We start from the raw sequence: 57,671 nt of genomic DNA on the forward strand, positions 1-57,671 counted from the left end.
CCCATTTCCCATTCCCCATTCCCCATTCCCCATTCCCCATTCCCCATTCCCCATTCCCCATTAGACAGGTTGCAGACGACGTAAAACTTGAGTAATTAGGGTTTCTGGGGCTGTGGTTTTGCTGAGGTAATCGGAAGCACCCACGGCAAAAGCCTGCATAATAGAGCTTTCCTCCGTATGCACAGAAAGAAAGATGATCGGCAGATGACGCCACCGTTGATCAGTTCGCACCGCTTGACAGAGATCTAAACCATTGAAGCCCGACATTTCCCAATCCAAAATTAGGAGATCGGGACGACAATCGAGTAACACCTCCCAAAATTGTTCCGAGTTTTGTAGAGTGGTTACACTTAACCCCTTGGTTTCTAACAGGTTAGAAACCGAGGTCAAGAGATTGGGATCATCATCGACCACTAAGACTCGATTTCCTTGGACTGACCTAGACTGGGATAAAACCTCCGTAATTGCTTTCAGAATTTCGTAGGCGGGTAAGGGCTTTTGTAAAAATGCTTTCACTCCCAAACGGGCAACGGTGACCCGATCCGTTAAACTTTGCCTTCCGGTTAAGGTAATCACGGGAATTTGAGGAATCCTATGGCTGAGTTCTTTTAATAGGGTGAGACCATCTTCGGTGGGGACACTGGGAAAGGTTAAATCCAGTAGAATCACGTTGGGAGGATTCTGGGCGATCATTTTGCGGGCAACGGGGAGATCGGTAGCCATTTCAATTCGTAATCCCCAGGCGATCGCTTCGACCCGAATGCGTTCTGCCAGCATCAGGTCGTCATCTACGATTAAAATTAAGGGAGAATAGGCCACGGGTTGGGAAGAAAGGGGCGTTAATAGGGTTTCTCGACTAGCTTCAAGACTTAGACTAACGACTAAATCTGAGATTAACTGGGCTTGGCCAATCTCGAGTTTGGGCTGTTCGAGGAGATATTCCAGTTCTCTGGCCACTTGTGAACCTTCCCGCAGACCAAAAATCCCTAGAGATCCCGCTAATTTATGGGCTTCGTTTCTGGCTTGTTGCTGGAGTTGGGGAGTCAGTTTTCTTTGGATTAAGGCTGGGGCGACCTGTTCTAAAGTCTCAATTTGGACTTTCACCTTATCTTTGAAGTTCTCCCAAATCCTAGAGGTAATTTGGGCAATTTCTTGTCGAGAGTTGCTGGGGTTGGTTATGGCCTGGGACTCGGTAGAATCAGAGGCAGATGGGCTAACTGGCGATCGCAAACGATAGCCCAAACCATGAACGGTTTCAACCGGGTCTGCACTACCAGCGGCTTTGAGTTTTTGTCGTAAACATTTAATATGGGTACTAACGGTTTCTTCCCCTGGAGATTCGGCAAAATCCCATAGGCGATCTAAAATCGCCCTCCGGCTAAAAATTCGCTTAGGATTGAGCAAAAATAATTCCAGTAAACAGTATTCTTTTGAAGTAAGATGTATCAGCCTCTCCCCTGATTTTACCTCGTTATTAATCGGATCAAAACTCAGATTTTCCCAGGTCATGACCGCGGTTGAAACGGATTTTCCCCGGCGTAATAGAGCCCGGACTCTTGCCATTAATTCGTTAATATCAAAGGGTTTAACGACGTAATCATCGGCTCCGGCATCCAATCCCATCACCCGATCGGTACTGCTATCCCTAGCTGTTAAGAGTAGAATCGGATTTTGATATCCTTTGCTGCGTAACTGTTTACAAACACTGATTCCGTCTAGTTTAGGAATACCAATATCTAATAGAATTAAGTCATAGAGAAAGGTTTCGGCCATTTCTAAAGTTGTCAGTCCATCAGTTACGGTATTTACGGTGTATTGATGGGCGAGTAAAATTTCCGATAAGGTGGTGCTGGTGAGTGGGTCATCTTCTACTAATAAAATTTTCATAACAATTCCCCCTATAGGTTTTTTTCACGACTACGGTTGGGGGCAGAACTTCTCCCTCCAAGAGCCAATTATTGATGTGGTCTGAACTTTATTAGGCGGAAGATGTGGGAGGTTCAGAGGAGTTGAGATTGAGGCAGATCAACTCTACTTTCATTCTAAACTCAAGTGGCGCGCTATTCAATCTGATAAAATTATCCAAAATTAGTAAATGTCAGTTACAACGCAACAATTAAGTCAATGGAAACAACAGGGCCGACGGATTACGGTGTTAACAGCCTATGAATATGCGATCGCTCAATTGCTCGATCAAGCTGGAATTGATATTGTTTTAGTCGGCGATTCTCTGGCGATGGTCGGGTTAGGCTACGATACCACTTTACCCTTAACCTTAGATGAAATAATTCATCATGCTAAGGCTGTACGACGGGGGGTAAAACAGGCGTTATTGGTGGTCGATTTACCTTTTTTAACTTATCAAGAAAGTCCCCAACAGGCGATTCATTCCGCCGGACGAATTCTCAAAGAAACGGGTGCTCAAGGGGTGAAACTTGAGGGCGGATATCCGGCGATGGCAGATACCGTGGGTCAGTTAGTCCAAGTGGGAATTCCGGTGATGGGTCATGTGGGACTAACCCCGCAATCGGTGCATCAATTTGGCGGTTATCGCAAACAGGGAAAAACATCGGATCAGGCTGAACGAATTATTGCAGAAGCGATCGCCCTAGAGCAAGCTGGAGCCTTCAGTGTGGTCTTAGAACATATTCCCTCGGATTTAGCTGAAGATATCACCCAAAAATTAGGGATTCCGACCATTGGTATCGGGGCGGGGGGAGGCTGCGACGGCCAGGTCTTAGTAACTTCTGATATTTTGGGGTTATCCGCGTGGCAACCCCCCTTTGCCAAAACCTACACTAATTTACAACAAACTATTACCCAGGCTGTGCAGGAGTTTTGTACCGAAGTTCGGGAGGGAAAATTTCCCCCTGGGAATTAATCTGAAAGGGAGAGATAGTCTCTAAAATATCTCTACCCTATCTTTAATTAACCCTCTCCGCCTTCTCCGCCTTCGTCATCTTTCTTATTATCATCTTTGTCTTTATCATCTTCGTCACTGCTTGAAGATGGGGATGACACAGGAGTTGCCGGGGCTTGAGGTGCTATTGCTGGAGCGGAATTAGCTGGAGCCTGGGGTGCAGGTGCAGTCGCTGGGGTTTCCACTGGTTTGGCACCTTCTTCTTGATTGGCTGCACCACAGGCCCCTAAAGTCGTGGCTAAACCAACGGCGAGAAATAACTGAATGGTTTTGGATTGCATTGGAACACTCGTGAAATCACAGTAACAAAGTTTTAATATACCGTTAAGTGGACTGCTTTTTACCTCGGGACTCAGTTTTGAATCAGATTTTTTAATAGCTTATCCTATGTTATTTTCATATAAAAATTAAGAAATTGGATAGGCTATGGTGTTGAATTTCCCCATTCCTACAAACTCCGAATAAATTCTAAGGGTAAACCATCTGAATCGGCAATAAACATCACTTCATAAACCCGATCTCCGATCATTTGTTGCATCGGTTCTAATAAAATATTGAGGGGTTGAAATAAATTAGGCTGTTCTATAATAGCTTGATGAAACTGATCTTTGAGATAATTTAACCAACTTACTAGATCAGAAACCTGATGGGTTAGATCAAAAGAAATATGATAATAACCGACATAATGTTCATCGCCAAAAGCATCGGGGGCGGGCTGGGGTTGGGGAATTTCAATTAATTCGATCCTGCCATTTAAACCTTCGAGCCAACAGGCTAAAGTATATCCGGTGGTGAAGCGTTCACAAACCGTAAATCCTAGAATTTCATAAAAGGCGATCGCTCGATGAATATTCGCGGTGCGAATTGAGACATGGTGCATGAAAATTCCCCCTACTCAAATAATCGAAAATAGGGATAACGCACAGGAGCACCCTGTTCTTTTTCCAAATCAAAATTAATCACATCCCAACGGGGTTCATCCCCAACATCGGGACTAAATTCCACTGGTAAACCATACAATTTTGGTTCGGTTCCCTCTGTAGCATTGCGCCAGGGAGTGCTCCGTTCTAAATAGCTACTAATTAAATCCTGATAACGTTTAGCAATAATCACACGGGTAGCCCGATAGCCTTGGGTATAGAGTCGGTCTAGGGCTTCATGGATTTCAAACCGAATCCCATCAGGATGGGTATGTTGTCGATACCACTCTCCCTGCCATAGTCGCCAATGACGGCCCGATTGCAGGTGAACCAACTCCCCTGTATTCGGGTCAGACTCAAAAGCCCCATGACGGGAACACAAGTAGGTATCCGTCAGCGTGAGGGCAGGAATAGGCTGACGGCAATGGGGACAATTAATCTCAGGGCCGAAAATTGGGTACTGCAAGGCAGAATTCATCATTCAAATGGTGTTAGACCAAGGCTTATATTATAGCTATAGGAATTTTAACCCTTCCTTTGAATTCTAGTTTGTTTGTTTTTGAGGGAATCTAACACCCATGTCTGATCAATTTCTACAGAATTATCAATCCTACTGGCCCGATGTTGATGTCTCCCAGGCTGCTTTTGTTGCCCCCAATGCAGTTGTTATGGGGTTTGTGGAAATTGGGGCGGGGGCGAGTATTTGGTATGGGGCGGTGGTTCGGGGGGATGTGGAACGAATTATCATTGGCGCCAAAACTAATATACAGGATGGTGCAATTCTGCATGGTGATCCGGGGAGAGTTACCATTTTAGAAGATTATGTTACGGTGGGTCATCGGGCGGTGATTCATTCGGCCCATATCGAACGGGGCAGTTTAATCGGTATTGGAGCCGTTGTATTAGACGGGGTAAGGGTGGGAACCGGAAGTATCATTGGGGCGGGTTCGGTTGTCACCAAAGATGTGCCGCCGTTTTCCCTGGTTGTGGGGGTTCCCGCCAAACGTCTGCGAGATGTGTCCCCAGAAGCTGCGGCGGATTTAATTGAACACGCCAAATGCTATGAAAAATTAGCCCTGGTTCACGCCGGAAAGGGGACAGAAATCGGATTCAGTTCAACTTAAAATCACTTCGTGTATTTTTGGTTATACCTCCCTATTTTGAAACAGAAATGGCAAAAAAAAATCGGATTTTGCGGAGTTTTTTAATTGGCTTACTTTGTGTGATTTTGTTAAGTGTTCCCGCCTTGGGAGCTACCTACAGAACCGCCAGTATCAGAATCCCCATTTTTGGATTACATGATATTATTGACGAATCCAATATTGATCAAAGCCCTGAAAAAAGAGCCCAATTTGAGAATGATTATTTTAAAAAAGATTTCTATACTTTTATTAATTATTTAGCTAAAAATAACTATTGGTTTTTAACAACTCAAGATTTATTTATCTATTTTATTGAAAAATCTAAGCCGATTCCTTCAGAAAAAATCGGACATAAACCTGTAATGATTACCTTTGACGATGGTTATTATGGTGTTCACGAGAATGTTTTACCTATTTTAAAAGATTTAGAAAAACAATACAACAAAAAAATCAAAATTGTCTGGTTTTTGAATCCGGGCTTAATGGGAGTGAGGTTAAAGGATTTTTTACCCCATGTAAGTTGTGCAGAAATACGGGATGGTTATAAACGCGGATATTATGATATTCAGTCCCATGGTCAAACCCATAAACAATTAACCCTAATCAAAGGGAAAGATTTAAAATTTGAACTCGAACAAGCTAAACTTGATCTAAGAACCTGTATGGAAGATTTAGATAAGAATAAATGGGTGGCTGCTCATTTTGCTTATCCCTTTGGACAGGTTAACCGGAGAGTGGAAAAATCTTTATCTCCCTATTATTTAACGGGATATATCTATGATGGGAATATGACGCGGATTAATCGCTATACGAATAAATATCGGATTTCTCGAATAACAGTTAATCGGGATAATTCCCCTAGGAATTTGATCAGAATTGCCAAAAGAGCGACAACCTTAAAAAAGTCATAGGTTTTAGCATTTAATTCAAGGTAAAATATTTTATGGAAGAATTAAGTTAAGTTGACTAGTGTGAAATAGGAACCAGAACCAATGCACGTTTTACTCGTAGAAGATGAACCGGGAATTGCACAGTTTATCAGTCAAGGGTTACGCGAGGCTGGATATGTGGTCAATGTGGCTTCCGATGGCAAAAAAGGCTGGGACTACGCCTCAACAATTGAGTATGATTTAATGATTTTAGATCTATTACTTCCAGGAATGGATGGATTTCAACTTTTGGGAAAAATTCGTAATCATAAAATTATCACTCCCGTATTACTTTTAACCGCCAGAGATAATGTAGAAGATCGTGTTCAAGGTTTAGATCGAGGTGCGGATGATTATTTAGTAAAACCCTTTGCTTTTTCTGAACTTTTAGCCCGTTTAAGAGCATTACAACGCCGTCCTCCCTTACAATTAAATACGGTATTACAAGTTGCTGATTTAACGATGGATACGGTTAAACGAGAAGTGCGACGGGGTATACGATTAATAGAATTAAGTCCTTTAGAATTTAAACTTTTAGAATATTTAATGCGTCATCAAGAACGGGTATTAAGTCGGACTCAAATTTTACAGCACGTTTGGGATTTAGATTTTTATAGCGACTCTAATATTGTGGATGTTTATGTCGGTTATTTACGACGAAAAATTGATCGGGGATTTGAACAACAAATTTTACAAACAGTTCGTGGTGTTGGGTATTGTTTAGGCATTGATGAGATAAATGATTAAACGATGGCATTGGGGAAAACGCACAATTCGGGTGCAACTTACTGCTTGGTATATCTTGCTTTTGGCTTTTACTTTAATTCTGTTTAGTAGTTATTTGTATGTGGTATTAAAACATAGTTTATTAAGGCAAATCGATACAAGTTTACAAGTAACTGCTACACAAACTTTAACGAATTTAGTTGATAAAAATGGTCATCCTGCTTTTAGAACTACTCCAGAATCTCAAGAGATGACAGAACAATTTATCCAGGCAGGAATTGCGGTGAGATTAATCGATCAACAGGGTCATATTTGGGATGGTTTTGGCAGCTATTCTGCAATTCCTGTATTTATTCCTAGTAAAATTGGATATTTAGATTTAAGGGTTAATCACAGGAACTGGCGGGTTTATAGTCAGCCCATTCCCACCTCGGAAGGGTATAAGGGATGGCTACAAGTCGCAGAATCCTTAGCGCCAGTTTATCAATCTTCTAAACATCTATTTAGTTTGATGGTATTAGGATTTCCATTAATTTTATTAATTGCCGGATTAGGCGGTTGGTTTTTAGCAAATCACGCTTTAAATCCTATTAATGAAATTATTAGTAAAACCCATGGAATTAGTGCCAATAATTTCACTCAACGAATTGATTATCAAGGCCCGCCCGATGAAGTAGGTCGGTTAGCCAAAACCATTGATAAAATGTTAGATCGTTTAGAATTTGCCTTTGAATATCAACGACGATTTACCGCCGATGCCGCCCATGAATTACGCACTCCCTTAACGGTGATTAAAGGTAGAATTGGTGTAACTTTAAGCCGCATTCGTACCCCAGAAGAATATGAAAATACCTTACAAGATTTAGAAAAAGAAGCTGATCGATTAATTCGACTCACTAATGGTTTATTATTTTTAGCTCGGTTAGAATTAAGACAAATTCATGCTTCCTTTTTACAACCCGTTGATTTAAGCAATTTGTTGGGAGCTTTAGTCGAACAAATGCAACCCTTAGCTGCCTCTAAAACTATTGATTTAAAAGATAAAATTGCCACGGATTTATGGGTTTTCGGTAATCCTGATTATTTAACCAGTTTGTTTTTAAATTTATTAGATAATGCGCTTAAATATACCCAAAAAGACGGAAAAGTGTTCTTAGAAGCGCAACGGGATGAGCAACAGATAAAAGTGATAATCAAAGATACGGGTTTAGGAATTGAAGCTAAACATTTACCCTATTTATTTGATCGGTTTTATCGGGTTGAAGAAGCCAGATCCCATCAAACTGGAGGTGCAGGTTTAGGGTTAGCCATTGCTCAAGAAATCTGTCGCTTACACGGGGGGAAATTAACCGTTAATAGTCAAATCAATCAAGGAACCACATTTAGCTTATTTTTACCGCGCCCTTAGAACAGGGAACACCGCAACAGATGGGAAAACCCGCGGTGAATATCCCGATATTTTGAATATAAAATATTGCTCAAACTATTCTAAAACTAAATTTTAGTGCCAAGACTTTAATTAAGAAGATTCTTAGAATTTTATTACCCTTCTCTTAGTATATTTTCTTTAATCTTGATTAAGATTTTTTGCATCACCTATACCCAAACTCTAACCTATGGATGGAAGTCTGATTTTATTTAATATCCTCAATCCTCCGGTACTATTTTTCTTTCTGGGGATGTTAGCCGTTTTTTGTAAATCGGATTTAGAAATTCCTCAACCCCTACCCAAACTGTTTTCGTTGTATTTGTTATTGGCAATTGGATTTAAAGGCGGTTACGAGTTATCAGAAAGTGGAATTAATACCCAAATTGCCTTAACTCTGATTGCCTCAATTCTTATGGCCCTTGTGGTTCCTGCCTATAGCTTTTTTATTTTGCGCCTGAAACTGGATGCGTATAATGCGGCGGCGATTGCAGCCACCTATGGTTCCATTAGTGCCGTAACATTTATTACCGCCAGTTCCTTCCTAGAAAAATTACACATTGCCTACGGCGGACACATGGTGGCAGCCTTAGCTTTAATGGAATCTCCGGCAATTATTATTGGGATTGTGTTAGTCCGGGTTTTTGCTCCGGTCAAAGAGGGTGAAAATGAAGCCTTTTCTTGGGGAAAAGTTCTACATGAATCCTTTTTAAATGGTTCTGTTTTTCTATTAGTTGGTAGTCTAATTGTCGGACTGTTAACCGGAGAAAAGGGCTGGGAAAAATTACAACCCTTTACTCAAGGTATTTTCTATGGTGCTTTAACCTTTTTCCTTTTAGATATGGGATTGGTAGCCGCCAAGCGAATTCGAGAATTGAGAAAAACCGGATCATTTTTGATTGCTTTTTCCGTCTTTATTCCCGTTGCTAATGCAATTTTGGGAATTATTATCGGCAAAGTTTTAGGATTTGGTGAAGGAAACACATTACTGTTTGCGGTTCTCTGTGCCAGTGCTTCCTATATTGCTGTTCCCGCCGCCATGCGCATGACCGTTCCTGAAGCCAATCCTAGTATTTACGTTTCCATGGCGCTGGCTCTAACATTTCCCTTTAATATTATTGTGGGAATTCCCCTGTATTTAGAAATTATCAAACACATTGGAGCCTAGAGAATGCAAGCGGTAAAAAAAGTCGAAATTATCATTAGTAGTTTGGAAATTAATGAAGTTTTGGAACTCTTAGACCAAGCCAAAGTTACAGGATACACCGTGATCAAAAATACATCTGGAAAAGGCGATCGCGGTTTTTCTAATGATGATTTAGGAGAAGTATTTAGCAACACTTATATTATGACGGTTTGCACCAACGAAAAACAACTTGAGCAAATTATTTCCAGCGTCACTCCTCTGCTGAAGCGAGTGGGAGGGGTGTGTTTAGTTAACGATGCCACTTGGATTCATCACTAAAATTTTGAATGTACTATGCAGGATATCAAAAAAGTAGAAATCATCATTGATACGTTTCACATTCAGGATGCACTGGATATTTTGGATCGGATTAAAGTATCTGGCTATACCTTAATTAAAGATACTTCGGGAAAAGGGGATAGAGGCGTTTCCTGTTCCGATTTAGAGTGCGATTTCTCTAGCAGCTATATCATGACCATTTGCACCAGTGAACAACAACTCAATACCCTGATTGAGTTGATTAAACCTTTACTCAAAAAAGTAGGGGGTGTTTGTTTGTTCAGTGATGCGAAATGGGTGATACACTAAAGGAATTTTGAAACAGGACACATTCAGATCAGTTATCATTTAGCAGTCTACCGGATCTTGATCAGTTAGTGATTGGGGAGATATTTATGCCCATTAAACGCATTATTAGTGGTTTGAATGATTTTCAACAGAATTATTTCAAAGCCAACCAAGACCTATTTGAACGCCTCTCTCACGGTCAAACCCCGGAGATTTTATTTATCACCTGTTGTGACTCTAGGATTGCTCCCAACTTGCTAACTCAGACTGAACCTGGAGAAATCTTTATTATTCGCAACTTAGGTAATATTATTCCTCCTTATGGAACTCTAAATAGTAGTGAAGGAGCCGGAATTGAATATGCAGTTCAAGCCTTGAATATTAAAGAAATTATCATCTGTGGACATTCCCTTTGTGGTAGTATCAAAGGATTGCTTAAACTCCAAAGTTTATCTGATGAAATGCCATTAGTCTATGATTGGTTAAAAGTTTATGGAGAATCGATTCGCCGGATCATTCAAGAGAATTATTCAGAATATTCGGGAGAAGAATTGTTAAGTATTGCCACCCAAACTAATGTTTTAAATCAGATTGCTAACCTAGAAACCTATCCAGTTGTTCGGTCGCGGTTACACGCTGGAAAACTCCACCTTCACGCCTGGGTTTATGAAATTGAAACGGGACGAATTTTAGCGTATGATGTTAACCAAAATCAGTTTGTTCCTCTTGAACAAGAACCCTTTCCCGTTCCAGATCTCTTGGCAATAATAAACCCGAGTTAAAGTCCTATTATTATTCTGTTCTAGCCAACACATCCAGATGAGTAATTCTATTGTCAAAGTTCAAAAAGGTAGTTTAGGGGTTAGATTTTTGAATGTGTTTAAATCCAGTAATCAATGGTTTCATAAAACCCCGGAACGAGCATTACAACAAGCCTATCAAGCTGCTTTAGCAATAAAAACCATAGAAGATCAGCATTTTGGGGGACAAAAAGTTTCCGAAGATGCACCCCAATATAGTCCCAGTGTTTTAGAGTGCTTTATTAAGGACGTTAATCAGCATTTAAACACAATTAAATTTAAACTGAGTGAATTTAAACTGACCCGGAGTTTAGACAACTCGGGAAACATAGAATTTATTGAAAAATTAAAATTCATTGATGAAGTTGTTGATAAATATCAATATGATTCTTCCGCTTCCCCTTTGTCTTCTGATTCATCTCGGTTTACATCTGTCAACAGAATGAACAACGGAAAATCTGGTGACAAATCGGATTTATCCCCCCTTGATTTTGTAGAAGTTGAAGCTTCTGGAGAAATGTTTAAAGGAAAAAAAACTGGGGCTTTACCCCGTTCGATTGGACGCACGTTTCAAAAGATCCAAACGGAATTAGATGATAGCTCTGAAGAACGGTTAATGAATAGCTATCGAGCATCGCGGAAAAAAACAAGATCAGCGATTAATTTCCTCCTGCTACTTATTTTAATTCCCCTTTTATCACAACAACTCTCTAAAAATTTTGTCTTTATTCCCCTAGTAGAACATTATCGACAAACCCATGAAGTTACTTTATTTCTTAACTCAGAAATGAAAGAAGAAGCCCTTCATGAGTTAAAATCCTACGAAGAAGAACTACAAATGAGTAGCTTACTCTACAAAACTCCCGCTATTGAAGCCGAAGAAGTTGAAAAGAAAATGGCGGAAAAAGCCGAAGAAATTGCTAGAGAATTTAATCACAGAAGCAGTGAAGCGATTAGTAATATTTTTGCGGATTTCGTGGGATTAATTGGCTTTGCTTTAGTGATTATTTTCAATCGCCAAGGGTTAGCAGCCTTAAAATCCTTGCTCGATACGGTCATGTACGATTTGAGCGATAGTGCTAAGGCATTTATTATTATTTTACTCACGGATATCTTTGTCGGTTTTCACTCTCCCCATGGTTGGGAAGTTCTATTAGAAGGATTTTCCAGTCACTTAGGGATTGCACCTAATCGTAGCTTTATCTTTTTGTTTATCGCCACTTTTCCTGTGATTTTGGATACAATTATGAAATATTGGATTTTCCGTTACCTCAGTCGTATTTCCCCTTCTGCGGTGGCAACATTAAGAAATATGAATGAGTAAATTAGGGAGTTGATTGTTAATTAAATTCATACCAAGGATTTCCCTGTCTTTTGAGCAACTCTCCTATAATGGGATCAGCATCAAGTCGTGATGGATAGTATTTCTTGATCTTTTAATCGAACTCAAGATTTAAAAGAGGGAGAAAACTAAAAGCGAACTGCTCAAATTCTAGATCGTCAAAACCATTCTGTCATGGCGAATCTTAACCTGGATGGAGGATACAATGAATCCACAGAATGCCACATTTTTCCCGATTATAGAAGCGACTGCATCTGGAGATGACGCAATCGCCGCACTGTTTAAACGGATGGCGCGTTATCCTTTACTCAAACCGAATGAAGAAATCGAACTCGCTCGTCATATTCAAAGTTTAGTTAAAATCGAAGCCCAACAAACTCAACTTACCCTGGAGTTAGGACGTTTACCCACCCCCGCAGAACTCGCAACTTTAGTGGGAGTAACCGAGACAGAACTAAAACATCGTTTACAATCGGGAAATGCTGCAAAAAACCGGATGATTAGTTCTAATTTACGATTGGTGGTATCCATTGCTAAACGTTATATTAATCGAGGAGTTCCATTATTAGATTTAATTCAAGAAGGAGCCCTGGGACTCAACCGCGCCACCGAAAAATTTGATCCCGATAAAGGTTATAAATTCTCGACCTACGCCTATTGGTGGATTCGTCAAGGAATTACCCGCACAATTGCAAATCAAGGGAGGACAATTCGCCTACCTGTTCATATTGTTGAACAGTTGAATAAGATGAAGTTAACCTATCGAGATTTAAAGCAATCGCTCCGTCGAAAACCCACCCAAGAAGAACTCGCAGAGGCGATGGGAATTACCCCAGGTCAAGTGATTTTACTCGAACAAGTTCATCGCAAATCCCTATCTTTAAATCATCGAATTGGTTCTGAAGAAACCTCGGAATTAATGGATATTTTAGAAGATCAGGAAACCCAAACCCCTGAAGCTCAAATGAATGAAATGATGATGCGCCAGGATTTATTGGAGGTTTTAGGAACGGTTTTAACTGAACGAGAAAAAGACGTTTTAGCCCTGCGGTTTGGACTAGTTACAGGCGTTCCCTACACCTTAGAAGAAGTCAGTGGAGTCTATAATTTATCACGGGAACGAGTTCGACAAATTCAAGCCAGAGCTATGCGAAAATTACGCCGTCCTAATGTGGCTGAACGCTTAAAAGGTTGGATCAGATAATCAATTAATCATTGATTAAAGTTGTTGTATAATAATGAGCAAGAGAATCTTTCTCTTGTCATTGTCAAACCTTCAATATTTATATGTCTAAATCGGCAATTTTAAGACCCGCAACCATTGAGGATGTTTCTGTTTTATTTCAGTTAATTCAAGCCTTAGCCGAATATGAAAAGTTATCCCATGAAGTAACAGGAGATGCCGAAACCTTAAAACAACATTTATTTGGTTCTCCTGGTTATGCGGAAGCCATTTTAGCAGAAATTGAAGGAAAAGTCGTGGGTTTTGCACTATTTTTTCATAACTATTCTACCTTTTTAACCCAACCAGGAATTTATTTAGAAGATTTATTCGTACTCCCTAAATATCGTCGTCAAGGTATTGGGAGAGCGTTAATTACTTATCTAGCAGAATTAGCGGTATCCAGAGGATGTGGACGTTTAGAATGGTCGGTTTTAGACTGGAATCAACCCGCTATTAATTTTTATCAAAAAATCGGAGCTAAAATTTTACCCGACTGGCGAATTTGTCGTCTAACGGGAGAATCCCTAACACAATATGGAAAAAATAAATAGGCAAATTCTTCCCAATTTAATATAAAATGAAAGCAATTTACTGATATTAGGTGAGGAGAAGATTTACAATGATAATTTGGGTAAATGAACAACTTGACCCGATGGGAATTGTCTACTCTTGTATTGCTTGTTCAGATGAAAAGCAAGCTCAAGACTGTCATGAATCCTTCCAAAAGAACTTAACCGAAACCCAAAAACAAGAAGGTTGGGTTGCTGTGCTAAGAAGCGTTGAATCCTGGGATGATGTTCCCGTAAGTGCTTTAAAATTAAACTAAGTTTAAGTAAGACAAATCACCGAGCGTGATTTAGATCACAGAGTTATCTCCAAAGAATCACCACTCCTCCTAAAGTTTAATCACGCCCATACATCCAAAACTCTGAAATAATCAGAATAAAGTTCAACGCCACCAGCCTCCTAATTCAACAGTTTTCCTGGGACTTGCAGCTAAAATTCTACTGAATTTGTGCTGAAACTGTGGACTTTGAAAGATGCTCGATTCTCCATCATCACATCAATTCCGCTACCCCAACTCACCAGATCATGGAAGCACCCATTTGTTTAATTGAGTCCGCACTTGGTGAATTATTTGCCAAAATTCACGAAACAGGTCGCGTTACCCTAGCCGACCGTTATGGACTGTTAGCCGCAGTTTTTGATGATAATTTAACCGAAGAAGAATTGCGATCGCTATCTCGAATTTATCGGGCTATTGCTCGTAAACAGATCGAAATTGTAGACGAAATTTCTACAATTGAAAAATAAACTTATCCCAAGAAATTCTAAGGATTAGAAAATAAAAATTCTACATCCCGTCTGATTTTAAATTGGCGTTAACAGCTTGGAAGTTGACGCTCAGATTTTCTACTATATTTTTAACTAATACAGTCGATGGAATTTGACTTACGGGTGCGGGTAACATTTCACCTCGGAAATCTAAGATAGAAACCATTAATAAATAAGCCAACGCCAAAATAATTGAAATCCCACCCGTAATATACGCAATAATTTTTGAACGTTCCATAAATCCGATTCTCCCTAATCAAAATATAATTTTATATTAATTTTAACATAAATAAAGCACCCCACCCTAGCCCTCCCCTTGTTAATGGGAGGGAAATTCAGAGGATTTTTTTCTATTAATATTAATCTCAATTATCCTCCAAAAGCCCCCCATTAGCAAGGGGGGGTTGGGGGGGTTAGGGTTTATAAAGTTCGCATGGTCGGGAACATAATCACATCTCGAATACTGGCGGTATCCGTAAATAACATTACTAACCGATCAATTCCAATCCCCATTCCGCCACAATTTGGCATCCCTAAAGATAGCGCTTGAATGAAGTCTTCATCCATCGGATGCGCTTCTTCATCCCCGGCATTTTTCTGGGTTAATTGTGCTTCAAATCGTTGGCGTTGGTCTTCGGGATCATTCAATTCAGAAAAGCCATTAGAATATTCTGTCCCGTGAATAAATAACTCAAAACGTTCTACAAATCCCGATTTAGAACGATGACGTTTAGCTAATGGACTGACTTCCACCGGAAATTCCGTAATAAAAGTGGGTTGCATTAATTGATGCGAAACTAACTTATCAAACACCGTATAAAGGACATATCCTAAACTTTGGGTTTCTAATTTTGATAAATTAAACCCTAAATTTTCTACGGCTTTCAAGGCTTCATCTAACTCTAAAGTATCAAAATCTAACCCCGTTGTTTCTCGCACCGCTTCCACCATTGTTTGTACTTTCCAATGGCTTCCGGTAAAAGTCGGATATTGTTCAGAATAGTCATATTTCCGTTCTAAACTAATCGTATCTCCCTGATATTCTAGTGCGGTTTGTTCTCCTAAAATATCCGTAGCGATCGCACAAATTAGATCTTCAACTAAAGTAATCAGATCAAAATAATCAGCGTAGGCTTGATACAATTCAATCGAGGTAAATTCTGGGTTATGGGTACTATCAATACCTTCATTTCTAAACACCCGCCCAATTTCAAATACCCGTTCAAAACCGCCACAAATTGCCCGTTTTAAATGCAATTCCGTAGCAATTCGCAGATACAAATTAATATCCAAACTGTTATGATGGGTAACAAAAGGACGAGCCGCTGCCCCGCCATAAATTGCTTGTAATACAGGAGTTTCTAATTCCTCAAAACAATTATCCCATAAATAAGTCCGCATCCTTTTCAGAATTCGATTTCTAGCTTTAAAAGTTTCTAAGGATTTAGAGTTACTAACTAAATCAATTTCTCGATGGCGGCGACACAGTTCCGGGTCATTAACTCCATAATAAGAATCAGGAAAAGGCATCGTTGCTTTAGAAACAATAAAAATCCGTTCCACCTGTACGGATAATTCCCCTCGGTTAGTGCGACAACCAATCCCTTCGGCGGCAATAAAATCTCCCAAATCAAGATATTTTTTAACCTGATTAAAGGATAATCCCGTTTCACCCGTGACTAATTTTTTCTCTAATTTGAGTTGAATTGTTCCCGCAATATCGGTTAAACCAATAAACCCAATACTACCACTATCGCGTTTAAAGGTAATTCGTCCACAAACCTTTAATGGAATAGCATCGGGGTCGCTTTCTCCATCATTTAACTCTTTCCCAGGTTGGGCGAATAAATCTTTAATCTCCTGGGTTGTATGTGACCTTTGAACCGAATGACTGGGATAGGGTTCTATTCCCAATGCTCTTAACTCATCGACTTTTTGAGAACGAACTTCTACCTCATTGCGGGTTTCATTTGTAGCCATGTTGATGATTTCCTATATCAATTTATGCTCAATCTTTTATAATAACAGTGATTTGCTATTATTTATAATTCTTCCTAACTCTCGTTTCTAGGTTCTACCTAGAAATGCAATTAAGGTGGCTCTGTCACCAGAATACTATCATAAAATAGATTATTATTTATATCCCACTTGAAATTGATTTCATCGTAGGGGCGAGGCGCGCCTCGCCCCTACAAAGAACTCGTTTCTAGGTTCTACCTATAAATGCAATTAAGGTGGCTCTGCCACCAGAATACTATCATAATATTATAATAGAGGCAGAGCCTCTATTTGGCATTCCAAGGCAGAGCCTTGGAACGAGAATATTTAGGAGTTGATATTAATGATAAACTAATACAAGGATAATTAAGAGGTGAATTATGGATGCTAAAGAATTGTTAGAGAAACGTTCTAAAGGTGAATCTAACTTTCAGAACGTACAATTAGTTAATGTTAACCTTGAAGGAACAGATTTAGCAGGTATTCAATTGTCTGGTGCTAATTTAGCAGGTATAAAATTAAGCCGTACTAGATTATATCGTGCCGATCTCCGTTATACCAACTTAACATCAGTTTACCTTGAGCAAGCCTATATATCTCAAGCAGATTTGACAGCAGCTAATTTAACTGGTTCTATTCTGAATAGAGCAGATTTTACAAGTGCAAATTTGACGGGAGCTAATTTAACAAATTGTAGTCTGAATAGAGCAGATTTTAAAAATGCAAATTTAAGTCGAGCTAATTTAAGAGGAGGAAAATTTGAAGGATGTAATTTTATATCATCTAACTTAAATTTTGCTGACTTAAATGATGTAAATTTATCATCAGTAAACTTTATAAATGCCAATTTGGAATGTGCCAATCTTGAGAATGCTAATTTAAACAAAGCTATACTTAAAAATGCTAATTTAAAAAAAGCTGATTTGCGAGGAGCTAATCTAATCAATGCAAATTTAGAAGGTGCAAACTTAACGCAAGCTGACTTAACAAATGCTAATATTTATGGAGTCAATCTTCAAAATGTTAACTTAACAGATACAATTATGCCTAATGGAGAATGCTATAAACCTGAAGATAGCACTCCTGATTTATCTGACCCAATAGACGCATTATCAGACACAGAAAAAACCATGACTCGAAAAATCATTAAAACCGAAAACGCTCCTAAACCCGTTGGCCCTTATAATCAAGCGGTAATGGTCAATAATATGATCTTTTTATCAGGACAAATTGCCCTTGAGCCGCACCTTAACGAAATTCTTTATCCCGATAACGTCGCCAAACAAACTGAAAGAGTCATGTCAAATTTAGAAGCAGTATTAACCGAAGCGGGCGCCACCTGGGAAAACGTAGTTAAAACCACAATATTCTTAAAAGATATGAACGATTTTACCCAAGTTAATGAAGTCTATGCCAAATATTTTAAACCCGAAACAGCCCCCGCTAGGGCGACCGTTGAAGTGTCCCGTCTTCCCAAGGATGTATTAGTAGAAATTGAGTGTATCGCCGTCCTCTAAACAATTTCGTTGTTGGGCTTTAGCCCTCAATATTTGGAGATAAAGCCCAACAACGGTTTTTCATTTGGTGTTTTATTCGATATCTTCATCATCAAGTCCAGGTCTGGGAACATAAGTAATATGATTTTGATCTTTAATGGGAATAAAGAAAATAGTTAATAACCCTGGAATTACCGCCATTGCACTCAATAAAAAGTAGTTTTGATAGCCTACATTCGCTTGAATATACCCACTAAATACCCCAGGAATTAATACCCCCGCCGCCATAAATGCCGTTGTAATTGCATAATGGGAGGCTTTATATTCAGGACGGACAGTTTGCATTAAAAATACAGTATAGGCGGCTACTCCTAAACCATAGGTAAATTGTTCAAGGGAATTAACCACATAAGCCCAAATAATTTCTGGTTGAGTTTTAGCTAATAACCAATAAAATAGATTAGTAAAATTCTGTAAAATTGCCATCGGCCATATCCAAGTTCTTAACCCTTGTTTGGCGATTAAAAACCCGCCCAATAACCCACCAAATAATAGAAAAATTACCCCGACCGTCCCCGATAAAATCCCGATTTCCGCCGTCGTAATTCCTAACCCGCCTTTTGCAGCCGTATCCATTAAAAACGGAGTAGCCATTTTGAAGGTTAGGGCATCTCCTAAACGGAATAATAAAATAAAAGCCAGAGTCCAACCAATTTTATATTGAGTAAAATAGGTTTTAAATGAGTTTAAAAAATTCGCGGAATTTGAGAGATTTTCCGTTTCTGAAAAAGTTACTTTTTGAGGCTTGGGTAAATATATTTTCTGAAATCCATAGATGAATAAAAAGATTAAACTAGCGACAGAAAAAGCAATTGACCATCCCCATTGTAACGGATGAATGGAAAAATTAGACCCGAATAAATTAAGCTGAACTGGGTTATATAAAATTTCCCCCGTCGGACTTTTCCCATTACTATATTTTTCAGCAATATCTCCTGCTAAAAATACTAACCCGCCGCCTCCAGCTAAAACTGCCATCCGATAAGCGGTATTTCTAACCCCGACATAAAACGCCTGTTGGTCTAAATTTAACACTGTTAAATAAAAGCCATCAATAGCTATATCATGGGTGGCACTAATAAAAGCAATCAGGGCAAAAATTGCAATAGAAATCGAAATTGCTTGCGGAAATAGTGCGCCGAATGCTAGAATTAAAAATAGGATTATACATAAAATTTCCATTCTTAGAATCCATCGCCGTTTGGTTGAATAAATATCAACAATCGGCCCCCATAATCCTTTCATTACCCAAGGCAAGGATAAAAAACTGGTTAATCCAATTAATTCGTTACTTGCCCCTAACCCTTTAAAAAAAACGATTGACATTGTATTAACAACGGTATAGGGAAATCCTTGGGCAAAATATAAAATTGAAATCCACCAGCCCGGATGCAGTTTTTGATCTTTATTTTTCATGCTGAATGCTTAATTTCAAGTTAAGATAATCAATGATCGTCAGAATTGTTTTATCCTACAACAATACTGAATCTCTGCCAAGGGTTCAAATTCTCCTGAATCTCAAAATTTTAGTCAACAAAAGAAAATAATAATTAAAACGGAGTCAAACCCCCATGACAAATCAATCCAAAATTTCCCCTGCTTTTGAACCTTTCTTAGCCCATAGTCTACCGAATAGCAGAAAAGATGCTATCGTTATTTATAGAGGTTTAGTTGCTCCTGAATCAATGCCTCAAGCCGGAACAGCAGCCTATTTTGATACGCTAAAAAAACAAGAACAAAGTAATCAAGCCATTTCCAATAAAATTATTAATGATTATCAAAATACAACGCGCCAATCCTTTTATGCACAACCCGTTGGTCAGGGAGTGTTACCCGTTACCAAAATGGAAGTTACCCGTCAAAGTTTACCAATTTTAGCCGAACATCCCGATGTTGTGGCGATTCTTCCTAATCAAAAAATTCATTTAATTGAACCCAAAGAAATTGATTATTCCGGCTTGCAAAAACAAGAAGAACAGGATAAAACAACTTGGGGATTAAAACGCTTAGAAATTCCTAAAGTTTGGGAAACAACCCAAGGACAAAATGTTACGGTTGCGGTATTAGACTCTGGTGTTTATGGAGACCATCCCGCATTACAAGGACGGGTAAAAGATTTTATTGTCATTGACCCGTTAGGACGTCGAATTACCGCCTCTCCTAGCTTTGATAGTGGACAACATGGAACTCATGTTTGTGGGACAATTGCCGGGGGAAAAACCGAGGAGGGTTTATCTATTGGTGTCGCCCCGCAAGCAAATTTAATTGTTGCCGGGGTATTAGTAGGAGAAGCAACTTTATTAACTTTAATTGAAGGGATATCTTGGGCGGTGGAAAAAGGGGCAAAAATTATTAATATGTCCTTGGGTTTGAGTTACTATGAATCCCTATTTCCCCAAGTATTTGATATTTTAGTCAATCAATATGGGATTTTACCCGTTGTTGCTATTGGCAACGAAAATCACGGGAATACCAGTTCTCCGGGTAATGCTTATAATGCCTTCTCTGTGGGCGCTGTGGAACAAATTGAGACGGATAATCTGGGAATTACTTTTTTTAGCAGTGGCGCCAGTTTGGTCTTCCCTGCGGACTCTCCTAACGCCTGGGTGACAAAACCCGATGTTTCCGCCCCCGGTGTTCAGGTCTATTCCTGTATTCCTCCGGTGAAAATGGATAACGGCGTTTTTCAATATACCTACATGGATGGGACGTCAATGGCCACACCCCACATCGCCGGAATTGTGGCGTTATTGATGTCAGCTTATCCCCAGGCGCCTCTGAGTAAAATTATTGATGTTTTGAAGAAAACCGCCTATCATCCAGGGGGTGAGGAGCAACGTCCCGATAACCGTTGGGGTTGGGGGATGGTGCGACCGTTGGAAGCGTTGAATGCTTTGAAATAGATGGGGAGTTAAGGTTGGTTTTGCCTTTGGGTTTGTGTAGATGCTTCCCCGACTGCAAGATTAAATGATACAATCAAATCGCGGTTTGGTAATCAAATATTAAAGAACCATGCTACTAGAAGATTACTTTAATTTTTTGGCGGCGGATGACATTCGACTCAAAGGTACACGCATCGGCATTGAAACCATTTTATTTGACCACCTTTTTCGTGCCAAAACTCCAGAAGAAATTGCCCACACCTATCCTTCACTCACTTTAGAACAGGTGTATGCCACAATTTTATATTACTTGCATAACAAACCAGCAGTGGAGGCTTACATGACTGATTGGTTAGAATGGGGCGACAGAATGCGAGCAGAACAACAACGTCATCCTCGCCCAATTGTAGAGAAACTGCGACAATTGAAGGCACAAAAATTGGCAAATTCAAAGGATCATGCTCAAGTATCTTATTGATGAAAATATCGATCCAATTTATACTCATCAACTCCGCCGTTTTCAGCCAGATTTATTCGTGATAGCCGTTGGGGAGGTGACTGCTCCACCCAAAGGAACTTTAGATCCTGAAATTTTATGTTGGTGTGAAGAACATCAATGTATTTTAGTAACGAATAACCGCAAGTCGATGCCAATTCATTTAGCAGATCATATTGCTTTAAGTCGTCATATCCCTGGAATTTTTATCCTGAGTCCCAAGTTAAGTATTGGTGAAAATATTGATCAGTTAATTTTAATCGCCGAAGGGTCATTTGAGGATGAGTATCAAGATAGAATAGAATTTCTGCCTCTTTTTTAATTTTAAGACCGTGAATCTTGCTATCTTATCTTAGTTTATGTTTAACTTCTTCTATTATATATTAAAATAGAAATATCCACGGGGAATACATTCCCCGGCTTTGATCGCGTTTTCGGTAATAATGTGTGTGAGGTTTCTAAAATTTATTTATGAGTTCAACTATTTTTCCCTTTGATTCTGCTCTTAATGGTTTTCCCGTGTTGGGTTTACCTGTGCATTTAACTAATAATTATACTAATTGGTTATTACAACGTTGGCAACAGGGGTTAGGAACTCATGTTATTACTTTGAATGCAGAAATGGCAATTCAAGGAGAAAAAGATCCTAAATTAGCAGAAATTATTCATTCAGCAGAGTTAGTAATTCCCGATGGTGCAGGGGTGGTGCTTTATTTACAATATAAGGGTAAAAAAATTCAAAGATGTCCGGGTATTGAATTAGCAGAAACCTTGATAGAAAATATTGGTAAATTAGACAATTCTGAATTAGTCTTTTTCTATGGAGGAAAACCGGGAATTGCTGAACAGGCGGCTGATAATATTCAACAAAAACTGCCAGGTTTGGGAATTTCTAGTTATCATGGTTATCTGTCTGCTTCAGAAGAAGAAGATTTAAAAATTACCCTAAAAGACCTACAACCGAAATTAATATTAGTGGGTTTGGGTGTTCCCCGTCAAGAATTTTGGATTAGTCAAAATCGTCATCTTTGCCCGAATTCGATTTGGATAGGTGTGGGAGGAAGTTTTGATATTTGGTCAGGAATTAAACAACGAGCACCGGAATTTTTCTGTAAATATCATTTAGAATGGTTATATCGATTGTATCAAGAACCTTGGCGTTGGCGGCGGATGTTGGCGTTACCGGAGTTTGCGATTAAAGTGTTAATTCACCAATAGGATGTTATTGTGGCTATGTTAACAAAGGTTAAGCCTAATTTAACCACAAAGACACAAAGAAGTTGTCAACAATTGCTATATTTAGGAAAAAATAGCCCCGTTTAAGTTAGCAAATTTTAGGTGAACTCCGGTTAGATTTGCTCCTCGTAAATCTGCTTTAGTTAGGTTTGTCCCTCTCAAGTTGGCGTGGGATAAATTAGCATTTTGTAGATTAGCTTGAATTAAGGTTGTCCCTCTTAAATTGGCTCCGGTTAAATTCGCTTGATAAAGATTAGCTTTGTTTAAATTAGCAAATCTCAAATCCGCTTCACTCAAATCCGCTTCACTCAAATTAGCCTGATATAAATAGGCTCCATTCAGATGAGCTTTAATTAATTTAGCATGATTAAATTCCGTGCGATAAAGATAAGTTTCAATCAATTCTGCTCTATTTAACGTGGCTGTGCTAAGATTAGCTTGACTTAAATTAGCTTGAAATAATACAGCTTCGCTGAGGTTTGCCCTGTGCAACTGAGCTAAAGTTAAATCCGCTTTTGTTAGATTTGCCGAGCTTAAATCCGTGGCAATTAAATTAGCTTTACTTAAATCAGTATTCTGTAAATTAATTCCGTTTAAATCCGCCCCCATTAAGTTGGCTTCGCCCAAGTCTGGCTGAATATTCGGATTATTTGAACGCCAAATTTGCCAACGTTGAAATCCCCATTGTAATAATGCTAAATGTTCTAAATTTGCCATATTTTTTATCGTATTTATTCGGGATTAAAACTACCTATTAATTATCTCATTACGAGGGTAGCAAAGCAATATCAAAGCCTTGTTAAATCGTTACTATCCGTAAATCCCGTCAATCTCTGCCACAAATATTCAAAAAATTAGTTCAAACTCAACTGCAACAGTTATAATTTATCAATGCCCTCGCGTCTATCTCATTTAAGCCCATGAGTAACCTTACAAACCCTCCAGGCGGCGGCGATCCCCCTGATCGCTTTAGAAATATAGGAGAACAAATTCAGTCATTCTTCGATTTTGCTGAAAACAACCCTGATCGCGCTGTTCCTTTTTTCGTCAATATCTGGGAAACTCAAGCATCCCTAACCACGCGGGCTCTAGCGCTGCAAGGCTTAGGCGTGGCTGCACAACACTATCACGTTAAGGAGGCTCTAGCAGACTGGGATGTGCTCAGAGATATCGCCAAGGAAGTCAAGGGGAAGGGGGAAGTTAGCAACGATTTGACTCGGTGGGCTGCGGCTTCGGCGTTGGAGGCGATCGGATATTCTCAGCAGAGTTTAGAACATTTAGAAGGAGGGGGTTTTACTGAACCCCTTGATCGCATTCGCCGGGAAATACGCGATCGCAAGCTGGCAGAAATTAACAGAATTCCACGCCTAAACACCAGAGGGGAAACAACCGCAGAATATGAAAGGCATCTTGAATTTTGGCTGTACGGGCCGGCTGATGAGTTATTAAATGATAATGATAGCTCTCTGAATTATCAGGATTTAATCGGGGATGTCATTTCTAAGTTACATGGGCGTGGGGTGTTTTTGGGATTAATTTCACCTAATCGTATTGTACAAGGGGCCGCACTGCGACAAGCTAGGTTAATTTTTAAAGAATCTGCTGAGATAGAAGACTATCTTTATGGGCTTTTGGAAGAGTTTTTGCTTGATTCCAAGCATGAAATATCATTGAGAATTCATGCTGCTAAGATTATTAATACAGCCACAGATATAAACAGAAGGCTGAAAACATTGAGTCAATTATTATTGGAAGAGAATAATCCACAATTGCATGAAGTGGTGTTGCATCAAGCTCAGTCAATATTTCAACAATCTGCTGAAACTGAAGAATCTCTCTATCAGCCTCTGGAAGAGTTTTTGCTTAATTCCAACCATGAAATATCATTGAGAATTCATGCGGCTGAGATTATTAATACAGCCACAGATATAAACAGAAAGCTGAAAACATTAAGTCAATTATTATTGGAAGAGAACAATCCAAAATTGCATGAAGTGGCGTTGCGTCAAGCTCAGTCAATATTTCAACAATCTGCTNCCAAAAAGGTAATGATGTTGTTAACAGAACAAGGTTGATTAAATGATGGGTTTTCCAGTTCTGTTTTATTGCCTCAACCTGGCTATTAGGATTGATTACTGAGTAACCCATTGGATTAATCCCCCTAGTAGTAAAGCGGTAGCTAAACCAATAACGAAAAGCAAGCCTAACACCCATTCCTTGTCATCGGTTTTGCGGTAATAGATGACGGTTGCTGTGACACCTAAGCCGACTGAAATGATAAGGGAAAGGATAAAAAAAGGTTCTTTCAATTGGTTAACTAATATTGCTAATAGACTGACTAAACTTGCACCACTAGCTACCAACAGAAAGAACCCTATAACGCGATAAAGTTGAATCATCCTAGGGTTCCAATAGCCACATATCTTCAGGGTTGACCCATTCAATACCTTGACCGCTACAGTTTAGAAATTGAACTTGATAACTCCACTTGCTGTGGCTGTGTTCCATACCAGTTACCCGCGCTGGGAACCAGTATTTTTCATCGGGTTTCTGCCAGTTTTTTTCGGCTAAGACTTCTACCAGTTGACCAATACAAAACTCAGGGGCGGGAACTTCTACTGGTAATAAAAACTCAACCTTGCGTCTTTCAATTTGTACTGTTGTCATGTTACGATCCTTGTAGTTGTTGGTACATTGAATGCCTAGTTTTACCCGTCCTGAACCAAAAGGACGGGTTTATGTTTTTGAGTTTTACTCTGTAAAATCTACTCAGTAGAGTAGTTACAATTGAGCCATCAAATTGTTAATAGCTTGGTCTGCTAATTGTTCAGACTTTTCTAAACCTTTACCCATGGCTNTCTCTGGTTGTTGATACATTGATTGACCTGTGGGTCTTACCCGTCCTTTTGGTTCAGGACGGGTTTATGTTTTTGAGTTTTACTCTGTAAAATCTACTCAGTAGAGTAGTTACAATTGAGCCATCAAATTGTTAATAGCTTGGTCTGCTAATTGTTCAGACTTTTCTAAACCTTTACCCATGGCTGCATAACGGGGACGCATCCCATGTAATGATTTGGCGGTTGTTCCCTTGTAGCCTTGAGTTTTAACCTCAAATTCGGCCTCGTTACGGATCATCCGTTGGCCATGTCGGTTAATTTTGGCTTCACTGTTAAGGATTGACTCATGCTGATCAGCCGCTTTTTTAGTGGCCTTAGCATTCTGTTTTTTAACCCGTGCTAACTCGCTTAATCCGTCCGCCTCCTCTGGCGTAAATTCTCGCACCCGGTCACAAACTGGCATTGTCCGATAGGTGTCAAAAATCGTTTCTGGTGGGTTGTCAGGGGTGATGGCGTTATCAGCACTGCGTTTGAAAACGTTATCCTTGCTAATCCCTTTATGGGAACCGTCAACGGGCGCAATTGTTGATAACTTAAAATCATCACCGCGTAAGAATCCAAGCATTATTAATCTCCTTGCGAATCAGTGTTACAGCGATATAGTCAAGATGTGGAATAGCGGGTTAACGATGAAATCAACTAAAAATCATCGTTGGATTCTTTAAACATTTTTTTGACTTGTTCAATGAATTCATCCCAGTTATCCCAACCCTCTACAAATGAGCTATAAATTTCTATGGGATAGGATTGGGTGTAAAGGATTAAAGTTTCACCTAAGGAGTCAATGCAATATCCAACTATAACCCGCGTCGTTATTGAGAACTCTTTCTTCTTGACACTAGAAACCAATCGCAAATAAGCCATTTTTGACCCCCTTAATTTAAACGTTGAATACTTGTTACAGGTTTAACTTTGACCTCAATAACTGTGTTTAGGTAATAACCCGCAAGAAAACAGAATAGAGGGATAAACCAAGGCGCTATATAATCCGTAATTCCGATGGGCTTCATACTGCCAAAGCCCCGGCTAAAATTTCTTGTCCAGCCTCCAACCAACCGAGATAAACGGCGGCGGTATCTTCATCCAAGGGCTCGTTTTGAAGCTGTTCTAAATCTGGTAGGGATAACCCTTTGTCCATCATCTTTAAGAGCAGTTGATCACGGATGGGTGTGGGGGATTCAAGACAATCTGATAACTGACTAGCTTCACCCGCAGGGGTTATTGGTGGGATGGGTTGGGACTTCTGGACAAAATCATCCGTTGCGGTGTTAACGATGGTTTCAATTCGGAATGAATGCCAACGGGTATCTATTCCCTTGGCCATACAGTTCCCCCAAACATCAAAGTAGAGGATTTCGTATGTCTGGCGACCCGAGGTAAAAGTTGCGCCTGGCATCATCCAAGGTTGCCATGCTTCAAACCGTGGGTCGGTTTCTTTAAGGGTTGGCAGTCGGGACGGATCAACAATTTCAGAACACAACACCCACTCCCCATCAATCAGGGTATGGGTAGGGTTGTCAAAGGGTAAATCTTCAACGGTAGGGGGAATGGGTGTTACAGTGATATCTTCACTGGGTTCAAACCCCTCTGTTTCATCCTCTGGGTATGACCATTGAGTTATCCCCATCGCTTCACAATGAGCGTCTACCGCTACCTTCATCTCCTCAAATTCGGCGATCGCAATCTCCCACGTTGCCTTTCTGGACAAGCTACCGTGTTGACGCACTTCATCAGGGGTTAACCCTAATTCAGTCGCTTTTGCTTTGAGTTCTGTCAGTGTCATAATTAAAATGCTCCTAGTTATTAGGGGTGAGTACCCACTGGTGTTGGTCGCCAAACTTTTCGCCAGTGGGTTATTTATTTACATATTACTACTATTTGAATATTAATGCTACCTTTATTAATACAATATACTTATCATGTACTACTATCCAATAAGTAATGCTAATTGGATATAACTACTATATATATAGTAATAACTGCTAGGATACTGTTAATGGTAAAGTTGAGGTATGGCAGTGATAAATAAAATCAAACATTTTTGCGATAACAGGGAGATTACACCCTACCGACTATGGAAGGACGTAGGGCTTGCTCCCAAGACAGCCTATGATCTGTACAACAACCCAGAACAACTACCCTCGTCATCCGTGTTAAGTAGAATCTGTGATAGATACAGAGTCCAGCCTAGCGAGTTATTAGAATGGGTAGAACAAATAGACTAACTAACCCACCATCACCCCAAACATTAAAACCCCTGACTAACTATCAAGGGGTTCTTTTTTGATTATTTTCACTGTGTAGGCTGTGTAAATGCTGTAATGCTTACGGGATAATGGTTACAAGCTATTTAGGATAAAACTGGTTAGGGGGATTGTGTTGGGTTGTGTAAGGGGGTTGTGTAAGGTTATAACCCTTATATATCAATACTTTCAATTTTCTTACACGGCCTACACAGCTATTTTAGTTAAATTTATTTTTTTTACCAGCTTTACCCAGGTTAGTTACCAGCTTGTTAGGGGGTAGTGTACCAGCTTGAACCCTTACATAGAGGGAGTCTTTACCAGCTATACCAGCTTTTATTTATTTATCGCATGAAAAATTTATAGACTATTGAGTTCTACCAGTTTATCCAGAGCTTTTCTGATTTCCTTTTTGATAGCACCCCCTGTGTTAGCAGGTAGGGTTAGGGCTTGGGTTAGGGTGTCAATGGCGGTATCCAATTCAGCTTGACGGTCATAACTCCCATTGTCCAATTTGTGGGCATATTCTAAAACTTTAGGTGCAATCGCTTCTGGTAGTCGGTAGACTTTCACTGGTTTATTAACCCAGGGGGACTTATCTAGTCCAGAGGTGTTAGGAATACGGTTAGGCATAATGATTACGTCCTCTGTTACGGTACTACTAACAGTGTAACACTGATTCATTTAGCCTACAATGTCTTAAAGGATTAAATATACTCGATACATTAATTATGCGCCTTGACTAAAGCATATCACTGTAACACCCTTTATATATAGGTTTTAAAACTTGTACTAAAAAGTCAACACTAAGTAGGGTATAAGGGGAAAATATAGTTAATTTCACCAAAACTACTTAGGGGTATAGATTTGGGGGTCTGATAGATGATTTCTATTTATAGCCGCTATCCATTGCGGCTATAGAAAATAATCACCTATGCCCTATTCCCTTGAAGTCAATAATACCAACTATTGCAGAGTTAATCGAAGTATTTAGTCAATTATCTATCACCCTGCCCTATTACTCGCCCAATTACCTTGATAATGTGATCGCCACAAATTTTAGTTTTCACCGTGTAGGCTGTGTGAAAATTTGTACGGTTCCTAAAACTTTCTGGTTATCTTCCCAAGCTGCATACAATGGGAAGTTTGTAAATCTTCCCTCGGATTGCGGGTAAATTTTTAACTTAGCTGAGGATTGCGATCACCTAAATAGTTGCCTTGGTTGTATCCATCTTGTATCCTTGAGGGGTAACAGTCAGATACAAGTCGGACGCATAGCTCAGAGGGTTGGCGCGCCACGTTGATATAAGTGGGTTGTAGGACTATGGACGCAAGTGGACTCGAACCACCGACCCCCACGATGTCAACGTGGTGCTCTAACCAACTGAGCTATGCGTCCGACAATTTATAAATCTAGCACAATCGCCTAGATCATGCAAGCTTTTTTCAGATATTTTTTTCCTTGTGAGTAATCACAAGGGAAAATTACCCGATTGTATGGGATTGAGTTTGTTTGATCACAATAATATGGAGCTAAGCGGGCTCGAACCGCTGACCCCCGCAATGCCATTGCGGTGCTCTACCAACTGAGCTATAACCCCTTGCAATGTTCTAATATAGTTGTTTAACGGGTGCTTTGTCAAGTAGTATGGAAAACTTTTTTTAGGAGTGTCGGAGGGAAGGTATCCGTCACCCCCAATGACCACTAAAAGTAAGAATAAGCGTGTTGAGACATTTGGGCGATGTGATCAATACAAGATCCCATCAGGAAGTAAACTAACCCCATAGCTGCTGCTGAAAGGGCCACCAATATCCCAGCCAGCATGAAGGAGAATTCTTTGTACTCGACGGCTTGCTTCATCAGATGTAATGACCAAGCAACCAGAGCCACATCAATTATTAGAATAGGAATCAACATAAGTTACGTTTCGTAACATTTCCCCTATTCTAACAGGTGTTCCGATCAGAATGCCAGTTTCGGCAATTTCATAACTCCGTAGCAGATCAGCAGAAAGGATTCATCCCATTCCCCATTCGTAATTAATTACAGCGATCGCAACAGCCCTTAACCGTGATTTCATAGGCATTCACCCGAAACCCCGGGGGTAAAGGGTGAATCGGCAAATCACCCAGGACATCCCACTCTAAATCCTGAATTTGACCACAACACTCACAAACAAAATGGTGATGGGGTTCCACCTTGGCATCATAGCGAGTTACCCCTTCATCCAGTAGCACCTCTCGGACTAATCCCACCGATCGCAGAACCGTCAAAGCACTATAAACACTAGCTTTGGAAGCGATAGGCAGTTCCCGGTTAATCTCGGTGAGAATATCATCCACCGTCGGATGATCATAACGGGACAAGAGGTTCGCATAAACTGCAAACCTTTGGGGGGTAATGCGTAACCCCTTCTGTTTCATCTGTTGGCTGATCTCTGTGGTTCTGTTCTGACCTTCCATAGCTTGCTGTATTGAATCTTCCTTTACAGATCATAACATTTATTTTAAGTTACTGAACTTTACATCAATTTTATTCTTACCCTTGACAAAATTAAAACTAAGAATTATTCTTAGATATGACGAGATCAACAAGAGGAGACACCATGGACTTATCCAACGCAAAAACCGCCCAAAATATAGAAGCCGCCTTCGGTGGGGAATCGATGGCCAACCGTAAATATCTATTTTTCGCAGAAGTCACTAAAAAACTGGGCATGGGGGATTTGTCCAAACTGTTTCGGGAAACCGCCAATCAAGAAACAGAACACGCCTTCGCCCATTTCCGCCTCCTGCATCCTGAATTAGTGGTTACTGACCCCGATGCCCTATCCGACGAAGAAAAGAAAAAAATTGCTGCCCGCTGTTTGGAATTGGCTATTGAAGGGGAAACCTACGAATACACCACCATGTACCCCGAATTTGCAGCCCAAGCCCGAGTAGATCGGGATGAGCAGGCAGTGAGTGAATTTGAAGAACAAGAGGCTGAGTCCAGGGAACACGCCGGAATCTTCCGCAAAGCCGCCTCGAACTTTGGCCTGTTGGTTCCGATTGAACATCATCACGCCAACCAATATACAGAAGCCCTGAACACACTACACGGTGAGGATGCGACCCCCAAAGCTGCCAGTTCCGATCCTCAAACCCAAAAATGGATTTGTCGCCAATGTTCCATGATTTACGATCCCGTGGTCGGTGATCCTGATTCTGGTATTGCCCCGGGAACCCCCTTTGAAGCCATTCCTGAAGATTGGTGTTGTCCGATTTGTGGCGTAAGCAAAAAGAGCTTTATGGTTTACGAAGAAGCGATCGCAGCCTAACCCGTTTTCCCCAGATCACCAGAAAAAACCCGCCCATCCGATCACTGTTTTCGGGGGCGGGTTTTTTATTCTTTATTCTTACTTAAGCTTGCGTCACCCGTTGAGTCGGGGGCATCACCACTTTCTGGGCCAGACCCAAGGTTTTTAAAACCCAAATTGACCACCAAGTCATATCAAGTTCCCACCATTTCAGTCCGGCTTTCGCAACATTCGGATAGGCGTGATGGTTATTATGCCAGCCTTCCCCGTAGGTGAAAATCGCCGCCCACCAAAGATTCCGAGAATTGTCATCGGTGTCAAAGGTGCGGTATCCCCACATATGGGTGACCGAATTAATCAACCAGGTACTGTGCCACAAGACCACAGCCCGGACAAATACCCCATAAATCACCCATGACCAACCGCCGATCACATAAAGCAGTAAAGCCACGGGAATTTGCATTAACAAATGATAGCGATCTAACCAACAATAAAAGGGATCTCGCGCTAAATCCGGGGCAAATCGTTTGTAATGTTCAGCATCAAAAAAGGATGGACGAGGATAGAAAATCCACATCATGTGACTCCACCAAAATCCCCGTTTTGCAGAGTAGGGATCTTTATCTTCATGTTCGGTATGGGCATGGTGCAAACGATGTCCGGCGATCCAAAAAATCGGCCCTCCTTGTAAGGCACAGACACCAATTAAGGTAATCACATATTCCAACCATTGGGGAACCTTCAGGCTGCGATGACTTAATAAACGATGGTAGCCTAAACAAATTCCGATACTGCCAAAAAACCAGTGTAGAAATATAGTAATTCCTAACGCTGACCAAGAAAAAAACCAAGGTGCTAATAAAGCCAACAAATGGATAATACTGAAAAACGCAACTGTTAAACCGCTTAATTTTGGTTCATTTTCCGGCGAAGTTGCGACTTGAGATGTCATGAAAATATCCTCAATCTAATAATGTTTGATAAATCGATGCGGGGGAATCTCGGTTGATTGTAGGATAACATAAATTTTTGTAAACCCTCCCCTCCCTGTGAAAATTTTAGATTAAATATTCACCTATTTTGCTCTCCTTTACTAAAGAAATACCATAAATTAATCCATTTCCTTAGTTCACATTAAAATCAAAATTTATCCTGGGGTTATTGGTGTTAAAATTGAATGGGCAATTACCGGATCTTGATAACTCCCCTGATTATGGATCATTTGCACCGCATTTGCCAATTTTTCAATCGGTGCATCTTTCAAGCAAAACCCATTTGCTCCTGCCGATAAAGCCTCTGATAATATTGATTCTTGGTCAGGCATCGCCAAAACTAAAATCTTGGATGGAATCACATAGGAACCCGCCTGAACTTTCCTCACCATGCGGATAAACTTGACCAAATTCATATCGGGTAGGGTGCTATCGACAACCGCCACATCAACATCAATCGATTCTAGTAACACCAAGCCCGTTTCGGCATTGGTAGCTTCGCTGGCGACTTCGATTCCGGGTTGCGATCGCAGATTCTTTCTTAAGTTCAGGCGGGTTTCCTCATTATCTTCAATGATAGCCACCTGAATCGTATCATATTTTTGTTGAATTTTAGGATAACTTTCGCAAGCAGATAAATCATTAGCCGCGCCACAGGCAGAAATTGTTCCTAAAAAGTCAATATCTGCCGAATTTTTCTGTTGAGATTTTGTCATCTGTTCCGGGGTCAAAATCTTGGATTCATCAAAGCCAAACTCAACCTCTGTATGGAATCCTTTTTGTTTCACCCGTTTTAAATTATAGAATCGTTTATTCCAGGTTGTTTTCACAAATGCCCACAGACAACCGAGTAAATAACGCCGTTTAAATGGATCTTTTTCCAACCAATATTCCGGAAATTTCCAAGCATAAAACCGAGCATAATTTTGCAGCACTCCTTTAAGAACATCTTCCCTGGTCATATTATCGGGTTTAATAATTGGAGTCACAAAATTATAATGGGAATAATCGCGAATTTCCACTCGATCTTCTAAATCTTGAAACAGTTCAGAAAACGGCCAAGGAGTGTACATATTCCAATTGGTCATATCCGCTTTCCAATCCCGCGCCATCCGATAGGTTTCTAAAATTGTTTCTGGGGTTTCATTGGGCAGTCCCATAATAAACTGAACCTCCGCTAAAATCCCATTTTCTCGCAATAATTGAACGGCTTTTTTATTATCGGCAATGGTGGTTTCTTTTCTAAATAAATTTAGGTTTAATTGAGCCGTGGCTTCGGTTCCCAACGACACATGAACTAATCCCGCTTGGCGATATAACGGTAATTCTTTCTCATCTCTGAGGATATCTGTAACCCGGGTATTAATTCCCCAATGAACTCCTAAATTCCGATCCACTAATTCATGACATAAAGCCACAAATCGAGATTTATTAATCGTCGGTTCTTCATCAGCTAAAATGAAAAATCCGATCTGATGTTCTTTAACTAAAGTTTCGATTTCATCAACAAAATGTTTCGGGGAACGAGAGCGATATTTTCGCCAGAATTTCCATTGAGAACAAAAGCGACAGCGAAACGGACAACCTCTGGAATAATTAGGAACCGCAACTCTAGTATTCAGAGGAGTATAAATATATTTATCCCAATCTAATAAACTCCAATCTGGGGTTAACGTGTTTAAATCTGAAATAGGAGGATGGGCAGGAGTTGCGACAACTTTACCCCCATCTAAAAAGGCAATTCCTAATATATTATGGCGTTCTATTTCATCCGTACCATTAGCGATCGCTTTTAATAAATTAACGGTTATTTCTTCCCCTTCCCCTCGAATAATATAATCAACCCAAGGAGCCTCACTTAATACTTCCCGATACATATAAGTCGGGTGAACACCCCCCATAATTGCCTTGGCATTCGGGCAAATTTGTTTAACAATTTTTAGAGTATTTTGAGACTTATAAATCATCGGAGTAATAGCTGTTGCCAGCACCACATCCGGTTGACGATCTTGAAGAATTTTCGCTAATTCTTCATCCTCAATAAAGTTAGTCATGGCATCGACAAATTCAATGTCGGTAAACCCGGCGGTTTTCAGTGCCCCCCCGACATAGGGAACCCAACTCGGGGGCCAATTTCCGGCAATTTCGGCCCCACCGGAATGATAATTAGGCTGAATTAACATGATCCGCATTTGCTTTCCTCCTGAAATGTTCAGTTTCTCTCCAGACTTGCGAAGCAATGTAGATTATATAACCATATAGTGATTAAAAAGAAAATTTAATAATAATTTAACACTTCGTAGTGAGGCGTGAACGCTTCTACGCCCTGAAGGACTTACTACAAATAAGATAGAATTTGGTAGTTTCTTGTAGAAGTTGAGCATCGTGTTAAAAACGTCAAAATGGTTTTATCAAACCTGCATTTATATCGGTTCATCTTTGATCTTGTGGGGGTGTGCAAAGCCTTTTTCGCTAGTTTTACCAACTGAAATACCTGACTTAGAAGTCTCCGAAACCCCGAAACCCATCCTAGAAAAACCTGTTAATAGTTTAGGAGGTTATTTCTATTCCAACGGTGAAAATGCTTTGGGGCCGTTTACCCAGGGAATGCTGCAAAAATGCCGGGACTTGAATGGTGGCAATGTCTGTAATACCAAGGAATGGCCTGAACCCTTGTTTATCAAAGCCTATGGAGACAGGCGTTGTCCTAATGGTAGTCGCCTGAATCGAATTTTGGGCTATTGCGTAGAAGGAAAGGAGGCGTTAGGCCCTTTTTCTCAAGAGCTTGTCGCTACCTGTGAGGGAACTGACGGGGGCAAGGCTTGCGGGTCAACTCGCTGGAGTTCTGAATTTTTGTATAAAATAATACGCGATAAAGGACTAATTACTCCTGTCGCAGATCGTCCTCCTCAGTTTGTTCTCCTAGCTTTTGATGGTTCCTATTCCCTAGATGCCTGGAAAAAATCTCGCAACTTTACTCAAAGTATGGCAAAAAAAAATATCCCGGTTCACTTTACCTATTTTATTAGTGGGGTTTATTTTGTGAATAATGAGAAACGCAACCTCTATAAACCTCCTGGGGGAAAGGGTCAGGGACGGTCTGCCATTGGTTGGGGTGGCACTAAGCAAGAGATTAATCTCCGCCTAGAACAGTTAAATCAAGCATACCAAGAGGGTCATGAAATTGGTTCCCATGCGGTGGGTCACTTTGATGGGAGTCGCTGGAGTGAGACGGACTGGAAGCGAGAGTTTGAATATTTTGATCAGTTTATTTTTGATGCCTATAAAATTAATGGTTTGAAGGGTACTTTTGACTTTGACCGCAGTGCCATTCAAGGTTTTCGCGCTCCTGAGTTGGGTCAGAGTCCGGGTTTATACAAAACCTTGAAGAAAGAAGGATTTCGCTATGATACTAGCAAGGTAGCAGCAGCGAATTACTGGCCAAAACCAGAAAATGGGATTTGGAATTTTCCCCTGGCTTCCCTAACGACGGCAATTACCCGCAAAAATGTTCTGTCGATGGATTATAACTTTTACTATCTCCATTCCCAGGGGAAACCTAACTCTAGTAATGCCAAGCACTACGAGGAAGATACTTTTCAAACTTATTTAAAATACTTCCAGAGTAACTATTCTGGCAACCGCGCGCCTGTAAATATCGGTCATCACTTTTCGGCTTGGAATCAGGGGGCTTACCAGAAGGCACTGTTTCGCTTTGCTGAGGCGGTTTGTGGGAAACCAGAAGTCCGATGTGTCACCTATAGTGAGTTGGCGGATTTTATGGATTTGCAAACGCCGGAACAAATTGCTGTTTATCAGAAGGGGGATTTTCCTAAACTGGATTTAGGGAAAATGAATTGAATTATGTTCTCATTTATCAGAATTTTTTGACTCGTAAATTCCGCAATGTCAGAAAACATTCAATTGCTTTTTGATAAAACTATATGGTAGTATAATTTTATAATCAATCCTGATTCCTAAAGGGGTGAAAAACCATGCTCTTTCGCCAATTGTTCGACCCGGAAACCAGTACCTATACCTATCTAATGGCGGATGAAACCACTCAAGAGGCGGTTTTAGTCGATCCCGTATTAGAACAAGTGGAACGAGATTTCACCCTGTTGCAAGAGTTGGGGCTGACCTTGCGCTATTGTTTGGAAACCCATGTTCACGCCGATCACATCACTGGAACTGGGAAATTGCGAGAACTAACTAAATGTCTGGGAGTTGTTCCAGAAAACGCTATTGTTAATTGTGCCGATCGCTGGATTAAAGATGGAGAAATCTTAGAGATTGGGGATGTTAGAATTGAAGCGATCGCCACCTGGGGACACACTGATAGTCATAGTGCTTATTTAGTGAATGGCGATCGCATTTTAACCGGAGATTCCTTATTAATTCGAGGCTGTGGACGCACGGATTTTCAAAGTGGAAATGCCGGGTTACTCTACGATAATATTACTCAAAAATTATTTACCCTTCCCGATCAAACCGCCGTCTATCCCGGTCATGACTATAAGGGAAGAACGGTTTCTACTATTGGAGAGGAAAAACAATTTAATCCTCGTTTTGTGGGTCATGATCGAGACAGTTTTATTAACATGATGAATAACTTAAATTTACCCGACCCCAAAAAAATTGCTGAAGCCGTTCCCGCCAATCAACAGTGTGGAAATAAAGATTAAAGTGATAAGATTTTTGAAGTTCATTTTAAACATCCTATTAAAATGTTGTATAATACAATAGATCAGGTTAATCCAAATTACTTAATTTATCAATTCTAAAAATATGGTTAAATCTCTTAGTGATCGCTTACAGTCCATTGATTCCGAAACCTTAAAACAATGGCTAGATCAAGACAAAATTACTTTAATTGATGTTCGAGAACCTTCTGAACACGCCGGGGAATATATTGCCGGATCAATTCTAGTTCCTTTATCCACTTTTGCTCCCGCAAATGTACCCTTAGATCCCTCTAAATCCGTTGTTTTGTATTGTCAAACCAGCAACCGTAGTGGACAAGCGGCTCAAAAATTATTGGGGGCAGGATTTGAACAGGTGATCCACCTACAGGGGGGATTAAATGCGTGGAAACAAGCGGGATATCCAACAGTTATTAATAAAAATGCTCCCATCAGTATCATGCGCCAGGTACAAATTGTCGCAGGGTCATTGGTTTTAATCGGAACCTTATTAGGGGTATTTGTTTCTCCCAACTTCCTATTTTTAAGTGGCTTTGTCGGAGCCGGATTGCTATTTGCAGGAATTAGTAATACCTGTGCTATGGCAATATTATTGGCAAAATTACCTTATAATCAGCGTGCTTAAGTTAGGAAGAATGCGGGAATATTTTCCGATTTTAGATTGGGGATTAAATTACAAACGAGACGATTTAACTGGAGATTTAACCGCCGGAATTATTGTGGCGAGTTTATTAATTCCCCAGGGAATGGCCTATGCAATGCTGGCAGGTTTACCGCCGGAAGTAGGACTCTATGCCAGTATTTTTCCTCAGATTGTTTATGCGTTTTTGGGAACAGCTTCCATGCTATCTGTGGCTCCGGTGGCGGTGGATTCCTTAATGGTAGCAGCAGCCGTTAGTGCGATCGCCACCGAGAACACACCGGAATATTTGGGATATGCTTTAACCTTAGCATTATTAGTCGGAATTATTGAACTTTTAATCGGAATTTTTCGCTTAGGATTTATCGCTAATTTCCTGAGTCAAGCGGTAATTTCTGGGTTTATTAGTGCGGCGGCAATTTTAATTGGATTTAGTCAAGTTAAGCATCTTTTGGGAATTAAAATCCCTCAGACGGAATCATTTTTTGATACGGTTGTTTCTATTATTCAAGCTAGTCCCAATCTGAATATCATCACTTTAGGGTTAGGGATCAGTAGTTTAGTCTTCCTATTATATTTTAATCGCGGTTTAGGACAATATCTTAAATCTCAAGGGGTTAAGGAATCGATTATTATTCCCCTGACTAAAAGCGGGCCGCTAATATTAGTCATTCTGAGTTCGGTTTTCGTGGGAGTATTACATTTAGATCAAGGATTTGGGGTGAAAGTCGTGGGAGAAATTCCTAGGGGGTTTCCGCCTTTTACCATACCTAATTTTGATTTAAACAATATCAAATTATTAGGGACTTCTGCCTTAGCTATTAGTTTTGTCGGGTTTATGGAAGCCTTTTCTGTTGGTCAGTTTTTAGCTAGTAAAAAACGCCAAAAAGTTGAAGCGAATCAAGAATTGATTGCTTTAGGAGCATCGAATATAACGGCTGCATTCACCGGAGGCTATCCCATAACAGGAGGGTTAAGTCGTTCTGTGGTTAACTTTTCATCTGGGGCAAATACAGCCTTAGCATCAATCATTACGGCATTATTTCTGATGTTAACTGTTTTATTTTTCACCCCCTTATTTTATTATTTACCTCAAACCAGTTTAGCGGCAATTATTTTAGTGGCGGTGGGAAATTTACTCGACTTTCCCACCTTAAAACGGTTATGGAACTATAATAAACTAGATGGAATTACTTGGGGTGGTACTTTTATTGCGGTGTTGCTAACGGGTGCGGAACAGGGAATTATTTTGGGGGTATTGATTTCTCTAGTTTTACATTTAGCTCGAACCAGTAAACCCCATGTTGCTATTTTAGGACGGGTGGAAAATACGGAACATTTTCGCAATATTTTACGCCATCCGGTGACAACTAGCCCCCATATTTTGGCGGTGCGAATAGATGAAAGTTTGTATTTTGTCAATACCAAATATTTAGAAAATTATTTATTAAAATTAGTAACAGAACAAAAAGAAGTCGAATATTTACTGTTAGTCTGTAGTGGGATTAACTCGATTGATGGCAGTGCTTTAGAAACCCTACAGCGTCTGATAGAGGATTTACACCAGATGGGAATTGAGTTTTATCTTTCTGAGGTTAAAGGCCCGGTTTTTGATCAATTAGAAAAAATTGGGTTTGTGGATAAATTAGGACGAGATCGGATTTTTTTAAGCACCGATCAAGCCATCAAAGAACTATCTCAAAGGGTTTCCCTTTAACCCTTAATTGATTTGATAGTGGCATTCCCTGTTTTTTCTGACCTAAAGATGGGATAATTTAATTATCTTGTGTTGAAAAGGATGCTGATGCACGATTCTACTGTAAAACCGATCACCCGTAATTTTTCACTGCTTGTGCCCGTACCTGAAATTCATTTGCTTTCCGGTCAGGATGTTTGTGAACAGGAAGGAAAAGTAGCGTTTGGGAGTCAAGATTTTGAAGTTTTCCGCAAACTTGACCAAGACCGAAATGATCGGATCGTTAAAGTTTTTATCTATGCAACTTTGCAAGAAAATCGTTCCTTTATTCCTAAAGTCACCTGGCAAGCCCTATATATTGGTCATGTAGACTCGCGCCGAGGTCGCCATCCCCAAGGAATGAAATATCGTCCAGCTACAGCCGCCAATGATGCCCCCAATTTTGCTATTTTTTGGGAAGTCACCGACCTCAAACCCTTAGATATTCCTCTGAATATTTCTAATTTCAAAGCCGTGGGGAAAAAAGATGCCTTTCAATCTCGATTTATTCCAGAAAAGCCGTTAATCATTCAATATTTTTAAAATATCTACAAATTTAGTATAAATTCTTCATGAGGTTAATTAAATATTCTCGCTTTCACAAAATATTGTAGGGGCGGGTTCTGTAATAATCTTGAATTGTCACAAATAATTTTAATCAACCCGCCCTACTCGCTCATGGAAATCTACAATTAACGATTAATTAAGATTGTGTTGGGGTCGGGTCGGGTTTAGTAGGTTTTGGGATGAGTTTTCTAGGTTGACTCGAACCCGCCCCTACGGGGTTTGATGAAAATTTAGGCGGGAAATGAGATAAACTATAGACAGCTTAATTTATCATTTCATTAATAATACCGTGTCTCCTCAACCTACAACTACTGCTAACACCAAAGCACTCGCCGCTTTAGACGATCAGCTTTCTAATCGTTTTATTCACCTTGATCCGGCGGGATATTTTATTATTTATATTGACCGAGAAGCGGGATTAATCTGTGCCGAACACTATACCAATGCTATCAATGAAAAAGGATTAGCTGTTGATCCAGAAACCGGAGAACCTTTCCCTTGTACGGGAAGTTTAAAGCGCGAACCTACGGCTATTTTTACGGGAAAAACCGCTAAGGAATTAGGGATTAAAATTACTGAAGAAACCCAACCCTGTCCGGTCAGTTGTTTGGATCATGCCTTGTATCTGGGACGGGAATTTGTGCGGGCGGAAATCTCCTTAATTTCCGGGTCTGATTATATTCAAGATTAAATTAACTAGAGACGTTGCCACCAACGTCTCCATCCTCTTGATTAGAGATCGCCACCACGAAAAGCTAGTAAGATAATGACTGCCGGGCCAGCCACCACAATCAGACCCAACATTGTAAGCTGTGCAATAAGCTCAAAGTTGATATCGCCCAAAAAACTTGTAATTGCGTCCATTATTCCTCCAAACCTAACGAGTGTAAATATTGACTGTTGGTAAAAATCAACAGTTGATCTTACCAGGCGATCGCACCCTCATTTTAAGATTTTTCACAAAACGCAATACAACTCAGGGGATATCGAACCCAGAAGCCGTAATCGGGTTTCCTATTCCCTGAGATAGAGGATGGAGTGGCTGATCTGAGATATAGAGACTAATCTAAGGACAGAACGCGGTAATCGTGGTAAAGTCATGCTCATCAAACCCATTTTAATAAATTCCAAATCACTTGAATGCACATTGCTTGGCTTGGAAAAAAATCACCCTTTTGCGGTAACGTTACCTATTCCCGGGAAATTACTAACGCCCTGTTAGACCGGGGCCATCGAGTTAGCTTTCTGCACTTTGCCCATGAAGGAACGAACGACCGTAACCCAGAATGGCAACTGGAAAACGGTAACTGGAAAATCTCGACTGAGGACAAAAATGGCAAGGTGACACCCTTTCCCATGACTCAGGAGGTGTCTTTACCCTGTCTGTATAAGTCCCAAGTCTATACAATTCCCACCCTCAGTTCTAGCAAAGTCTTAACCAAGTCCCTAAAACGGTTAAAACCCGATTTGGTTCATGCGTCCCTGACCCTTTCACCGTTGGATTTTGTCTTACCTGAAATTTGTGCGGAACTGAATATCCCCTTAGTGGCGACCTTTCATACGCCCTTTGACCATAAATTACGGAATTTTCAATCCGGGACACAACATTTAACCTATCAAATCTACGCGCCTTTTTTGGCAAACTATGACCGTGTGATTGTCTTTTCCCAAGTTCAACGGGAGATGTTAAACCGTCTGGGAGTCGAAAAACACCGGGTAGCGGTGATTCCTAATGGAGTAGATGGGTCGAAATATTCTCCCGGGCCATCGAACTTTAAGGAAGAATTAGGGGCGGAACGGGTTTTTGTCTATCAAGGCCGTTTGGCTACGGAAAAGAACGTAGAGTCCCTACTCAAAGCCTGGAAAAAGTCGGATATGGGGCCGGGTTGTCTATTAGTCATCGTTGGTGATGGGCCCTTAGCCCCCTCTCTCCAAGCCTCCTATGGGCCAGAGGATGGGATTATCTGGTTTGGGTTCGTCGGGGATGAAGACCGACGGATTGAAATTCTGCGGGGGGCCGATGTCTTTGTTTTACCGTCGATGGTGGAAGGCTTATCAATCTCCTTATTAGAGGCGATGTCCTGTGGTACGGCTTGTGTGGCGACGGATGCGGGGGCGGATGGGGAAGTAATGGAAGGCGGCGCGGGAATTATTATGAAGACCCAGGGCGTTACTTCCCAACTGCGAACTCTGTTACCCCTATTACGAGATCATCCTGAAATGATCCCTCTAGTGGGTCAAAAAGCCCGTCAACGGGTCTTAGAACGCTATACTCTCGATCAAAATATCACCCAATTAGAACATCTCTATCGAGATTTATTACAGGAACAGCGTTTGCCATTAAGCCACGTTGTTTAACCAGTTGTAGGGGCGGGGTTCCCCCACCCCTGCTCAGTTATCAGTGTAAGAGTTAAGAAAGATTATGTTACGCAATATGCGATCGCAATCAAAAACTAATTGCCACCTTTGATGCTTTATGTCTGGGTATTTGCATGGGTGTTACTAAAAAACAACAGTTTGAGCAAGTTCCCTCAGCAAACCGACAAACCAGGTTAATATTGATGCCGATAAATAATAATCCAAAAGGGAAGCGGTCTAATTATAAAACATCACCAATAGCTTCATTCAATCTATTATATCAAGGTTGTTATAGCTACTGCTATAACTGCTATTCAATAATTATATGATATAGGTTCGTCCCATTCTTTAAAAACTGTTATCGTTCGCACATTTGGATAAGGTTGTTCATTTAATTCATTCTCAAGTAGCCGTAGAACATATTCTGGCGGGTTATCTAATAATTCAATTTGGTTATAAGTTCCATAGTAGTTTTCTAACTCACTATCAACTTGCCGACGGGTATTCAAAGACAACTGTTCAGAAATTTCTCTCTCAGACCGTCGTATAAAATTTCTCCAATATTTAATAACTCGATTTGGTAAATCACCTTCTCCATATCCACGGCAACATACTAAGCAATGCCAAGGGTTAATATAATTCAGTAAAAATTCAAAGTCTTTTGTACTACTTTTACTTTTTATTTTTTTTTCAAAGCTTCGCAAGTAGCGGACTGCAAAAGCAGATAGGATAGAGCAACCATAACTTTCTTCAACAGGATAGTAGGTTAAACATCTCCAGGGTACTTTGCTGAGAGTATTCCAATTTGAGTAAAGACAGTATAAAGGAATCATCGGGAATTCCTTGTTGCTGAAAGCTTCCTTAATAAGATAGTCACATTGAAAACCTGAATTCTTGTTTTTATGATAATGAAGGTGCTTAAAAGAATCCGTATCGATATCTATGACTTTAGCTTGTACTCGGAATCCAATCCACTTTCCACTAGAGCCTGTAAACCACCACTCCCAATCAGCACCATTGGAACCTTCTTTACGTTTAGTAAATGTTTTACTATAAACTTCAGATGCGTGTCTGATTTTCAATTCAAGAATATTTAAGTCTGTTAAAGTCTCTTCTCCAATTTGGCACTTTACAGAACGTCCTCTCGCTAGAGTATCCCACGTCCATAAAGCACGACTTTTGAAAGTATCACAAAGAGTTGGGCGCATTAGGAAAAGCTCACAGGTAACAAAGAGCTATAATTAAGCTACAAGTTTTAGTATAAACTTCCTTCAATCCATTGAGTCAATGACTTTGCCCAATCAACCCCCCTACAACAGTTTAAAACCCAAAGCAACGAGTACAGTCGGTCGCGGAAAAGTTGTTAAACTAGATGCAAGTCCGAGCTTTTCTAAGTGGAGTGATGAATTCGTTACTTTGTACTTAGGTGATAGCCTTGAATATTATGCTCAATGGGAACAGCCCACTGTAATTGTTTCAGATGGGGCTTATGGTGTTTTAGGATTTGAAGGAGATACATCAGATCATCTTGATCTACCTCAGTGGTATGAACCTCATATTCAAGCTTGGTCAAAAGCAGCGATACCTTGTACTACACTTTGGTTTTGGAATTCAGAAATCGGTTGGGCTGTTGTTCATCCCATTCTTGAAAAATACGGATGGCGTTATGTAAATTGCAATATTTGGAATAAAGGCAAAGGTCATATTGCAGGTAATGTTAATACTGAAAAGATTCGTAGGTTTCCAGTTGTTACAGAAGTTTGTGTTCAATATGTTAGAGAAGTAACAATTAACGATTTGCCTTTAAAAACATGGTTGCTGAAAGAATGGAAACGTTCAGGACTACCCCTTAAACGCGCAAATGAGGCTTGCAGTGTTGCTGATGCTGCAACCAGAAAATATTTTGATCAAGGACATTTATGGTATTTTCCTCCGCCAGAAATGTTTGAACGTCTAGTTAATTATGCAAATGAAAAGGGTAATTCAGAAGGTAAACCCTATTTTTCCTTAGATAATCAACGCTCTTTGACCAAACAAGAATGGAGCAAAATGCGCTCCAAATTTCAATGTCCTCACGGGTTTACAAATGTTTGGGAACGTTCTGCTTTACGAGGAAATGAACGAATTAAAACTAAATCTGGTAAAGCGTTACATCTCAATCAAAAACCCCTTGATCTCATGAGTCTGATTATTCAATCTTCTAGTGATGAAAATGATATTATCTGGGAACCGTTTGGAGGTTTATTTAGTGCTTCTTTGGCAGCACGTCAATTAAAGCGAAAAGCCTACTCCTGTGAAATTGACCCAGACTATTTTTACTGGGGTACAGAGAGATTTAATCCAGAATTTTATCAATACTCTCTTCTTTAATATCCAAATAAGTTTGTAAAGCTTGCTTAATTCTTTCCTCTTTACGGCTGGATAAAAGTCTATTCCATTCCCCGATCTTCATACAACACATTTCAATGTTAAAGACACGCTGTTTAAACTGCTCAATACCTGGATGTTCAATTCGATCCATCTTGGCAAAATTCGTATCGAGTCTATATTTGTAGCGGATGAGTAATTCGCGTAAAAGTAATTGATATTCTCTGGTTGGTTTGTAAATTCGTCCTTCACTAGTTTGATCAAATTGGAAGTGATTTTGACTATCTTTGAAACGTGCTGTTATTTCCGTCGCGAGGGGAAACCAGGCTTTAATTTCTAAACCTGGTATGGGTTGAACGTTACCTACAAAAATAGTATCGGGAAAACCAGGGTCTTGCCGTTGCCACTTGCCAAACTCAGAAAAATCATCTTGTTTATTCAGAAACTCAACTGTATTAAATTCAATCAAATTCCCCAGGAGTGGCGAAAGCTTTGATATTACTTTAGATAGATTAACTGCGGCATCTACAGAAATCGGTTTGGAAATATCCAACAGATCAAAAATATGTCCAGATAAGCCATCTAAATAATGAGAGGCTAGTCTGATTACATCTTGTGTATTCATCTTGCTTTTCCACAAAATATATGTTCTAATTCCTCGTTAATTTCCCTAAGAATGTCACAGGGATCTATACCCATTACACGGGTAATTAACAAAAATTCAATCACATCTAATCGTCTTTCGCCGTTTTCATATTTAGCAACAAAAGATTGGGGTTTATTGAGAGATTGAGCAAGGGTTGCCTGAGTCAACTTAGCTGCCTTGCGTGCTGCAATCATGCACTGGCGAAATATGTCATACTCAGGGCTAAAAATGGTTTTCATCTTGCCTTTAGTGAAGCAATATCTTTACCTCAGACAAGATAAACCCAATTTAGGATAATCCCAAATTAGGATATTTGCGATCGCCTTCCTCTATTTCTCAAACCCAATTTTCTGATAACTTAATAGGGGCAAAGTAACCCCTCCCCTATAACTGATGACTGTTTCCACGCTTGGGCAAATTGGGAGACATATTCTTCCTGTTCGGTGGTTTCTACACAATATTCACGGGTATGGCGGACAATTGCGATCGCATTTTCTGGAGTATAACCCAAGGTGACTAAGCAACAAGACACAATCGTTCCCGTGCGTCCAAATCCCCCCATACAGTGAACAACAACAGTTTTACCTGCTTTGGCGCGGTCAAGAATTTGGGGAACTAGGTTAATCACTCCTGGCATGGAGGTGGGAACTTTCATATCGGGAATGGGAAACCAGAGAGTTTCCATCCCCCTAGCTTGGGCTTCGGGGAATAAGGTGGGAATTTGGACTTTATGGAATTCGTGGGGTTCAATTAGGGAGACTAAAACATCGGTGTGATAGAAATAGCGCAGGCGGTCTAGGTCATGATATAAACTACGATCCCAGAGTAGGTGCATCCCTTGATGGGATTTTCCCGGGGCGTAGGTCATGCCGATTTTTCCGGTGAAGGGGATGACATCGGGGGGGAGAAAATCAACGTTAATCGGGAAGTTACTGGATGTTCTAGGGTAGTTCATGGTCAAGCAAATGGGTTTGATGTCAACCTGCTTTACAAATTGTAATTAAAACCTTCGCTTTGGTCTACATTGCTCAACAAAATCTGATTAATGAACTCAAACAGGAGATATAGTGCTACCCATTACAGTTGTAGAGACGCGCCAATAGCCTTCAGCATGGCTTCGCCCGGGCACGTCTCTACTAAATCTGTGCAAACTCATTGCCTATTGCCTATTGCCTATTACCTATTACCTATTCCCTATTCCCTGTTCCCTTATTCAGATTTAAGTGATGCCATATCGATACAGAAGCGGTACTTAACATCGGACTTGAGCAGTCGCTCGTAGGCTTCGTTAACCTTCTGGATGGGGATAACTTCGACATCTGCGGTGATATTGTGCTGGCCGCAAAAGTCGAGCATCTCTTGGGTTTCGGCGATACCGCCAATGTTAGAGCCGGACAGACTGCGACGGCCCATGATCAGGCTGAATGCCGCGATATCGAACGGCTTTGGGGGTGCGCCGACCAGGGTGATGTTGCCGTCCCGGGTGAGTAGGTTGAGATAAGCGTTGATGTCGTGATCGGCGGATACGGTGTCGAGGATGAAATCAAAGCTGCCAGCGTGCTTCTGCATTTCGTCGGCGTTGCGAGACATGACCACTTCGTCGGCACCGAGGCGGAGCGCGTCTTCTTTTTTATTCGCTGAGGTGGTGAAAACGACGACGTGGGCTCCGAAGGCACGGGCGAACTTCACACCCATGTGGCCCAGTCCCCCCAGACCAACTATGCCGACCTTCTGGCCCTGGGTGACACCCCAGTGGCGCAGGGGCGAGTAGGTTGTGATCCCGGCGCACAGGAGCGGTGCGACTCCAGACAGATCGAGGTTGGCCGGAACGCGCACAACAAAGCGTTCATCGACGACGATGCTATCGGAGTAGCCCCCATAGGTAACGCCTCCGAGGTGCTTGTCTGGGGAGTTGAAGGTGAGGGTCAGGTTGGGGCAGAACTGCTCAAGACCAGCTTGGCAATGGGGACAAGTGCCGTCCGAGTCAACCAAGCAGCCGACACCAGCGAGATCGCCGGGCTTGTACTTGCTAACGGCCGAGCCAACCTGGGTGACACGGCCAACAATCTCATGACCGGGGACAATTGGATAGACCGTGGGCATGAAGCTGCTCCACTCGTTACGCACGGAATGGATGTCGGAGTGGCATATACCACAGAACAGGATTTCGATCTGTACGTCGTGTTCGGTTAGATCACGGCGCCCGATCTGGGCGGAAGCCAGGGGTGATGTGGCACTGGCTGCGGAATAAGCTTTTGTGTTGTACATCAATTAATGCTCCTATGGGTGACTAGCGGGCGGGTCTTTTAGTTAATTAAAACTGAGTTTTCTCTTGAACAAATTGTAATCAAAATTTTAGCTTTGGTGTACGATGAGTTCTCTTAGATAATAAAACCGATCATTTCGCCAGTCTTCCGCTTTTTTTCGTCCGACATATCCAGCTAGAGGGGAAGACAGTTCGACCAGGATTTCATGAAGTTCCCGTTCTGATAGGAATTGAGGCTGATTGGAGCAATAACGTCCATGAATTCCTGAAACTGTTGCTTCTGCCATTTGAGCATTATTTAGATAGTCTTTGACTACTTTAATAATATGCGATCGCAATTGTAAACGATTAAACACGATTTTAATATATTTATCTATGTTATCATCCATTTGACCCCATTCCTCTTGATCCCCTTTCTTTTTTTTAAAATAGTCTTTGAGTTCAATTAAGTCAACTGAACCCGGATATTGAGCTTGGAGTTTAACGAGTTTTTCTAATGTTTCAGGATTAATAATTGTCATCTTATGTACTTTTGCTGCCTCGTTCATTTGTTGAGTAGGTTCACTAGGGCCTATAATTAATTTAATGGCGTCTTTGAACAGTTTTTCATCCTTTAAACGCAGTGTTCCTAAATTTAAGAGTTGAACTGCGGTATCATTGGGGGTTTTTTTGCCTGCTTTACATTCGCCGACAATCGGATAAGGTTTTGAACAAAATAAGTCTAATCCACCTGCACCTCCTTTATGAGCATAGTCTATAGTAAAACCTAAAAATTCTAAGCTTTGTTTAACAATATTCTCAAAGTCTGTTCCGGCTTGATAGTTGCTTTTGCCTTCGTCTAGTTCTTTACTTCGGTTTCCGAATGCTGCTATTTCATTAATCCAATTTAAGCTGGAATCATTGGTTAAATTGGCAGGTTTTGAAGTTTTCCAACCTAAGAGTTGATGAATATTGGCTTGTAAAAGGTTTAAACCGAGTTGTTCTTCCTGAGATAAAGAGTTAGTTTGAAACTGGGCGATCGCAGTTTCTAATTCTTCTAATTCAGGATGTTCTGGCGGTTGACGATTGAGAATTTTTCGATATAGATGTTCAAATTTATGATCATCTAAAATCGGATTTGTTTCTGTTACCGTAATAGAATGGGGTAAAGGTATAAATCGAGAACTATTGACAGATGATACTGTGATCGGTTCAGGGAGTTTATAAACCCGAAGATAAGTTAAAAAAATGTTTCCTCGCTGTTGTAAGAGGGCCTTTAATCCTTCCTCCGTCCAAGGGGTTACTTTAGATAACTTAGTCAAATCTTCGGGATCGTTTACTTGAGAACAGTTGTGACATTTACCCCAAAGCTTAATTTCAACTTCATCAAAATTTATTTCATCTAAAACAGTTTTACAAGTTGACAAAAAACTTGATTTATAGTATTCCTCAACTGGAAATAAATTCAACAAAGTATTAACGGGATAAAGGGCGAATGATCTCCCCAAATACATATCAACATGAGTAATAATGGTGATCATTCTGCCCTGACTTAAGGCAACAATATCAGGATATGGCACTGATAAAGCATTATCAAGCGAAATAGAGTTATACATTTTTAAAACCCAGATAAATCAATATCATTTTCTGATTCATAGCCGTTATTTTCTGATTCAGATGATAACATTAGAGGTTCCTCCATACTCACATCATCAGGAACTTGGTATGAAGGATCACTCAAAATTTCTCGAAGTAATGGATTACTTTCACCCAAATTATACTTTGCTCCTTTTTCATGAATAAATTTTAAGATTTCTTCTTCTGTTAATTGATAATCAACGCTACGCTTTTGATGAACTGCACGAATCGCAATTAATGGTTTAATTTCTTCTTCTTTAAGTTCTACATATTCTCCCCCTTGACGAATTAAAGGTTGTAGATAAGTTGCTTCCATATAGCCAGTAATTTTTTTAGTTTTAGAACGCACTAAACACCCTCTTGTAATCTCAATTGAATAATCTTGAGGAGCAATAAGCCTTTTAAACCCTGCTCCTAGCGCGTGACCGCCATCATACTGAAGCACTGCTACACCAATTGCTATATCTTTCTCATCCTGTTTTCCTATAATTTTAAAATTCAGAAAACCATCTTTAGATTCTTTTCGTTTTAAACGCCGTACCTGATCTGTAACTCCTTCAACAAAAATACCTTCAATCGTTTTACCAATTAAACTTTTGCATCCGAAAAGCAAAGCGTCAGCAATCAAATAATTATCATCAATTGAGCTTTCTACATCTTGCTTCATTTCATCATCAAATGCCTGTTTTACTGGATCTTCAGGAGGGGGAAAGACGGGCGATATTTTGCTAGGCAAACTTTTTTTGCATAAATTCAAAACTTCTCTTACTGTACTAGATTTACTTTTACCTAAATTTCTAAGTTCCTTTTCGTCAAAAGGATAAAGAGGATCATGGGAGACTAAATTTTTACTGGTGTAAAAATCTGATAAACGCATTTTTACTAATTCAATTGCTGCATTCTCATCCACAAACTTTAAACTGAGTGGATCGTCGCTATAACTAGAAATCTTATGCAAAGGAAAGTTTGTTAGGGTTTTAATCTTGTCTTTCCAAACATTAGGTAACATAACACTTAAAATAATACCTCGTTCGAGGTTTTCAAAGAGTTCTTTAATTAATCCAGCAACAAACTGCACTCTTGCATATCCTAAATCTGGATCTTGATCAACGATATTATCTAATTCATCAAAACAAATAACAAGCTGATTATATTCGCTAATCAAATCTAAAATCTGTAAAACAGCATCAAAAGATAAGTTTTGAGGAGGCAAGCCTAATTCTACTGTTTTATGTTGAGCTAATTCTTGACCCCCTAGCCAATTATTAGCATACAAAACTTGCTCTAAAGAAAGTGTCCAAAATATACATCGAACAATATCAGGGTTCAGATTAGGATATTTTGTTGATTTTAATTGACAAAAAGATTTAGTCAATTTAGATATCAAGCCTTTAGCTTTCTTATCAGAATTTGTTACTTTATCTACTAATTCTTGTGCAGAGTAACTTCTGATCTTGTTTTGAATAAAAGTTTCATTCGCCATATTAGTAGCGAGTTCCTGCCATTGTCTAACATCCTGACTTCCTTGTTGATTTAAACTATCTGCAATGGTTTTTTGGAACCCATGTTTAATATTTTTTAAATCCCCATACTTATTTGCGTACATAAATAAAGCTCCACCTTGAGATTTTAGGCGATGTCGAATGCGACTAATAATATGGGATTTTCCCGTTCCATATTCTGCTGTAATCACAATTGATGTTTTATAGTTTTGTTGTAAAGTTTGGAAAACAGCATCAGACGCATGAGCATTCAGAAAAGCCACATCTGGGAACTCTTGTTGCCAGATATTTTGATAAGTTACAGTCACTTCATTAAAAGGATTGTGACTCAGTAGGGCATGGTTTAAATCTTCGATTGAGGAAGTTTGAGGATTAGACATAATGACTGGTACAAGGTAAAGGAACAAAAAAAATAAATATTTATTAGGCTTCTAAACGCTTGGTGTAGTAACGCATAGCTCCTAATTCGGTTTGAATAGAATCTTCAACTTTGTCAGGTGTACTATCGGTCATTTCACCCCCAATCAGTTGAACAAGATCATTTGCTTGCATTTCTAATATCCATTCATTGAATTGTGAACGAGTAACTTGATCACCAATAGTCCGACGAATGCGATAAATTGGGACTAAGTTATCATAGTTATAATCTTTATTTAATTGATCATACACCTGAAGGGCGATCGGTTTAAACTCCTCATAGGAAGCGATCGCAGTTTCTTTAACAAATGTTGCGGAAGTTATTCCTTGATTTAATTCTCGAATTAAACCCACCAACCCATTAGCTAAACGAGAAGCTATAACCGTTCCATCAAACACAAAATCAGGACTACTTAAAGCATCAATTAACATTCGTTTTCCCGTATCTGTGATCGATACCATGGGGGTTTGATTTTGCTTATAAATTTTAATTGCTTCCGCCGCTTTCAATTCTTCATAAATTGTTTGAGCAACGCCAATTTTTTTGTTATTGCGTTTTTGCTTAACTTTACTGGTCAATTCACTTTTTTTGACTTCCCCCTCCGTGCAACTCATCGCCCACAAGGTCAGGAGGAGGCGAGTTTTATCCATTATTCCCGTCGTAGCAGTAACCGAATTAGACGAATCCAGAGCAGGTGTTGAAGACATATTATTAATCAGACTATGGAAAAATATGATCAAATTTTACAGCAAACTTGTCTTAAATAAAAGCACAATTGTTCATTTTAATGAGATAAACTCCGTATATTCTCGTAGAGTTTATAAAATGTTGATACTAAGGTTGATGGATTTCCAGGCTTTTGACCTTAACGGGACATTTTTCTGAAAAAATTGTGTGGATTGATAAAACTCAGGATAGTCAAGGTTGGGATTTGTTATACTCTGCTATGATTAGCGACCTAAATATAGGACGGAAAATAATGGCACAAACTCTACTCGAACAACTACGGGAAATTACCGTTGTCGTGGCGGATACTGGAGATATCCAAGCCATTGAGATGTACACCCCTAGAGATGCAACTACCAACCCCTCCTTAATTACTGCCGCCGCCCAAATGCCCCAATATGAAGATATTGTGGATGATACCCTCAAAAAAGCCCGTCAGGAGTTGGGGGGAAGTGCTTCGCCTGCTGAAGTGGCAAATTTAGCTTTTGAAAGGTTAGCCGTGGCTTTTGGATTAAAAATATTAGCCATTATTCCGGGGCGCGTATCAACGGAAGTCGATGCTCGGTTATCTTATGATACGGAAACCACCATTGCTAAAGGTCGTTATATTATCGAGCAATACGAAGCGGCTGGGATTTCCCGCGATCGCATTTTAATTAAAATTGCCTCCACTTGGGAAGGAATTAAAGCCGCCGAAGTCCTAGAAAAAGAAGGGATTCATTGTAATTTAACCCTATTATTTGGCATTCATCAAGCGATCGCCTGTGCAGAAGCTGGGGCTACCTTAATTTCTCCCTTTGTCGGTCGGATTTTAGATTGGTACAAAAAAGACACCGGACGAGATTCCTACCCCCCCGAAGAAGACCCTGGCGTTTTATCTGTCACCCAAATTTATAACTATTATAAAAAATTTGGCTATCAAACAGAAGTGATGGGGGCAAGTTTCCGTAATATTGGGGAAATTACCGAGTTAGCCGGATGTGATTTATTAACAATTTCTCCCGCCCTATTAGAAGAATTACAATCAACTATTGGCGACCTCCCCCGCAAACTCAATCCCGAAACCGCCGCTAGTTTAGACCTGGAAAAAATCTCGATTGATCAAGAGACTTTTAACCGAATGCACGCCGAAGATCGGATGGCTTCGGAAAAATTAGAAGAAGGAATTAAAGGGTTTTCTAAAGCCTTAGAAGCCCTAGAAAAATTCTTAGCGGATCGATTAGCAAGAATTGAAGGAGAAGAAGTAATTAGTCATGCGGCGGAAGACATTTTCCGCGCCTATGATTTAGATGGCGATGGCTATATTACCCGGGAAGAATGGTCAGGAACAGACGCCGTATTTGATGCCCTCGATCAAGATAATGATGGTCAAATTACCGCCGAAGAAATGGCCGCCGGACTGGGTGTATCTTTCCATTTAGCCACGGTTTAAATACCCAAAACTTGAGGAAAAACTGTAGAGACGTGCCACGGCGCGTCTCTCTACTGTATGTTTATTCAAGTTAAACAATTTCTGCCCTCAAGGGTAATAATTTTACTAATATGAGTCCATTAATTCCCGATTCTATTTTCAACTCCCTAATGGCCGATTATTCTGAAACGACACCCGCTTTAGAGGATTTGCAACGAGAGTTTGCGGCTAACCTACTCTATCTTCAAGGTCAATTACCAACAACCGCAACCCCCCAGGAGTTATATCAAGCTTTAGCCCATACCGTTAGACAATTTTTAATGCCTTCCTGGGTGAAAACAACTCAAAATTGTTCCCAAAATAAAGTTAAACAAATTTGCTATTTTTCCACGGAATATTCTTTGGGATCTCATCTAGCTAATCATTTAGTCAATTGCAATTTATGGGAACCATTCCGAGAATCTCTAAAAGCCTTTAATCTCAACTTACAAGACTTAATCGACCAAGAAATAGAACCCAGTTTAGGCTATGGAAATGTTGCCCAATTACCTATTGATGAATTGGATTCTTTGTCTACCTTGAATCTGCCCGCTATTGCCTATGGAATTCGTTATGAATTTGGTAGTTTTGATCAAGAAATTCATCACGGTTGGCAAGTCGAAAAGATTGATAAATGGTTGCGATATGGAAATCCCTGGGAAATTGCCCGTCCCGAGGCTACGGTAAATGTGCAGTTAGGTGGTTATACGGAGGCTTATTATGACCAACAAGAACGCTATCGGGTGCGTTGGATTCCCCAGCGTTGCATCAAAGGAGTTTCCTATGATACACCGATTTCCGGTTATCAAAGTCATACCGTCAATACCTTAAGATTATGGAAAGCAGAACCCATTGTTTCCTTTAATTCTCAGGATTTTAATATTGGGGATTATTATGGAACTGTTCAGGGAAAACCCTATGTTGAATTACTCACAAAAGTCCTATATCCCCATGATGAAAAAATTCAACAAAAACAACTACGTTTAGAACAGCAATTCTTTTTTGTCTCCTGTTCTCTCCAAGATATGATTCGGAATCATCTGGCAACGGGAGAAAATTTAGAGACATTTCATCAACACTATTCTATTCAACTCCATGATACGGCTAGTGCGATCGCTATTGCCGAATTGATGCGATTATTTGTAGATGAATATGGCTTAGAATGGGAAAAATCCTGGTCAATTACACGAAAAACTTTTACCTATCTAAACCCAACACTGTTACCCGAATTTCAACAAAAATGGTCTGTGGGATTATTAGGAAGTTTATTACCCCGTCACCTAGAAATTATCTATGAAATTAATAATCGATTGTTGATTGGAGTTCGCAGTCAATATCCGGGGGATTTTAATAAATTATCTCGACTTTCTTTGATTGATGAAACGGGAGAAAGATATGTTCGCATGACCCATTTGGCTTGTATTGGCAGTTATGCCATCAATGGAATTTCTCTCTGGCAAACCGAAGGATTAAAGCAATCAATTATTCCCGATTTTTATGAATTAACACCGGAAAAATTTAGGGCAATTAGCAGTGGGATTACCCCTCGGCGTTGGTTGGTTTTAGCCAATCCTCGTTTGACGGAATTAATTACTCATAAAATTGGGGATAGCTGGATTAAAAATTTTGCGGATTTGCGGAGTTTAGAATCGGAATTAGATCGGTTAGAATTTCGTTTGGCTTGGCGAAATATTAAGCAAGAAAACAAACGAAATTTGGCTATTTATATTCAAAAAAACTGTGGGATTACGGTAAATCCTGATTCTATTTTTGATATTCAAATTGAACGAATTCAGGAATATAAACGTCAACATTTGAATATTTTAAAAATTATTACTCTCTATAATCGGATTCGGAAAAATCCCGATGGGGATTATGTTCCCCAAACCTTTATTTTTGCGGGAAAAACCGCCCCGGGTTATGTGATGGGGAAATTGATGATTAAATTAATTCATGCGGTGGGTCAAGTGATTAATTCTGATCCGGTGATTGGCGATCGCTTGAAAGTCGTATTTATTCCGAATGTTAATCAAACTTTAAGTCAACATATTTATCCCGCCGCCGATGTCTCTGAACATTTGGCCATGGCTGGGAAAAAAGCCGGGGGAATTGCGATTCTTAAACCTGCTTTTAATGGATCGTTAACATTAGGAATTGTAGATGGCGCGAGTGAGGAATTACGCCATGCAATTGGAGCAGAAAATTTCTTTGATTTCGGATTAAGTTTATCTGAAATTGAAATTTTAAAAGCTAAAGGTTATAACCCTTGGAGTTATTATCATGGCAATGAAAGCCTGCGAGAAAGTATTGATCAAATTGCATCTGGTTATTTTTCCCAAGGTGATCCGAATCTGTTTAAAACATTGGTTGATGCCCTATTATATCACGATGAATATATGGTTTTTGCTGACTATCAATCCTATCTGGATTGCCAAGATAAAATCAGCCAAACCTACCGAGATTGGGAAACCTGGACGAGAATGTCTATTTTAAATGTAGCTCGTTTAGGTAGTTTTTCCTCCGATCCAATTGTCCAGGCTTATTCTGAAAATGTTTGGCGGATTCATCCGGTTTAGGATAGTATCAAGTTTAAGTTTTTTGCACCCTTTCACCCGCCAATATGAGTAAGATTACTTTTGCCGAGCAGTTCCGCTACAGATTTGATAATTTCATGTCAAAAGGCACCATTGCCTTAGTCAGTGGTTTAGCACTGGTGTCCTTCGCCTTTATTCTGATTATGGGATTTTTAGTCAGTCTCGCTCGGGTTGCACCCCCAGGGGATACGGCACTGAATCCCTTTGAGGCAATGTGGGCTGTTTTAATGCGTACCCTGGATGCGGGAACTATGGGAGGCGACCAGGGGTGGTCATTTCGTCTGGCGATGTTATTGGTAACCTTTGGGGGAATATTTATTATTAGTACCCTAATTGGTTTGCTTAGTAGTGGCATTGATACCAAGTTAGAAGACCTGCGGAAAGGACGTTCACGGGTGATTGAAACCGATCATATTGTGATCCTGGGTTGGTCGTTACAAATCATCACTTTAATTAATCAACTGATTTTAGCCAATGCGAATCGTTCAGATACTTGCATTGTTATTCTCAGTCCTGAAGATAAAGTTCAGATGGAAGATCGTCTCTATGATGGGTTGGGGAAACTGCGTCAAGTTCGCCTCGTTTGTCGCACCGGAAATCCTAGTAATTTAGCGGATTTAGGCATGGTGAATATTCAGGCAGCCCGCTCAATTATTATTTTAAATGAATCTCTAAACCAATCTGATACTCATTTAATTAAGACTCTTTTAGCGATTAAAAATTTACCCCGTTTAGAATCTAAACCCTATCATATTGTCGCTCAGGTTCAGGATATTAATACCCTCGATATTATTCAACTGATTGGACAGGATGAAATTGAAGGATTACTGACTCAAGATTTAATTTCCCGCATGATTGTTCAAACTTGCCGTCAATCGGGTTTATCGATTGTTTATATGGAATTATTGGATTTTAGCGGGAATGAAATCTATATTCACGAAGAACCTGCTTTACAACATCAATCCTATGGAGATATTCTCTTAGCCTATCTTGATTCTGCGGTGATCGGAATACAATCAACCGATGGAACAATTCAACTCAATCCGACCCTAGATAGGATCTTACAACCGGGAGAAAAATTAGTTGTTTTAAGTGAGGATGATAGCACGATTCGCTTATCCGGTGTTTCAGAATTTGCGATTAATCGGAGTGTGATGCAACTGACCAAAGAACCAGCCATCTCGACTCCCGAACATACGTTAATTTTAGGGTGGAATGATCACACTCCTCGGATTCTAGTTCAACTGGATCAATATGTTGCCACTAACTCCAGTGTTACCCTGGTTTCACCTTTCCCAGAAACCGATATTATTAATGTCTTAAATACCTTGAATTTACAACAACAAACCCTGGAGTATTATCAAGGATCAACCACCGAAAGAAATGTTTTAGAGTCTCTCAATTTAGAGAAATATCACCATGTTATTGTGTTGTCTAATCCCGAGTTAGATCCTGAAGAAGCCGACGCTCAAACCTTAATTACTTTGATCTATCTTCGAGATATTGCCGATCGCAAAAATCCTAATATACAGATTGTCACTGAAATGTTAGATACCCGCAATCAAGCCTTAGCTCAGGTGGCGCGTCCCGATGATTTTGTGATTACTGAACAAATTATTAGTCGGATGTTAGCCCAAGTTTCAGAACAGAAAAACTTAAATGCTGTATTTGCCGAATTATTTAGTCCTCAAGGGTCAGAAATTTACCTTAAACCAGTCAGTAATTATGTCACTATTAACGAACCGATTAATTTTTATACCTTTGTTGAAGTGGCTAAACAACGGGGAGAATCAGCCATCGGTTATCGGTGTTTGAAGGATGCTAAAAATTTAGCCAGAGGTTATGGAATTGTGATCAATCCGAAAAAAGATGAAGTGATAAAATTTTCCCCTCAAGATCGGATTATCGTTTTAGCGGAGTCCTAACATCAAGCCGGGTGCATCGCTATTTGTTGATATTTAATCA

General features: G+C 40.1%; 59 protein-coding genes and 2 tRNA genes. 32 read left to right on the forward strand and 29 right to left on the reverse strand.

Going from position 1 to position 57,671, the window contains the following annotated elements; all coding sequences use genetic code 11:
• Positions 1-60: 60 nt before the first annotated feature.
• Positions 61-1,887, reverse strand: a complete 1,827-nt coding sequence (locus tag PL11201_RS17785; protein ID WP_079680231.1) for a response regulator — start codon at positions 1,885-1,887, stop codon at positions 61-63.
• Positions 1,888-2,095: 208 nt separating this feature from the next.
• Between PL11201_RS17785 and panB the strand changes: the two genes are divergently transcribed.
• Positions 2,096-2,881 (forward strand): 3-methyl-2-oxobutanoate hydroxymethyltransferase, encoded by a 786-nt coding sequence (panB, locus tag PL11201_RS17790; RefSeq protein ID WP_079680232.1) that lies wholly within the window; start codon positions 2,096-2,098, stop codon positions 2,879-2,881.
• A 47-nt stretch (positions 2,882-2,928) separates the two neighbouring features.
• Here the strand turns inward: panB and PL11201_RS17795 are convergent, their stop codons facing one another.
• From PL11201_RS17795 to PL11201_RS17805, 3 genes are all read right to left on the reverse strand, one after another.
• Positions 2,929-3,201, reverse strand: a complete 273-nt coding sequence (locus PL11201_RS17795; RefSeq protein WP_200816809.1) for a hypothetical protein — start codon at positions 3,199-3,201, stop codon at positions 2,929-2,931.
• Positions 3,202-3,368: 167 nt separating this feature from the next.
• Positions 3,369-3,800 carry a VOC family protein gene (locus PL11201_RS17800; RefSeq protein WP_079680233.1) on the reverse strand — a complete coding sequence of 144 codons (432 nt, stop codon included), beginning with the start codon at positions 3,798-3,800 and terminating at the stop codon, positions 3,369-3,371.
• A gap of 11 nt (positions 3,801-3,811) precedes the next feature.
• Positions 3,812-4,321: a TIGR02652 family protein gene (locus PL11201_RS17805; protein ID WP_079680234.1), complete on the reverse strand. Its 510-nt coding sequence runs from the start codon at positions 4,319-4,321 to the stop codon at positions 3,812-3,814.
• A 97-nt stretch (positions 4,322-4,418) separates the two neighbouring features.
• Here PL11201_RS17805 and PL11201_RS17810 point away from each other — a divergent pair, with 97 nt between their 5' ends.
• From PL11201_RS17810 to PL11201_RS17870, 13 genes are all read left to right on the forward strand, one after another.
• Positions 4,419-4,964 carry a gamma carbonic anhydrase family protein gene (locus tag PL11201_RS17810; protein WP_079680235.1) on the forward strand — a complete coding sequence of 182 codons (546 nt, stop codon included), beginning with the start codon at positions 4,419-4,421 and terminating at the stop codon, positions 4,962-4,964.
• Between the two features lie 47 nt (positions 4,965-5,011).
• Positions 5,012-5,893, forward strand: coding sequence for a polysaccharide deacetylase family protein (locus PL11201_RS17815; protein WP_079680331.1), 882 nt, complete (start codon positions 5,012-5,014; stop codon positions 5,891-5,893).
• Between the two features lie 81 nt (positions 5,894-5,974).
• Complete coding sequence (locus PL11201_RS17820; RefSeq protein WP_079680236.1) at positions 5,975-6,658, forward strand: response regulator; 684 nt, start codon at positions 5,975-5,977, stop codon at positions 6,656-6,658.
• Positions 6,651-8,045 (forward strand): sensor histidine kinase, encoded by a 1,395-nt coding sequence (locus PL11201_RS17825; RefSeq protein WP_079680237.1) that lies wholly within the window; start codon positions 6,651-6,653, stop codon positions 8,043-8,045. Before PL11201_RS17820 ends, PL11201_RS17825 begins: the two co-directional genes overlap by 8 nt.
• A gap of 208 nt (positions 8,046-8,253) precedes the next feature.
• The gene (locus PL11201_RS17830) at positions 8,254-9,231 is read left to right on the forward strand and encodes a sodium-dependent bicarbonate transport family permease (RefSeq protein WP_079680238.1); all 978 of its coding nucleotides are present in this window, start codon (positions 8,254-8,256) and stop codon (positions 9,229-9,231) included.
• Between the two features lie 3 nt (positions 9,232-9,234).
• Entirely contained in the window at positions 9,235-9,528 is a 294-nt protein-coding gene (locus PL11201_RS17835; RefSeq protein ID WP_079680239.1) for a P-II family nitrogen regulator, read from the forward strand.
• Positions 9,529-9,543: 15 nt separating this feature from the next.
• Positions 9,544-9,837 carry a P-II family nitrogen regulator gene (locus PL11201_RS17840; RefSeq protein ID WP_079680240.1) on the forward strand — a complete coding sequence of 98 codons (294 nt, stop codon included), beginning with the start codon at positions 9,544-9,546 and terminating at the stop codon, positions 9,835-9,837.
• Positions 9,838-9,923: 86 nt separating this feature from the next.
• Positions 9,924-10,598 carry a carbonic anhydrase gene (locus PL11201_RS17845; protein WP_079680241.1) on the forward strand — a complete coding sequence of 225 codons (675 nt, stop codon included), beginning with the start codon at positions 9,924-9,926 and terminating at the stop codon, positions 10,596-10,598.
• A gap of 37 nt (positions 10,599-10,635) precedes the next feature.
• A complete protein-coding gene (locus tag PL11201_RS17850) occupies positions 10,636-11,940 on the forward strand; it encodes a proton extrusion protein PcxA (protein WP_079680242.1) in 1,305 nt (434 codons plus the stop codon).
• A gap of 223 nt (positions 11,941-12,163) precedes the next feature.
• Complete coding sequence (locus tag PL11201_RS17855) at positions 12,164-13,162, forward strand: RNA polymerase sigma factor, RpoD/SigA family (protein WP_079680243.1); 999 nt, start codon at positions 12,164-12,166, stop codon at positions 13,160-13,162.
• 83 nt (positions 13,163-13,245) lie between these two features.
• Positions 13,246-13,734, forward strand: a complete 489-nt coding sequence (locus PL11201_RS17860) for a GNAT family N-acetyltransferase (protein WP_079680244.1) — start codon at positions 13,246-13,248, stop codon at positions 13,732-13,734.
• A 68-nt stretch (positions 13,735-13,802) separates the two neighbouring features.
• On the forward strand, positions 13,803-14,009 hold the full coding sequence (locus tag PL11201_RS17865) for a glycogen debranching protein (RefSeq protein ID WP_079680245.1): 207 nt from the start codon (positions 13,803-13,805) through the stop codon (positions 14,007-14,009).
• Between the two features lie 266 nt (positions 14,010-14,275).
• Positions 14,276-14,497 (forward strand): hypothetical protein, encoded by a 222-nt coding sequence (locus PL11201_RS17870; protein WP_079680246.1) that lies wholly within the window; start codon positions 14,276-14,278, stop codon positions 14,495-14,497.
• A 40-nt stretch (positions 14,498-14,537) separates the two neighbouring features.
• Here the strand turns inward: PL11201_RS17870 and PL11201_RS17875 are convergent, their stop codons facing one another.
• Positions 14,538-14,756 carry a hypothetical protein gene (locus PL11201_RS17875; RefSeq protein ID WP_079680247.1) on the reverse strand — a complete coding sequence of 73 codons (219 nt, stop codon included), beginning with the start codon at positions 14,754-14,756 and terminating at the stop codon, positions 14,538-14,540.
• A 182-nt stretch (positions 14,757-14,938) separates the two neighbouring features.
• Positions 14,939-16,498, reverse strand: coding sequence for a lysine--tRNA ligase (gene lysS, locus PL11201_RS17880; RefSeq protein WP_079680248.1), 1,560 nt, complete (start codon positions 16,496-16,498; stop codon positions 14,939-14,941).
• Positions 16,499-16,896: 398 nt separating this feature from the next.
• On the opposite strand from lysS, the gene PL11201_RS17885 reads away from it, so the two are divergent.
• The gene (locus tag PL11201_RS17885; protein WP_079680249.1) at positions 16,897-18,033 is read left to right on the forward strand and encodes a Rid family detoxifying hydrolase; all 1,137 of its coding nucleotides are present in this window, start codon (positions 16,897-16,899) and stop codon (positions 18,031-18,033) included.
• Between the two features lie 72 nt (positions 18,034-18,105).
• Here PL11201_RS17885 and PL11201_RS17890 read toward each other — a convergent pair whose 3' ends face one another.
• Positions 18,106-19,488 carry an MFS transporter gene (locus PL11201_RS17890; RefSeq protein ID WP_079680250.1) on the reverse strand — a complete coding sequence of 461 codons (1,383 nt, stop codon included), beginning with the start codon at positions 19,486-19,488 and terminating at the stop codon, positions 18,106-18,108.
• A 155-nt stretch (positions 19,489-19,643) separates the two neighbouring features.
• Here PL11201_RS17890 and PL11201_RS17895 point away from each other — a divergent pair, with 155 nt between their 5' ends.
• From PL11201_RS17895 to PL11201_RS17910, 4 genes are all read left to right on the forward strand, one after another.
• Positions 19,644-20,975: a S8 family serine peptidase gene (locus PL11201_RS17895; RefSeq protein ID WP_079680251.1), complete on the forward strand. Its 1,332-nt coding sequence runs from the start codon at positions 19,644-19,646 to the stop codon at positions 20,973-20,975.
• A gap of 109 nt (positions 20,976-21,084) precedes the next feature.
• Positions 21,085-21,432: a DUF433 domain-containing protein gene (locus PL11201_RS17900; protein WP_079680252.1), complete on the forward strand. Its 348-nt coding sequence runs from the start codon at positions 21,085-21,087 to the stop codon at positions 21,430-21,432.
• Positions 21,413-21,772, forward strand: a complete 360-nt coding sequence (locus tag PL11201_RS17905) for a DUF5615 family PIN-like protein (protein WP_234996757.1) — start codon at positions 21,413-21,415, stop codon at positions 21,770-21,772. The genes PL11201_RS17900 and PL11201_RS17905 overlap by 20 nt, the downstream gene beginning before the upstream one ends.
• Before the next feature lie 149 nt (positions 21,773-21,921).
• Positions 21,922-22,668, forward strand: coding sequence for a WecB/TagA/CpsF family glycosyltransferase (locus PL11201_RS17910; RefSeq protein ID WP_079680254.1), 747 nt, complete (start codon positions 21,922-21,924; stop codon positions 22,666-22,668).
• Between the two features lie 81 nt (positions 22,669-22,749).
• On the opposite strand, the gene PL11201_RS17915 is transcribed toward PL11201_RS17910, so the two are convergent.
• The 6 genes from PL11201_RS17915 to PL11201_RS17945 form a co-directional block, all read right to left on the reverse strand.
• Entirely contained in the window at positions 22,750-23,403 is a 654-nt protein-coding gene (locus PL11201_RS17915; RefSeq protein WP_079680255.1) for a pentapeptide repeat-containing protein, read from the reverse strand.
• Positions 23,404-24,818: 1,415 nt separating this feature from the next.
• A complete protein-coding gene (locus tag PL11201_RS17925; RefSeq protein WP_079680257.1) occupies positions 24,819-25,085 on the reverse strand; it encodes a hypothetical protein in 267 nt (88 codons plus the stop codon).
• 1 nt (position 25,086) lies between these two features.
• Positions 25,087-25,353, reverse strand: coding sequence for a hypothetical protein (locus PL11201_RS17930; protein WP_079680258.1), 267 nt, complete (start codon positions 25,351-25,353; stop codon positions 25,087-25,089).
• Positions 25,354-25,653: 300 nt separating this feature from the next.
• Positions 25,654-26,148: a hypothetical protein gene (locus PL11201_RS17935; RefSeq protein WP_079680259.1), complete on the reverse strand. Its 495-nt coding sequence runs from the start codon at positions 26,146-26,148 to the stop codon at positions 25,654-25,656.
• Positions 26,149-26,222: 74 nt separating this feature from the next.
• Positions 26,223-26,447, reverse strand: a complete 225-nt coding sequence (locus PL11201_RS17940) for a hypothetical protein (RefSeq protein ID WP_079680260.1) — start codon at positions 26,445-26,447, stop codon at positions 26,223-26,225.
• Positions 26,448-26,589: 142 nt separating this feature from the next.
• Complete coding sequence (locus tag PL11201_RS17945) at positions 26,590-27,366, reverse strand: hypothetical protein (RefSeq protein WP_079680261.1); 777 nt, start codon at positions 27,364-27,366, stop codon at positions 26,590-26,592.
• A gap of 229 nt (positions 27,367-27,595) precedes the next feature.
• Between PL11201_RS17945 and PL11201_RS27550 the strand changes: the two genes are divergently transcribed.
• A complete protein-coding gene (locus tag PL11201_RS27550; RefSeq protein WP_079680262.1) occupies positions 27,596-27,808 on the forward strand; it encodes a helix-turn-helix domain-containing protein in 213 nt (70 codons plus the stop codon).
• A gap of 378 nt (positions 27,809-28,186) precedes the next feature.
• Here the strand turns inward: PL11201_RS27550 and PL11201_RS17955 are convergent, their stop codons facing one another.
• From PL11201_RS17955 to PL11201_RS17975, 5 genes are all read right to left on the reverse strand, one after another.
• Entirely contained in the window at positions 28,187-28,459 is a 273-nt protein-coding gene (locus PL11201_RS17955; RefSeq protein WP_079680263.1) for a hypothetical protein, read from the reverse strand.
• Between the two features lie 692 nt (positions 28,460-29,151).
• Positions 29,152-29,225, reverse strand: a tRNA-Val gene (locus PL11201_RS17960).
• 129 nt (positions 29,226-29,354) lie between these two features.
• Positions 29,355-29,427 (reverse strand) — tRNA-Ala (locus PL11201_RS17965).
• Between the two features lie 104 nt (positions 29,428-29,531).
• Positions 29,532-29,744 (reverse strand): hypothetical protein, encoded by a 213-nt coding sequence (locus tag PL11201_RS17970; RefSeq protein ID WP_079680264.1) that lies wholly within the window; start codon positions 29,742-29,744, stop codon positions 29,532-29,534.
• A gap of 122 nt (positions 29,745-29,866) precedes the next feature.
• Positions 29,867-30,289 carry a Fur family transcriptional regulator gene (locus PL11201_RS17975; protein ID WP_079680265.1) on the reverse strand — a complete coding sequence of 141 codons (423 nt, stop codon included), beginning with the start codon at positions 30,287-30,289 and terminating at the stop codon, positions 29,867-29,869.
• Between the two features lie 143 nt (positions 30,290-30,432).
• On the opposite strand from PL11201_RS17975, the gene PL11201_RS27555 reads away from it, so the two are divergent.
• Positions 30,433-31,146 (forward strand): rubrerythrin family protein, encoded by a 714-nt coding sequence (locus PL11201_RS27555; RefSeq protein WP_079680266.1) that lies wholly within the window; start codon positions 30,433-30,435, stop codon positions 31,144-31,146.
• 82 nt (positions 31,147-31,228) lie between these two features.
• Here the strand turns inward: PL11201_RS27555 and PL11201_RS17985 are convergent, their stop codons facing one another.
• Positions 31,229-32,077: an acyl-CoA desaturase gene (locus tag PL11201_RS17985; RefSeq protein WP_079680267.1), complete on the reverse strand. Its 849-nt coding sequence runs from the start codon at positions 32,075-32,077 to the stop codon at positions 31,229-31,231.
• Between the two features lie 195 nt (positions 32,078-32,272).
• On the reverse strand, positions 32,273-34,309 hold the full coding sequence (gene bchE / locus PL11201_RS17990; protein ID WP_079680268.1) for a magnesium-protoporphyrin IX monomethyl ester anaerobic oxidative cyclase: 2,037 nt from the start codon (positions 34,307-34,309) through the stop codon (positions 32,273-32,275).
• A 193-nt stretch (positions 34,310-34,502) separates the two neighbouring features.
• Here bchE and PL11201_RS17995 point away from each other — a divergent pair, with 193 nt between their 5' ends.
• From PL11201_RS17995 to PL11201_RS18020, 6 genes are all read left to right on the forward strand, one after another.
• The gene (locus PL11201_RS17995) at positions 34,503-35,978 is read left to right on the forward strand and encodes a polysaccharide deacetylase family protein (RefSeq protein WP_079680269.1); all 1,476 of its coding nucleotides are present in this window, start codon (positions 34,503-34,505) and stop codon (positions 35,976-35,978) included.
• A gap of 134 nt (positions 35,979-36,112) precedes the next feature.
• Positions 36,113-36,802, forward strand: a complete 690-nt coding sequence (locus PL11201_RS18000) for an MBL fold metallo-hydrolase (protein WP_079680270.1) — start codon at positions 36,113-36,115, stop codon at positions 36,800-36,802.
• Positions 36,803-36,905: 103 nt separating this feature from the next.
• Complete coding sequence (locus tag PL11201_RS18005) at positions 36,906-37,445, forward strand: rhodanese-like domain-containing protein (RefSeq protein WP_079680271.1); 540 nt, start codon at positions 36,906-36,908, stop codon at positions 37,443-37,445.
• On the forward strand, positions 37,438-39,177 hold the full coding sequence (locus tag PL11201_RS18010) for a SulP family inorganic anion transporter (protein ID WP_234996758.1): 1,740 nt from the start codon (positions 37,438-37,440) through the stop codon (positions 39,175-39,177). Before PL11201_RS18005 ends, PL11201_RS18010 begins: the two co-directional genes overlap by 8 nt.
• Positions 39,178-39,264: 87 nt before the next feature.
• The gene (locus PL11201_RS18015; protein WP_079680332.1) at positions 39,265-39,738 is read left to right on the forward strand and encodes a hypothetical protein; all 474 of its coding nucleotides are present in this window, start codon (positions 39,265-39,267) and stop codon (positions 39,736-39,738) included.
• A 313-nt stretch (positions 39,739-40,051) separates the two neighbouring features.
• Positions 40,052-40,453: a DUF4346 domain-containing protein gene (locus PL11201_RS18020; RefSeq protein ID WP_079680273.1), complete on the forward strand. Its 402-nt coding sequence runs from the start codon at positions 40,052-40,054 to the stop codon at positions 40,451-40,453.
• Between the two features lie 41 nt (positions 40,454-40,494).
• On the opposite strand, the gene psb30 is transcribed toward PL11201_RS18020, so the two are convergent.
• Positions 40,495-40,626, reverse strand: a complete 132-nt coding sequence (gene psb30, locus PL11201_RS18025; protein ID WP_026785372.1) for a photosystem II reaction center protein Ycf12/Psb30 — start codon at positions 40,624-40,626, stop codon at positions 40,495-40,497.
• 276 nt (positions 40,627-40,902) lie between these two features.
• Here psb30 and PL11201_RS18030 point away from each other — a divergent pair, with 276 nt between their 5' ends.
• Entirely contained in the window at positions 40,903-42,120 is a 1,218-nt protein-coding gene (locus PL11201_RS18030; RefSeq protein ID WP_079680274.1) for a glycosyltransferase family 4 protein, read from the forward strand.
• A gap of 314 nt (positions 42,121-42,434) precedes the next feature.
• On the opposite strand, the gene PL11201_RS18035 is transcribed toward PL11201_RS18030, so the two are convergent.
• Positions 42,435-43,328, reverse strand: coding sequence for a DUF6615 family protein (locus PL11201_RS18035; protein WP_079680275.1), 894 nt, complete (start codon positions 43,326-43,328; stop codon positions 42,435-42,437).
• Positions 43,329-43,407: 79 nt separating this feature from the next.
• On the opposite strand from PL11201_RS18035, the gene PL11201_RS18040 reads away from it, so the two are divergent.
• Complete coding sequence (locus tag PL11201_RS18040) at positions 43,408-44,490, forward strand: DNA methyltransferase (protein WP_079680276.1); 1,083 nt, start codon at positions 43,408-43,410, stop codon at positions 44,488-44,490.
• Here PL11201_RS18040 and PL11201_RS18045 read toward each other — a convergent pair.
• The 7 genes from PL11201_RS18045 to PL11201_RS18075 form a co-directional block, all read right to left on the reverse strand.
• Positions 44,456-45,112 (reverse strand): hypothetical protein, encoded by a 657-nt coding sequence (locus PL11201_RS18045; RefSeq protein WP_079680277.1) that lies wholly within the window; start codon positions 45,110-45,112, stop codon positions 44,456-44,458. The two genes, PL11201_RS18040 and PL11201_RS18045, sit on opposite strands and share 35 nt — an antisense overlap.
• Entirely contained in the window at positions 45,109-45,372 is a 264-nt protein-coding gene (locus PL11201_RS18050; protein ID WP_079680278.1) for a helix-turn-helix domain-containing protein, read from the reverse strand. The genes PL11201_RS18045 and PL11201_RS18050 overlap by 4 nt, the downstream gene beginning before the upstream one ends.
• Before the next feature lie 119 nt (positions 45,373-45,491).
• Positions 45,492-46,088, reverse strand: a complete 597-nt coding sequence (locus PL11201_RS18055) for a cyclin-dependent kinase inhibitor 3 family protein (RefSeq protein WP_079680279.1) — start codon at positions 46,086-46,088, stop codon at positions 45,492-45,494.
• A gap of 254 nt (positions 46,089-46,342) precedes the next feature.
• A complete protein-coding gene (locus PL11201_RS18060; RefSeq protein ID WP_079680280.1) occupies positions 46,343-47,401 on the reverse strand; it encodes an NAD(P)-dependent alcohol dehydrogenase in 1,059 nt (352 codons plus the stop codon).
• An 87-nt stretch (positions 47,402-47,488) separates the two neighbouring features.
• The gene (locus PL11201_RS18065; RefSeq protein WP_079680281.1) at positions 47,489-48,994 is read right to left on the reverse strand and encodes a DUF1802 family protein; all 1,506 of its coding nucleotides are present in this window, start codon (positions 48,992-48,994) and stop codon (positions 47,489-47,491) included.
• 2 nt (positions 48,995-48,996) lie between these two features.
• Positions 48,997-50,898, reverse strand: a complete 1,902-nt coding sequence (locus tag PL11201_RS18070; RefSeq protein WP_079680282.1) for a P-loop NTPase fold protein — start codon at positions 50,896-50,898, stop codon at positions 48,997-48,999.
• A gap of 43 nt (positions 50,899-50,941) precedes the next feature.
• Positions 50,942-51,643 (reverse strand): hypothetical protein, encoded by a 702-nt coding sequence (locus tag PL11201_RS18075; protein WP_200816810.1) that lies wholly within the window; start codon positions 51,641-51,643, stop codon positions 50,942-50,944.
• Between the two features lie 272 nt (positions 51,644-51,915).
• On the opposite strand from PL11201_RS18075, the gene PL11201_RS18080 reads away from it, so the two are divergent.
• The 3 genes from PL11201_RS18080 to PL11201_RS18090 all read left to right on the forward strand — a co-directional run bounded on the left by PL11201_RS18080 (position 51,916) and on the right by PL11201_RS18090 (position 57,631).
• Positions 51,916-53,094: a transaldolase gene (locus tag PL11201_RS18080; RefSeq protein ID WP_079680333.1), complete on the forward strand. Its 1,179-nt coding sequence runs from the start codon at positions 51,916-51,918 to the stop codon at positions 53,092-53,094.
• A 110-nt stretch (positions 53,095-53,204) separates the two neighbouring features.
• On the forward strand, positions 53,205-55,688 hold the full coding sequence (glgP, locus tag PL11201_RS18085) for a glycogen/starch/alpha-glucan family phosphorylase (protein WP_079680284.1): 2,484 nt from the start codon (positions 53,205-53,207) through the stop codon (positions 55,686-55,688).
• Between the two features lie 95 nt (positions 55,689-55,783).
• A complete protein-coding gene (locus PL11201_RS18090) occupies positions 55,784-57,631 on the forward strand; it encodes a CASTOR/POLLUX-related putative ion channel (protein ID WP_234996759.1) in 1,848 nt (615 codons plus the stop codon).
• Positions 57,632-57,671: the final 40 nt, after the last annotated feature.

Origin of the sequence: Planktothrix sp. PCC 11201, assembly GCF_900009135.1 — a bacterium.
Lineage (GTDB): Bacteria > Cyanobacteriota > Cyanobacteriia > Cyanobacteriales > Microcoleaceae > Planktothrix.

Bases quoted from the DNA above. Each gene is read 5' to 3' on its own strand.
- PL11201_RS17785 (WP_079680231.1), bottom strand. From the start codon at position 1,887: ATGAAAATTTTATTAGTAGAAGATGACCCACTCACCAGCACCACCTTA.
- panB (WP_079680232.1), top strand. From the start codon at position 2,096: ATGTCAGTTACAACGCAACAATTAAGTCAATGGAAACAACAGGGCCGA.
- PL11201_RS17795 (WP_200816809.1), bottom strand. From the start codon at position 3,201: ATGCAATCCAAAACCATTCAGTTATTTCTCGCCGTTGGTTTAGCCACG.
- PL11201_RS17800 (WP_079680233.1), bottom strand. From the start codon at position 3,800: ATGCACCATGTCTCAATTCGCACCGCGAATATTCATCGAGCGATCGCC.
- PL11201_RS17805 (WP_079680234.1), bottom strand. From the start codon at position 4,321: ATGATGAATTCTGCCTTGCAGTACCCAATTTTCGGCCCTGAGATTAAT.
- PL11201_RS17810 (WP_079680235.1), top strand. From the start codon at position 4,419: ATGTCTGATCAATTTCTACAGAATTATCAATCCTACTGGCCCGATGTT.
- PL11201_RS17815 (WP_079680331.1), top strand. From the start codon at position 5,012: ATGGCAAAAAAAAATCGGATTTTGCGGAGTTTTTTAATTGGCTTACTT.
- PL11201_RS17820 (WP_079680236.1), top strand. From the start codon at position 5,975: ATGCACGTTTTACTCGTAGAAGATGAACCGGGAATTGCACAGTTTATC.
- PL11201_RS17825 (WP_079680237.1), top strand. From the start codon at position 6,651: ATGATTAAACGATGGCATTGGGGAAAACGCACAATTCGGGTGCAACTT.
- PL11201_RS17830 (WP_079680238.1), top strand. From the start codon at position 8,254: ATGGATGGAAGTCTGATTTTATTTAATATCCTCAATCCTCCGGTACTA.
- PL11201_RS17835 (WP_079680239.1), top strand. From the start codon at position 9,235: ATGCAAGCGGTAAAAAAAGTCGAAATTATCATTAGTAGTTTGGAAATT.
- PL11201_RS17840 (WP_079680240.1), top strand. From the start codon at position 9,544: ATGCAGGATATCAAAAAAGTAGAAATCATCATTGATACGTTTCACATT.
- PL11201_RS17845 (WP_079680241.1), top strand. From the start codon at position 9,924: ATGCCCATTAAACGCATTATTAGTGGTTTGAATGATTTTCAACAGAAT.
- PL11201_RS17850 (WP_079680242.1), top strand. From the start codon at position 10,636: ATGAGTAATTCTATTGTCAAAGTTCAAAAAGGTAGTTTAGGGGTTAGA.
- PL11201_RS17855 (WP_079680243.1), top strand. From the start codon at position 12,164: ATGAATCCACAGAATGCCACATTTTTCCCGATTATAGAAGCGACTGCA.
- PL11201_RS17860 (WP_079680244.1), top strand. From the start codon at position 13,246: ATGTCTAAATCGGCAATTTTAAGACCCGCAACCATTGAGGATGTTTCT.
- PL11201_RS17865 (WP_079680245.1), top strand. From the start codon at position 13,803: ATGATAATTTGGGTAAATGAACAACTTGACCCGATGGGAATTGTCTAC.
- PL11201_RS17870 (WP_079680246.1), top strand. From the start codon at position 14,276: ATGGAAGCACCCATTTGTTTAATTGAGTCCGCACTTGGTGAATTATTT.
- PL11201_RS17875 (WP_079680247.1), bottom strand. From the start codon at position 14,756: ATGGAACGTTCAAAAATTATTGCGTATATTACGGGTGGGATTTCAATT.
- lysS (WP_079680248.1), bottom strand. From the start codon at position 16,498: ATGGCTACAAATGAAACCCGCAATGAGGTAGAAGTTCGTTCTCAAAAA.
- PL11201_RS17885 (WP_079680249.1), top strand. From the start codon at position 16,897: ATGGATGCTAAAGAATTGTTAGAGAAACGTTCTAAAGGTGAATCTAAC.
- PL11201_RS17890 (WP_079680250.1), bottom strand. From the start codon at position 19,488: ATGAAAAATAAAGATCAAAAACTGCATCCGGGCTGGTGGATTTCAATT.
- PL11201_RS17895 (WP_079680251.1), top strand. From the start codon at position 19,644: ATGACAAATCAATCCAAAATTTCCCCTGCTTTTGAACCTTTCTTAGCC.
- PL11201_RS17900 (WP_079680252.1), top strand. From the start codon at position 21,085: ATGCTACTAGAAGATTACTTTAATTTTTTGGCGGCGGATGACATTCGA.
- PL11201_RS17905 (WP_234996757.1), top strand. From the start codon at position 21,413: ATGCTCAAGTATCTTATTGATGAAAATATCGATCCAATTTATACTCAT.
- PL11201_RS17910 (WP_079680254.1), top strand. From the start codon at position 21,922: ATGAGTTCAACTATTTTTCCCTTTGATTCTGCTCTTAATGGTTTTCCC.
- PL11201_RS17915 (WP_079680255.1), bottom strand. From the start codon at position 23,403: ATGGCAAATTTAGAACATTTAGCATTATTACAATGGGGATTTCAACGT.
- PL11201_RS17925 (WP_079680257.1), bottom strand. From the start codon at position 25,085: ATGATTCAACTTTATCGCGTTATAGGGTTCTTTCTGTTGGTAGCTAGT.
- PL11201_RS17930 (WP_079680258.1), bottom strand. From the start codon at position 25,353: ATGACAACAGTACAAATTGAAAGACGCAAGGTTGAGTTTTTATTACCA.
- PL11201_RS17935 (WP_079680259.1), bottom strand. From the start codon at position 26,148: ATGCTTGGATTCTTACGCGGTGATGATTTTAAGTTATCAACAATTGCG.
- PL11201_RS17940 (WP_079680260.1), bottom strand. From the start codon at position 26,447: ATGGCTTATTTGCGATTGGTTTCTAGTGTCAAGAAGAAAGAGTTCTCA.
- PL11201_RS17945 (WP_079680261.1), bottom strand. From the start codon at position 27,366: ATGACACTGACAGAACTCAAAGCAAAAGCGACTGAATTAGGGTTAACC.
- PL11201_RS27550 (WP_079680262.1), top strand. From the start codon at position 27,596: ATGGCAGTGATAAATAAAATCAAACATTTTTGCGATAACAGGGAGATT.
- PL11201_RS17955 (WP_079680263.1), bottom strand. From the start codon at position 28,459: ATGCCTAACCGTATTCCTAACACCTCTGGACTAGATAAGTCCCCCTGG.
- PL11201_RS17970 (WP_079680264.1), bottom strand. From the start codon at position 29,744: ATGTTGATTCCTATTCTAATAATTGATGTGGCTCTGGTTGCTTGGTCA.
- PL11201_RS17975 (WP_079680265.1), bottom strand. From the start codon at position 30,289: ATGGAAGGTCAGAACAGAACCACAGAGATCAGCCAACAGATGAAACAG.
- PL11201_RS27555 (WP_079680266.1), top strand. From the start codon at position 30,433: ATGGACTTATCCAACGCAAAAACCGCCCAAAATATAGAAGCCGCCTTC.
- PL11201_RS17985 (WP_079680267.1), bottom strand. From the start codon at position 32,077: ATGACATCTCAAGTCGCAACTTCGCCGGAAAATGAACCAAAATTAAGC.
- bchE (WP_079680268.1), bottom strand. From the start codon at position 34,309: ATGCGGATCATGTTAATTCAGCCTAATTATCATTCCGGTGGGGCCGAA.
- PL11201_RS18000 (WP_079680270.1), top strand. From the start codon at position 36,113: ATGCTCTTTCGCCAATTGTTCGACCCGGAAACCAGTACCTATACCTAT.
- PL11201_RS18005 (WP_079680271.1), top strand. From the start codon at position 36,906: ATGGTTAAATCTCTTAGTGATCGCTTACAGTCCATTGATTCCGAAACC.
- PL11201_RS18015 (WP_079680332.1), top strand. From the start codon at position 39,265: ATGCACGATTCTACTGTAAAACCGATCACCCGTAATTTTTCACTGCTT.
- psb30 (WP_026785372.1), bottom strand. From the start codon at position 40,626: ATGGACGCAATTACAAGTTTTTTGGGCGATATCAACTTTGAGCTTATT.
- PL11201_RS18030 (WP_079680274.1), top strand. From the start codon at position 40,903: ATGCACATTGCTTGGCTTGGAAAAAAATCACCCTTTTGCGGTAACGTT.
- PL11201_RS18035 (WP_079680275.1), bottom strand. From the start codon at position 43,328: ATGCGCCCAACTCTTTGTGATACTTTCAAAAGTCGTGCTTTATGGACG.
- PL11201_RS18040 (WP_079680276.1), top strand. From the start codon at position 43,408: ATGACTTTGCCCAATCAACCCCCCTACAACAGTTTAAAACCCAAAGCA.
- PL11201_RS18045 (WP_079680277.1), bottom strand. From the start codon at position 45,112: ATGAATACACAAGATGTAATCAGACTAGCCTCTCATTATTTAGATGGC.
- PL11201_RS18050 (WP_079680278.1), bottom strand. From the start codon at position 45,372: ATGAAAACCATTTTTAGCCCTGAGTATGACATATTTCGCCAGTGCATG.
- PL11201_RS18055 (WP_079680279.1), bottom strand. From the start codon at position 46,088: ATGAACTACCCTAGAACATCCAGTAACTTCCCGATTAACGTTGATTTT.
- PL11201_RS18060 (WP_079680280.1), bottom strand. From the start codon at position 47,401: ATGTACAACACAAAAGCTTATTCCGCAGCCAGTGCCACATCACCCCTG.
- PL11201_RS18065 (WP_079680281.1), bottom strand. From the start codon at position 48,994: ATGTATAACTCTATTTCGCTTGATAATGCTTTATCAGTGCCATATCCT.
- PL11201_RS18070 (WP_079680282.1), bottom strand. From the start codon at position 50,898: ATGTCTAATCCTCAAACTTCCTCAATCGAAGATTTAAACCATGCCCTA.
- PL11201_RS18075 (WP_200816810.1), bottom strand. From the start codon at position 51,643: ATGTCTTCAACACCTGCTCTGGATTCGTCTAATTCGGTTACTGCTACG.
- PL11201_RS18080 (WP_079680333.1), top strand. From the start codon at position 51,916: ATGGCACAAACTCTACTCGAACAACTACGGGAAATTACCGTTGTCGTG.
- glgP (WP_079680284.1), top strand. From the start codon at position 53,205: ATGAGTCCATTAATTCCCGATTCTATTTTCAACTCCCTAATGGCCGAT.
- PL11201_RS18090 (WP_234996759.1), top strand. From the start codon at position 55,784: ATGTCAAAAGGCACCATTGCCTTAGTCAGTGGTTTAGCACTGGTGTCC.